Source organism: Vibrio sp. Y10_XG_PY6 (genome assembly GCF_024181795.1).
Classification (GTDB): domain Bacteria; phylum Pseudomonadota; class Gammaproteobacteria; order Enterobacterales; family Vibrionaceae; genus Vibrio; species Vibrio diabolicus.
On the sequence record NZ_JAMZAQ010000005.1, the window covers coordinates 67,330 to 116,547 of the forward strand.

General features: G+C 46.0%; 47 protein-coding genes and 3 tRNA genes. 38 read left to right on the forward strand and 12 right to left on the reverse strand.

The window, feature by feature from the left end; all coding sequences use genetic code 11:
• The first annotated feature begins 46 nt into the window (after positions 1-46).
• The 3 genes from NL644_RS20870 to NL644_RS20880 all read left to right on the forward strand — a co-directional run bounded on the left by NL644_RS20870 (position 47) and on the right by NL644_RS20880 (position 369).
• Positions 47-122, forward strand: a tRNA-Gly gene (locus tag NL644_RS20870).
• Positions 123-157: 35 nt separating this feature from the next.
• Positions 158-233, forward strand: a tRNA-Gly gene (locus NL644_RS20875).
• A 59-nt stretch (positions 234-292) separates the two neighbouring features.
• Positions 293-369, forward strand: a tRNA-Met gene (locus tag NL644_RS20880).
• Positions 370-988: 619 nt separating this feature from the next.
• Here the strand turns inward: NL644_RS20880 and queG are convergent.
• On the reverse strand, positions 989-2,116 hold the full coding sequence (gene queG / locus NL644_RS20885; RefSeq protein WP_047010427.1) for a tRNA epoxyqueuosine(34) reductase QueG: 1,128 nt from the start codon (positions 2,114-2,116) through the stop codon (positions 989-991).
• A gap of 277 nt (positions 2,117-2,393) precedes the next feature.
• On the opposite strand from queG, the gene tsaE reads away from it, so the two are divergent.
• From tsaE to hflC, 8 genes are all read left to right on the forward strand, one after another.
• Complete coding sequence (tsaE, locus tag NL644_RS20890; protein WP_005395381.1) at positions 2,394-2,858, forward strand: tRNA (adenosine(37)-N6)-threonylcarbamoyltransferase complex ATPase subunit type 1 TsaE; 465 nt, start codon at positions 2,394-2,396, stop codon at positions 2,856-2,858.
• A complete protein-coding gene (locus NL644_RS20895; protein WP_085344841.1) occupies positions 2,852-4,567 on the forward strand; it encodes a LysM peptidoglycan-binding domain-containing protein in 1,716 nt (571 codons plus the stop codon). The genes tsaE and NL644_RS20895 overlap by 7 nt, the downstream gene beginning before the upstream one ends.
• Positions 4,568-4,585: 18 nt before the next feature.
• Positions 4,586-6,598 carry a DNA mismatch repair endonuclease MutL gene (mutL, locus tag NL644_RS20900; RefSeq protein ID WP_253658752.1) on the forward strand — a complete coding sequence of 671 codons (2,013 nt, stop codon included), beginning with the start codon at positions 4,586-4,588 and terminating at the stop codon, positions 6,596-6,598.
• Positions 6,595-7,527, forward strand: a complete 933-nt coding sequence (miaA, locus tag NL644_RS20905; protein ID WP_005395375.1) for a tRNA (adenosine(37)-N6)-dimethylallyltransferase MiaA — start codon at positions 6,595-6,597, stop codon at positions 7,525-7,527. Before mutL ends, miaA begins: the two co-directional genes overlap by 4 nt.
• A 193-nt stretch (positions 7,528-7,720) precedes the next feature.
• Positions 7,721-7,984: an RNA chaperone Hfq gene (hfq, locus tag NL644_RS20910; RefSeq protein ID WP_005381379.1), complete on the forward strand. Its 264-nt coding sequence runs from the start codon at positions 7,721-7,723 to the stop codon at positions 7,982-7,984.
• A 38-nt stretch (positions 7,985-8,022) separates the two neighbouring features.
• Positions 8,023-9,312: a ribosome rescue GTPase HflX gene (hflX, locus tag NL644_RS20915; protein WP_005381380.1), complete on the forward strand. Its 1,290-nt coding sequence runs from the start codon at positions 8,023-8,025 to the stop codon at positions 9,310-9,312.
• Positions 9,313-9,357: 45 nt separating this feature from the next.
• The gene (hflK, locus tag NL644_RS20920; RefSeq protein ID WP_005395374.1) at positions 9,358-10,563 is read left to right on the forward strand and encodes an FtsH protease activity modulator HflK; all 1,206 of its coding nucleotides are present in this window, start codon (positions 9,358-9,360) and stop codon (positions 10,561-10,563) included.
• A 2-nt stretch (positions 10,564-10,565) separates the two neighbouring features.
• Positions 10,566-11,546 (forward strand): protease modulator HflC, encoded by a 981-nt coding sequence (gene hflC, locus NL644_RS20925; RefSeq protein ID WP_005395373.1) that lies wholly within the window; start codon positions 10,566-10,568, stop codon positions 11,544-11,546.
• Positions 11,547-11,608: 62 nt separating this feature from the next.
• Here hflC and NL644_RS20930 read toward each other — a convergent pair whose 3' ends face one another.
• The gene (locus NL644_RS20930; RefSeq protein WP_005381383.1) at positions 11,609-11,794 is read right to left on the reverse strand and encodes a DUF2065 domain-containing protein; all 186 of its coding nucleotides are present in this window, start codon (positions 11,792-11,794) and stop codon (positions 11,609-11,611) included.
• A 172-nt stretch (positions 11,795-11,966) separates the two neighbouring features.
• Here NL644_RS20930 and NL644_RS20935 point away from each other — a divergent pair, with 172 nt between their 5' ends.
• Both NL644_RS20935 and NL644_RS20940 read left to right on the forward strand, forming a co-directional pair.
• Positions 11,967-13,283 (forward strand): adenylosuccinate synthase, encoded by a 1,317-nt coding sequence (locus NL644_RS20935; RefSeq protein WP_005395372.1) that lies wholly within the window; start codon positions 11,967-11,969, stop codon positions 13,281-13,283.
• A gap of 219 nt (positions 13,284-13,502) precedes the next feature.
• Positions 13,503-14,138 (forward strand): tetratricopeptide repeat protein, encoded by a 636-nt coding sequence (locus tag NL644_RS20940; RefSeq protein ID WP_005387944.1) that lies wholly within the window; start codon positions 13,503-13,505, stop codon positions 14,136-14,138.
• A gap of 84 nt (positions 14,139-14,222) precedes the next feature.
• Here NL644_RS20940 and hmpA read toward each other — a convergent pair whose 3' ends face one another.
• On the reverse strand, positions 14,223-15,407 hold the full coding sequence (gene hmpA / locus NL644_RS20945) for an NO-inducible flavohemoprotein (RefSeq protein ID WP_005395371.1): 1,185 nt from the start codon (positions 15,405-15,407) through the stop codon (positions 14,223-14,225).
• Between the two features lie 157 nt (positions 15,408-15,564).
• On the opposite strand from hmpA, the gene nsrR reads away from it, so the two are divergent.
• From nsrR to trpS, 5 genes are all read left to right on the forward strand, one after another.
• Positions 15,565-15,990 carry a nitric oxide-sensing transcriptional repressor NsrR gene (gene nsrR, locus NL644_RS20950; protein WP_005387939.1) on the forward strand — a complete coding sequence of 142 codons (426 nt, stop codon included), beginning with the start codon at positions 15,565-15,567 and terminating at the stop codon, positions 15,988-15,990.
• Between the two features lie 115 nt (positions 15,991-16,105).
• On the forward strand, positions 16,106-18,610 hold the full coding sequence (gene rnr / locus NL644_RS20955; RefSeq protein ID WP_114324012.1) for a ribonuclease R: 2,505 nt from the start codon (positions 16,106-16,108) through the stop codon (positions 18,608-18,610).
• A 70-nt stretch (positions 18,611-18,680) separates the two neighbouring features.
• Positions 18,681-19,427 (forward strand): 23S rRNA (guanosine(2251)-2'-O)-methyltransferase RlmB, encoded by a 747-nt coding sequence (rlmB, locus tag NL644_RS20960; protein WP_005395369.1) that lies wholly within the window; start codon positions 18,681-18,683, stop codon positions 19,425-19,427.
• A 99-nt stretch (positions 19,428-19,526) separates the two neighbouring features.
• Entirely contained in the window at positions 19,527-20,213 is a 687-nt protein-coding gene (locus NL644_RS20965) for a phosphoglycolate phosphatase (RefSeq protein WP_005395368.1), read from the forward strand.
• Positions 20,214-20,328: 115 nt separating this feature from the next.
• Positions 20,329-21,345 carry a tryptophan--tRNA ligase gene (gene trpS / locus NL644_RS20970; protein ID WP_005395367.1) on the forward strand — a complete coding sequence of 339 codons (1,017 nt, stop codon included), beginning with the start codon at positions 20,329-20,331 and terminating at the stop codon, positions 21,343-21,345.
• A 55-nt stretch (positions 21,346-21,400) separates the two neighbouring features.
• On the opposite strand, the gene NL644_RS20975 is transcribed toward trpS, so the two are convergent.
• A complete protein-coding gene (locus NL644_RS20975; RefSeq protein ID WP_012841336.1) occupies positions 21,401-21,775 on the reverse strand; it encodes a hypothetical protein in 375 nt (124 codons plus the stop codon).
• 546 nt (positions 21,776-22,321) lie between these two features.
• On the opposite strand from NL644_RS20975, the gene NL644_RS20980 reads away from it, so the two are divergent.
• The 6 genes from NL644_RS20980 to NL644_RS21005 all read left to right on the forward strand — a co-directional run bounded on the left by NL644_RS20980 (position 22,322) and on the right by NL644_RS21005 (position 31,268).
• Positions 22,322-25,276 (forward strand): ExeM/NucH family extracellular endonuclease, encoded by a 2,955-nt coding sequence (locus NL644_RS20980; RefSeq protein WP_253658753.1) that lies wholly within the window; start codon positions 22,322-22,324, stop codon positions 25,274-25,276.
• A gap of 175 nt (positions 25,277-25,451) precedes the next feature.
• Entirely contained in the window at positions 25,452-26,039 is a 588-nt protein-coding gene (locus NL644_RS20985) for an aminodeoxychorismate/anthranilate synthase component II (RefSeq protein WP_253658754.1), read from the forward strand.
• A 361-nt stretch (positions 26,040-26,400) separates the two neighbouring features.
• Positions 26,401-27,612 (forward strand): aspartate aminotransferase family protein, encoded by a 1,212-nt coding sequence (locus tag NL644_RS20990; protein ID WP_005397689.1) that lies wholly within the window; start codon positions 26,401-26,403, stop codon positions 27,610-27,612.
• Between the two features lie 109 nt (positions 27,613-27,721).
• Positions 27,722-28,741, forward strand: a complete 1,020-nt coding sequence (astA, locus tag NL644_RS20995; RefSeq protein ID WP_005397686.1) for an arginine N-succinyltransferase — start codon at positions 27,722-27,724, stop codon at positions 28,739-28,741.
• A 28-nt stretch (positions 28,742-28,769) separates the two neighbouring features.
• A complete protein-coding gene (gene astD / locus NL644_RS21000) occupies positions 28,770-30,227 on the forward strand; it encodes a succinylglutamate-semialdehyde dehydrogenase (RefSeq protein WP_005397684.1) in 1,458 nt (485 codons plus the stop codon).
• Between the two features lie 249 nt (positions 30,228-30,476).
• The gene (locus NL644_RS21005; RefSeq protein WP_005397681.1) at positions 30,477-31,268 is read left to right on the forward strand and encodes a DUF1338 domain-containing protein; all 792 of its coding nucleotides are present in this window, start codon (positions 30,477-30,479) and stop codon (positions 31,266-31,268) included.
• Between the two features lie 145 nt (positions 31,269-31,413).
• On the opposite strand, the gene crp is transcribed toward NL644_RS21005, so the two are convergent.
• From crp to NL644_RS21035, 6 genes are all read right to left on the reverse strand, one after another.
• On the reverse strand, positions 31,414-32,046 hold the full coding sequence (crp, locus tag NL644_RS21010) for a cAMP-activated global transcriptional regulator CRP (protein WP_005381432.1): 633 nt from the start codon (positions 32,044-32,046) through the stop codon (positions 31,414-31,416).
• A gap of 240 nt (positions 32,047-32,286) precedes the next feature.
• Positions 32,287-33,156, reverse strand: a complete 870-nt coding sequence (locus tag NL644_RS21015) for a phosphoribulokinase (protein WP_005397679.1) — start codon at positions 33,154-33,156, stop codon at positions 32,287-32,289.
• A gap of 124 nt (positions 33,157-33,280) precedes the next feature.
• Complete coding sequence (locus NL644_RS21020; RefSeq protein ID WP_048626696.1) at positions 33,281-33,493, reverse strand: YheU family protein; 213 nt, start codon at positions 33,491-33,493, stop codon at positions 33,281-33,283.
• 33 nt (positions 33,494-33,526) lie between these two features.
• Positions 33,527-34,534, reverse strand: a complete 1,008-nt coding sequence (locus NL644_RS21025) for a hydrolase (RefSeq protein WP_046874535.1) — start codon at positions 34,532-34,534, stop codon at positions 33,527-33,529.
• Between the two features lie 87 nt (positions 34,535-34,621).
• Positions 34,622-35,110, reverse strand: a complete 489-nt coding sequence (locus NL644_RS21030) for a TIGR02444 family protein (protein WP_253658755.1) — start codon at positions 35,108-35,110, stop codon at positions 34,622-34,624.
• Positions 35,107-37,026, reverse strand: a complete 1,920-nt coding sequence (locus tag NL644_RS21035; RefSeq protein ID WP_114324009.1) for an ABC transporter ATP-binding protein — start codon at positions 37,024-37,026, stop codon at positions 35,107-35,109. The genes NL644_RS21030 and NL644_RS21035 overlap by 4 nt, the downstream gene beginning before the upstream one ends.
• A gap of 209 nt (positions 37,027-37,235) precedes the next feature.
• On the opposite strand from NL644_RS21035, the gene kefG reads away from it, so the two are divergent.
• The 5 genes from kefG (at position 37,236) to NL644_RS21060 (ending at position 41,544) form a co-directional block, all read left to right on the forward strand.
• Complete coding sequence (kefG, locus tag NL644_RS21040) at positions 37,236-37,829, forward strand: glutathione-regulated potassium-efflux system ancillary protein KefG (protein WP_046874534.1); 594 nt, start codon at positions 37,236-37,238, stop codon at positions 37,827-37,829.
• Entirely contained in the window at positions 37,813-39,609 is a 1,797-nt protein-coding gene (kefB, locus tag NL644_RS21045; RefSeq protein WP_253658756.1) for a glutathione-regulated potassium-efflux system protein KefB, read from the forward strand. The genes kefG and kefB overlap by 17 nt, the downstream gene beginning before the upstream one ends.
• Before the next feature lie 33 nt (positions 39,610-39,642).
• Positions 39,643-39,843: a YheV family putative zinc ribbon protein gene (locus NL644_RS21050; RefSeq protein WP_005381449.1), complete on the forward strand. Its 201-nt coding sequence runs from the start codon at positions 39,643-39,645 to the stop codon at positions 39,841-39,843.
• A gap of 92 nt (positions 39,844-39,935) precedes the next feature.
• The gene (slyD, locus tag NL644_RS21055) at positions 39,936-40,472 is read left to right on the forward strand and encodes a peptidylprolyl isomerase (protein ID WP_047010415.1); all 537 of its coding nucleotides are present in this window, start codon (positions 39,936-39,938) and stop codon (positions 40,470-40,472) included.
• A 130-nt stretch (positions 40,473-40,602) separates the two neighbouring features.
• A complete protein-coding gene (locus NL644_RS21060) occupies positions 40,603-41,544 on the forward strand; it encodes an isoaspartyl peptidase/L-asparaginase family protein (protein ID WP_253658757.1) in 942 nt (313 codons plus the stop codon).
• Between the two features lie 84 nt (positions 41,545-41,628).
• Here NL644_RS21060 and NL644_RS21065 read toward each other — a convergent pair whose 3' ends face one another.
• Positions 41,629-41,856, reverse strand: coding sequence for a SlyX family protein (locus NL644_RS21065; RefSeq protein WP_005381455.1), 228 nt, complete (start codon positions 41,854-41,856; stop codon positions 41,629-41,631).
• Positions 41,853-42,839 carry a WD40 repeat domain-containing protein gene (locus tag NL644_RS21070; protein ID WP_253658759.1) on the reverse strand — a complete coding sequence of 329 codons (987 nt, stop codon included), beginning with the start codon at positions 42,837-42,839 and terminating at the stop codon, positions 41,853-41,855. Before NL644_RS21070 ends, NL644_RS21065 begins: the two co-directional genes overlap by 4 nt.
• Positions 42,840-42,967: 128 nt before the next feature.
• Here NL644_RS21070 and fkpA point away from each other — a divergent pair, with 128 nt between their 5' ends.
• From fkpA to NL644_RS21115, 9 genes are all read left to right on the forward strand, one after another.
• Positions 42,968-43,750, forward strand: a complete 783-nt coding sequence (gene fkpA / locus NL644_RS21075) for an FKBP-type peptidyl-prolyl cis-trans isomerase (protein ID WP_253658758.1) — start codon at positions 42,968-42,970, stop codon at positions 43,748-43,750.
• Positions 43,751-43,893: 143 nt separating this feature from the next.
• On the forward strand, positions 43,894-44,616 hold the full coding sequence (locus tag NL644_RS21080; RefSeq protein WP_031780643.1) for a transcriptional regulator: 723 nt from the start codon (positions 43,894-43,896) through the stop codon (positions 44,614-44,616).
• A complete protein-coding gene (gene tusD / locus NL644_RS21085) occupies positions 44,613-45,008 on the forward strand; it encodes a sulfurtransferase complex subunit TusD (RefSeq protein ID WP_046874531.1) in 396 nt (131 codons plus the stop codon). The genes NL644_RS21080 and tusD overlap by 4 nt, the downstream gene beginning before the upstream one ends.
• Complete coding sequence (gene tusC, locus NL644_RS21090) at positions 45,005-45,361, forward strand: sulfurtransferase complex subunit TusC (RefSeq protein WP_005397648.1); 357 nt, start codon at positions 45,005-45,007, stop codon at positions 45,359-45,361. The genes tusD and tusC overlap by 4 nt, the downstream gene beginning before the upstream one ends.
• A 7-nt stretch (positions 45,362-45,368) precedes the next feature.
• A complete protein-coding gene (gene tusB / locus NL644_RS21095; protein WP_046874530.1) occupies positions 45,369-45,644 on the forward strand; it encodes a sulfurtransferase complex subunit TusB in 276 nt (91 codons plus the stop codon).
• Between the two features lie 177 nt (positions 45,645-45,821).
• Complete coding sequence (rpsL, locus tag NL644_RS21100; protein ID WP_004399892.1) at positions 45,822-46,196, forward strand: 30S ribosomal protein S12; 375 nt, start codon at positions 45,822-45,824, stop codon at positions 46,194-46,196.
• A gap of 101 nt (positions 46,197-46,297) precedes the next feature.
• Positions 46,298-46,768: a 30S ribosomal protein S7 gene (rpsG, locus tag NL644_RS21105; protein WP_005382796.1), complete on the forward strand. Its 471-nt coding sequence runs from the start codon at positions 46,298-46,300 to the stop codon at positions 46,766-46,768.
• 75 nt (positions 46,769-46,843) lie between these two features.
• Positions 46,844-48,943 (forward strand): elongation factor G, encoded by a 2,100-nt coding sequence (fusA, locus tag NL644_RS21110; protein WP_005397643.1) that lies wholly within the window; start codon positions 46,844-46,846, stop codon positions 48,941-48,943.
• Between the two features lie 153 nt (positions 48,944-49,096).
• Positions 49,097-49,218 (forward strand): GTP-binding protein (locus NL644_RS21115; protein WP_253645201.1); only part of this gene is annotated, 122 nt, incomplete at its 3' end.

Below are 49,218 nucleotides of genomic sequence, written 5' to 3' on the forward strand. Positions count from 1 at the left end.
CCGGCCCCCGCAACCAAATTCCATTAATAGCGACTGCTGTTAATATGCGACACTAGCTCAGTTGGTAGAGCGCAACCTTGCCAAGGTTGAGGTCACGAGTTCGAACCTCGTGTGTCGCTCCAATATATAGCCTTCATCGTGCTTAACGGTGACAAAAGCGACACTAGCTCAGTTGGTAGAGCGCAACCTTGCCAAGGTTGAGGTCACGAGTTCGAACCTCGTGTGTCGCTCCAGTTTCTTTTTTATAAATGAAAGCAAAGCCTTCATCATCAACAAAGATGAAGCACTCGGACGCGGGGTGGAGCAGCTTGGTAGCTCGTCGGGCTCATAACCCGAAGGTCGTCGGTTCAAATCCGGCCCCCGCAACCAAATACAAGACGATAGATTGAATGCTTATTTATTAGCACAATCCTAAGTCGTCGACGGATGCGCCGCTTGATTCAATTCCTGCTTCTCGCAACCAATCACATCGCTCTTTTCATAATGCTGCGAAGCATGAATCCCCAAAAACTAAATTTTATCCGCATCATATGATGTCGGACGATTTCGTTTGTGTTTAAAACACGATATGAATCGGCTGGCGTACAAGCATGATGAGGTTCTGCATGTTTTATCTACTTTAATTAACAGAGTTATCCACATACGTCGTTCTGTGGATAAGTTAGTTGATAAAGTGTTTTTAGCTTGACTTTTTGCGATGGAGAAGAAAGATCTTTTCGCTGAAGGAAAGTCGAAATAATAACGAAATATTGATTAAGTCTTTGTTAATTAAGATAAAAATAAGTTTTTTGTCGGATCGGATACGTTAAAATACGATCATTAACTGGTATTTTTTTGATCCTAGTCATTTCTCCAAGCTGTGTTTAACTTTTTTCTGCTAGCTTGTTTTTCTTGAATCTCAAATTTTTTTCCACATTACAAAATTGAGAACAAGGTCATGAATTGAACATGTAAAAGTGCTTTCAATCTCTTGCATATAGACTACGCACTATGCGTCTCTTGGTAGCCCCTTCTCGACTATTCTTATTAAGCGCTGCTTTTTCGTCTCTGTAGATGCTTTATTCTCAATGGGGAGTTGATTTAGTTGCTCGGCCAAAGCCCATTTTATGTGTTCATCAAGTAATTTATTTTCACCTTGTCGACTTTCTAACGCATCAATGACTCGTTGACTGTATTCTGCATTACCAAGTGCGACAGCAATATTACGCAGCCACTGTATATGACCAATGCGACGAATAGCGGAGCCTTCCATATTTTTTAGAAAAGTCGCTTCATCCCAGTTAAACATGTCAACGAGATCCGGGTTTTTGAAACTATCGCGACGATGGAAATCACTCTGCTCCGTTATGTCGGCGTAGCGATTCCATGGACAAACCAATTGGCAGTCGTCACAGCCATAAATGCGGTTACCCACTGGCTTGCGAAACTCTTCAGGGATCACGCCATCGAACTCGATGGTGAGGTAAGAGATGCAGCGTCTAGCATCGACAACTTTGTCTTCAACGATGGCTTGTGTTGGGCATGAGGTAATACATGCTTTGCATTTACCGCACTGGTCAACGCTTGGCTCGTCAACGGGAAGTGGCAAGTCGATAAGTAACTCGCCTAAAAAGAACCACGAGCCACAGTCCTGATCTAAAATCAGGGAATGTTTCCCTGTCCAGCCTAAGCCTGCTTTTTGGGCGAGTGGTCGCTCCAATATTGGTGCGGAGTCGACGAAAGGTCGGTAACCATACTGACCAACTTCTTGTTCAATAAGTTTGCCAAGTTTATTCAGTTGTTTTCTGACGAGCTTGTGATAATCACGCCCTAATGCATAGCGACTAATATAGGCATGATTTTTATTTGCTAGGTTCGAAGCGAATTGTGCTTCTGGTGGTAGGTAGTCCATCCGAACGCTGATCACACGAACGGTTCCCGGGAGTAGCTCATTGGGTCTAGCTCGCATCATACCGTGACGAGCCATCCAGTCCATTGAGCCGTGATAGCCTGCATCGAGCCATTTTTGCAGTGCGGCTTCATGCTCACTCAGATCAACGTCGCAGATCCCAACTTTTTGGAAGCCGAGCTCTTTTCCCCAAATTTTGATTTGTTGTGCGAGTTGTTCGTAGTTCATGCTAACCACCGGAATAAAAGGGGGGCGGATCTTAACGGATCTCTGGCTTTGGTGCTACCCAGTTATGGACGTTTTTGATGCTGTGAATACTGCTTATTGAAGTCATTTGCATATATTCTAAATCTAGGTCGATACTAAGGTGATTAAGATACCGTTCCATGGATACTTTTTTCGCACATATGACATTTGAAAGCTTGTCTCTCAAAACCAACACGGTTTACTATTCCTGTTCTTTTGATTTTTATATAGTCAACGATCATTAGTTAGAGAAGCATCAATGAGCACGAAACAATTCAATTTAAAAGATGAGCACGAAACGGTTGCACTAGGTACCGCTCTGGCTCACCTTTGTTCGCAACAAACCACAATTTATCTGCATGGTGATTTGGGTGCAGGTAAAACAACCTTTAGTCGTGGTTTTGTCCGTGCTCTTGGCCATCAAGGTAACGTGAAAAGCCCAACTTATACTCTAGTCGAACCGTATCAGTTGGATCAGTGGCAAGTGTACCATTTCGATCTTTATCGTCTTGCGGATCCTGAAGAGCTTGAGTTCATGGGGATTCGAGATTACTTCACAGATGATGCAATTTGCTTGGTTGAATGGCCTGAAAAAGGGCATGGTTTGTTGCCACAACCGGATCTTGATGTGAACATTCGCTACCAAGGTGAGCAGCGTGTAGCCGAACTAACAGCTAATAATGATTATGGTGTGCAGTTACTCAGTCGATTGGAGCTATGTTGAGTTTTTCAAATTTTAGAGTAGTGGCGACGTTTGTCGCCACTTTTCTCCTTCTCATCCCCAATTTAGCATTTGCTAACGTCGTTAAGAGTTTTCGAGTTTGGCCTTCTCCTGATGAAACGCGTGTTGTCATCGATTTAGGCTCGGAAGCTGACTATTCCTATTTCTCTTTATCCGGACCGGATCGTCTTGTCGTGGATTTAAAAAGCACGACCATGCAGGCCAAACTGCCTGTTACTGTTACGGACAGCCCGGTTTTAAAGCTAGTTCGAAAAAGCTCTCCGCCAGAGAAGGGCACCTATCGTTTGGTGTTTGAACTGAAAAAGAGCGTTCAAGCGGAATTGTTTAAATTAAGCCCAACACCTGGCGGGCAATATGGTCACCGTTTGGTGATTGACCTGCCGCACGGTAAGAAAGCATCGACTTCAGCCTCTAAACCGAGCAAGCCAGCGGCGACCAGTAAAGACATGAGTTCAGTACAACGAGCTCAAGAAGTCTTGATCGTTATCGACCCTGGTCACGGTGGTGAAGATCCTGGCTCTATTGGCCCTTCACGCCGTAAGTACGAGAAAGACGCGGTATTGAGTATCTCAAGAAAAATTGCTGCTCAGCTCGATGCTACGCCTGGGATTAAAACGCGTATGACACGTACCGGAGATTACTTTGTGAATCTAAACCGTCGTGTAGCCATTGCCCGTGAAAATGATGCGCACTTACTGATTTCCATTCACGCTGATGCGTTTACATCACCGAAGCCTCGCGGAGGTTCGGTTTTCGTGCTGAATACCCGTCGTGCAAATACTGAAATTGCTCGCTGGGTTGAGAACCATGAGAAACAATCTGAAATATTAGGTGGTTCGGGTAATGCGTTCTTCACTAAAACCAAAGATCGTAACGTGAACCAAACTTTGTTGGACTTGCAGTTTAGTCATTCACAAAAAGAAGGGTATAAGCTGGCAACAGAAATCCTTGGTGAGATGGGGCGTGTTGCGCACCTGCATAACACCAAGCCGATTAATACTAGCCTTGCTGTTTTACGCTCTCCGCAGATTCCGTCTGTATTAGTGGAAACGGGCTTTATTTCTAACCCAACAGAAGAGCGGTTGCTGTTTCAACGAGCGCACCAAGATAAGTTAGCTCAGGCGATCACCAAGGCGGTCGTTAAGTACTTAAAAGATAATCCACCAGAGGGTACGGTATTCTCGCCTTCAGCGAAGCCAATGGTGCATACCGTAAAACGTGGCGAGTCGTTATCGGTGATTGCGAATAAATATGGGCTTAGCTCTAAAGCGCTGATGTCGGCAAACAACTTGAAGTCGACTGGGTTGGCAATTGGTCAGAAGCTCAAAATCCCTTCTGCTGGCACGATTAAAGTGCCAAGTAAACCGATTACTGTTGAGACAGAAACCATTATTCACAAGGTTAAGTCAGGTGAGTTCTTAGGTAAGATCGCGAGTCACTATAAAGTGAAGGTTTCAGATATCCGCCGTGAGAACAACTTGAAGTCAGATACCTTGTGGGTAGGACAAAAGTTGAAGATAACCGTCGCTGTTAAAGATAAGCCGATCCGTAAGCACAAAGTTTCTCGAGGTGAATACCTTGGTAAAATAGCGTCCAAATACGGCGTCAGCGTTTCGAGCATTCGTAAAGCGAACAACTTACGCTCTGATCAGCTGGCGGTTGGGCAAGTTCTTATCATTCCAAACAAGTAGGTGAGCTTTTAACTCATTATGACGATTAAAATTTTGCCAGCTAGACTTGCAAACCAAATCGCAGCAGGGGAAGTGGTCGAAAGACCCGCCTCTGTGATTAAAGAACTGGTTGAAAATAGTCTTGATTCTGGCGCAACTCGAATCGATATCGATATCGAGAAAGGAGGCGCAAAGCTGATTCGTGTTCGTGATAACGGCAAAGGTATCGCGAAAGATGAACTCGGCTTAGCGCTCAGTCGTCATGCTACATCTAAGATACATACCTTGGATGATCTTGAAGCCATCATGAGTCTAGGTTTTCGCGGAGAAGCGTTAGCCAGTATTAGCTCAGTCTCGCGTTTGACGCTCACATCGCGTCCTGCGGCACAAGAAGAAGCCTGGAGTGCCTACTCCGAAGGGCGTGATATGCAGGTGAAGCTTAAGCCTGCAGCGCACCCGATTGGTACGACTGTTGAGGTGTTGGATTTATTTTTTAATACTCCCGCGCGTCGCAAATTTCTGCGTACGGAGAAAACCGAATTTGCTCATATTGATGAGTTATTGAAACGCATTGCGTTAAGTCGCTTTGATGTCACCATCAATGTGCGCCATAACGGCAAGATCATTCGTCAATATCGTGCGGCGAAAAATCAGCTTCAAACCGAAAAACGTATTGCAGCTGTCTGCGGTAACGCGTTTGTTCGACACATGCTCAGAATCGAGCTTGAGCATCAAGGGTTAAAGCTACATGGTTGGATCACCACACCAGAAGGAGCAAGGCAGCAAAGCGATTTACAGTATTGCTATGTGAATGGCCGAATGATGCGTGACAAATTAATCAATCACGCGATTCGTCAAAGCTATGAAATGAGCTTAAAGCCAGATCAGTTCGCTGCCTATGTGCTCTTTATTGAGTTAGACCCGCACCAGGTAGATGTGAATGTCCACCCTGCTAAGCATGAAGTGCGTTTCCACCAAGCTCGCTTAGTGCATGATTTCATCTATCAAGCTTTGGCGGATGCACTTGCGCAAAGCGCCGTGATTGATAAACCACAGGTTAATGAATCCGCATTTCATCGTGTGGAACCGACTGAGTCCGAAGAGGTTGAGCATTCGCCTGAGCCTGAAACAGTGCAAAGGCCGACACCTTCACCAGTTCCAGAGCGTGTTTATCAAGCGATAGAAAGTGCACCGGCTTATCCTGGACGCAGTGATTATGAAGTCAAACCTCGCGATCGCAGTCCTAGGGATACTTCCGTGCGAGAAGCTCGCGTTGCGGACTCGTTCAAGCGTACTGATTGGGTGGAATCCAAACCCGCACCAAAGCCAAGTCACAGTAAAGAGCGCCACGTAGAACCAGCGCCAACTAAACAAGAAGTACGCGCTTATCACGAGCTGTTGAAAACGCCAGAGTTTGAGTCTCAACCCGTAACGCCGATAGTGCCCCAAAAGGCAACTTCGCATGCATCACTTCCATCGATTAGTGCATTAGGCAAAGCGCTAGTGATGGTCGATGAGCAATTTGTTTTGATGAGCAGTGACAGTGGGGCGGCGTTAGTCTCGTTACCTAGAGCGGAATTTTATCGTGTAAAAGGGCAGCTCACTCCAAGCGATGGCGCGCTTAAAGCACAGCCTTTACTCGTTCCTCTATCTATTAAGTTAGAGGCCGAGTTAGTGAAGCTGGCTCAAGATTATCAACAAGATTTGGCGTTACTTGGCATTCAATTGAAAGCGAGAAATGAGCAAGCCTTAATGGTGATGGGCGTTCCCGCGCCGCTACGTCAACAAAACTTACAAAATCTAGTACCAGATCTGTTATCTTACGCGCAATCTTGTGTGAAGGAAGGTATAGCAACGGCTCAGATGCTGTCTGAGTTGATAGATTGGCTCGCATTGCAGGTCACGACAGTGAAGAGTCACTATACTTTTTCTGAAGCAATTCAAATTATTGCGGAACTTGAACAGCTAAGAGATGGTCAATTGCCATTAGAAGATACAAAATTCGTATCCGCTGTTGATTTCTCTGCCACGATAGCCAAATTAAAACCATGACAGATAAACTACCTTTGGCGCTATTTTTAATGGGGCCAACAGCATCAGGCAAAACTGAGTTGGCGATTCGTCTTCGTCAAAAGTTCCCGGTTGAGATCATCAGTGTTGATTCTGCTTTGATCTATAAAGGGATGGATATCGGTACGGCGAAACCGGATGAAAAAGAGTTAAGTTTAGCGCCTCATCGCTTGATTGATATTTTGGATCCGAGCGAATCTTACTCTGTAGCCGACTTTCGTCGTGATGCATTGAAAGCGATGGATGATATTGTTGCAGAAGGAAAAATTCCACTCTTAGTGGGTGGGACAATGCTGTATTATAAGGCGCTACTTGAAGGTTTATCCCCACTTCCTGCTGCAAATCCTGAAATTCGTCAGCAAATTGAACAAGAAGCATTGACTAAAGGTTGGTCAGTGTTGCACGATGAACTCAAAGAGGTTGATCCTGTATCAGCAGCGAGAATCCATCCCAATGATCCCCAACGTTTATCTCGGGCATTGGAAGTTTTTCGTATTTCAGGTAAAACTTTGACTGAATTGACTCAAACGAAAGGTGAAAGCCTGCCATACCGAGTCAAGCAGTTTGCAATAGCTCCCAAGGATAGGGCAGAACTTCACCGTCGAATTGAACTTCGTTTCGAAAAGATGATGGAAGCGGGCTTTGAAGAAGAAATGAAAGCGCTACATTCGCGAAAAGATCTTCACCCCGATCTTCCTTCCATACGATGCGTCGGTTACCGACAGATGTGGGAGTATTTAGATGGGGAGTGTACACGTGACGAAGCTGTATTTCGTGGCGTATGCGCGACTCGTCAATTGGCCAAGCGTCAAATCACCTGGTTACGCAGCTGGGATGACTTAACTTGGTTGGATAGCGAGAACATTGAACAGGCATTAGAAACGATGTCGGAAGCAATAGCATCTGATTGACATAGCTGTGTATAATGTGATCGTTTTTGCGTGAACGCACTCTCAAAGGATCTGTTGTTGGCGGTTTTTATACTATGCTGCTAATTACTTAGAGTGCATTTTTGATTCGTTTAGCTCAGATGCAAAAGCAGTATCTTTTGCATTGCACCACTAGCTAAATAATTACAACTACAAATTAAATAAGGAAAATAAAATGGCTAAGGGGCAATCTCTACAAGACCCATTTCTAAACGCGCTACGTCGTGAGCGTATCCCGGTATCTATCTACCTTGTGAATGGTATTAAACTACAAGGTCAGATCGAATCGTTCGATCAATTTGTGATCCTGCTGAAGAATACTGTTAACCAAATGGTGTACAAGCACGCGATCTCAACAGTTGTGCCGGCTCGTCCAGTGAGCCATCACAGCGGTGAACGTCCACAAGGTGAGCGTCCACAAGAGAAATCAGAAGATTAATTCTTCATCGAGTATTTTTAAAATAAGGAGTTGATTGCTTGTTTGACCGTTATGAATCCGGTGAGCGAGCCGTACTTGTTCATATCAACTTCACGCAAGAAGGTGAATGGGAAGATCTGGCTGAGTTCGAAATGCTGGTTTCTTCTGCTGGGGTAGAGGCGCTACAAGTGGTAACTGGTAGTCGTCAATCCCCACACCCGAAATACTATGTCGGAGAGGGTAAGGCCCAAGAGATTGCTACTGCGGTACAGTCGACAGGTGCCGAAATTGTGATTTTTAATCACGCCCTCTCTCCTGCCCAAGAACGTAACCTCGAAGCACTGTGCCAATGTCGAGTTCTCGACCGCACTGGTCTTATTCTCGATATCTTTGCTCAACGAGCTCGAACACACGAAGGTAAGCTACAGGTAGAGCTGGCTCAACTTCGTCATATCTCTACTCGTTTGATTCGTGGTTGGACGCACCTTGAAAGGCAGAAAGGGGGGATTGGTTTACGTGGCCCGGGTGAAACCCAGCTGGAAACCGACCGTCGCTTATTGCGTGACAGAATCAAAGCCATCCTGCGACGCTTAGACAAAGTAGCGAAGCAGCGTGAACAAGGGCGCCGCGCCCGAAATCGAGCTGAAATCCCAACGGTTTCACTCGTGGGTTACACCAACGCGGGTAAGTCGACACTCTTCAACCGTATTACAGAAGCTGGCGTGTATGCCGCTGATCAACTATTTGCTACTTTGGACCCGACTTTACGTAAGATAGAGTTAGCAGATGTTGGGCCTGCCATTTTGGCTGACACGGTTGGTTTTATTCGACATTTGCCTCACGACTTGGTTGCGGCCTTCAAGGCAACCTTGCAGGAAACGCAAGAAGCTGACATTTTGTTACATGTTGTTGATGCCAGTGATGAGCGTTTTCGTGAGAATATTCAAGCTGTTCATGAAGTACTAGAAGAGATCGATGCACATGAAGTGCCGACTCTGGTTGTCATGAACAAAATCGACAATCTAGATTCGCAGAAACCACGTATAGAACGAGACGAGGAAGGCGTACCTCGCGCAGTTTGGGTTTCAGCAATGGATGGGTTGGGCATTGATGTCCTGTTTGAGGCACTGACGGAACGTCTGGCGTCACAAATGGTCGAGCATCAGTTGCGAATTCCTCCACAGTATCAAGGACGATTCCGTAGTACCTTCTTCCAAATGAAGTGTATTCAACGTGAGGAATATGACCAGGATGGTAACTTGTTGATCGATATTCGAATGCAGCAAGTAGATTGGTCTAGACTTGAAAAAAGAGAAGGGGCAGTTTTGACTGGCTTTATAGTCACTTAAAGGACTGCTACAGTATAACGTCATATCAAATGATGGAGCTTTCTAATGGCGTGGAATGAGCCTGGAAATAACAACGGCAACAATGGCCGCGATAATGACCCTTGGGGTAATAATAATCGTGGTGGCCAGCGTCCTGGTGGCCGAGATCAAGGTCCGCCAGATTTAGATGAAGTGTTCAATAAACTGAGTCAAAAACTGGGTGGCAAGTTTGGTAAAAAAGGCGGCGGTGGTTCTCCAATCGGCGGCGGTGGTGGTAGTGCAATTGGCTTTGGCGTGATTGCTCTTATTGCTGTTGCAGTTTGGTTCTTCGCTGGTTTTTACACCATCGGTGAAGCAGAGCGTGGTGTTGTGCTGCGTTTAGGTAAATACGATCGTATCGTAGACCCAGGCCTTAACTGGCGCCCTCGTTTTATTGATGAATACGAAGCGGTAAACGTACAAGCGATTCGTTCACTACGTGCATCTGGTCTAATGCTGACTAAAGACGAAAACGTCGTAACAGTCGCGATGGATGTTCAGTACCGAGTGACTGACCCATACAAATACTTGTACCGTGTAACCAATGCAGACGACAGCTTGCGTCAAGCAACGGATTCTGCACTACGTGCAGTAATTGGTGACTCATTGATGGATAGCATTCTAACCAGTGGTCGTCAGCAAATTCGTCAAACTACGCAAGAAACACTGAACCAAATCATTGATAGCTATGATATGGGTCTGGTACTTGTTGACGTAAACTTCCAGTCTGCGCGTCCACCAGAGCAAGTGAAAGATGCGTTTGATGATGCAATCGCAGCTCGTGAGGATGAAGAGCGTTTCATCCGTGAAGCTGAAGCATACAAGAACGAAATCTTGCCGAAGGCAACGGGTCGTGCTGAACGTTTGAAGAAAGAAGCACAAGGTTACAATGAGCGTGTCACTAACGAGGCTCTTGGTCAGGTAGCACAGTTCGAAAAACTACTACCAGAATACCAAGCGGCACCAGGTGTAACGCGTGACCGTCTGTACATTGACGCAATGGAAGAGGTGTACTCAAGCACTTCGAAAGTGTTGATTGACTCGGAATCAAGCGGCAATCTTCTGTACCTTCCAATCGATAAGTTGGCGGGCCAAGAAGGTCAGGCAGACACAAAACGTAAATCGAAGTCATCTTCAACCTACGATCAAATTCAACTGGAGTCTGAGCGTACACAAGAAGACACTTCGAACACGCAGTCTCGTTCAACAGGTTCACGTCAAGGGAGATACTAAGAATGCGTAAGTTAATGATCCCTGTATTGGTAATCGCACTGGCATTAATGTTGATGTCTCTGTTTGTGATTCCTGAAGGTGAGCGCGGTATCGTGGTTCGATTTGGTCGTGTTCTTAAAGACAACAACGACATCACTCGAATTTACGAGCCTGGTTTGCATTTCAAGATGCCTCTGTTTGACCGTGTGAAACAACTTGATGCACGTATCCAAACGATGGATGGCCGTGCAGACCGTTTCGTAACGTCTGAGAAAAAAGACGTTATTATTGATACCTACGTGAAGTGGCGTATTGAAGACTTTGGTCGTTACTACCTAGCGACAGGCGGTGGTAATTCGCTAACGGCGGAGGCACTACTTGAGCGTAAAGTAACGGATGTGCTTCGTTCTGAAATCGGTGCTCGTGAAATCAAACAGATTGTATCTGGTCCACGTAACGATGATGTACTACCAGAAGATGCAAGTGCAGATGTTGTCGCAACTGAAGCGGCACGTGAAGCGCTTGAGATTGATGGTGAACGTGACCTAATTATGTCTGAAGTGTTGAAAGACACGCGTGAAAGCGCGATGAAAGACTTGGGTGTTCGTGTTGTTGATTTCCGCATGAAGAAAATCAACCTGCCTGATGAAATCAGTGAGTCTATCTACCGTCGTATGCGTGCAGAGCGTGAGTCTGTAGCTCGTAAGCACCGTTCTCAAGGTCGTGAGAAAGCGGAAGTTATTCGTGCTCAAGCTGAGCTAGAAGTGGCAACCATTCTAGCTGAAGCTGATAAGACTGCTCGTGTAACACGAGGTGAAGCGGATGCAGAAGCAGCGAAGATTTATGCTGAAGCATACAACAAAGACCCTGAATTCTTTAGCTTCCTACGTTCGCTACGTGCGTATGAGAAGTCCTTCAGCTCTAAGAGCGATATCCTGGTACTTGATCCGAAGAGTGAGTTCTTCCAATACATGAACCAGTCGAAGGGCGGTATGGAGAAATAATCTCAGCGTCAAATGAAACAAAAGGCTCCTTAGGGAGCCTTTTTTGTATCTGATGTTAAGTGCTAGCTCATCATTATGGCGATTACGGCTCCAGCAACTACTAGGCAGCCACCGATGCGTCGTAGCTGATTGTTGGGCTGTTCACTTAATTGAGCCACCATATTCCGCCAACCGTTTGGAGCAATGAGTGGTCCAATGCCTTCCACGATCAAGACGAGCCCAATCGCCAACCATATGGATTCAGACATACCGCTTTCCAGTCGAATAAAGAAAACTAAATACTATCAGTGATATGCTGATTTCAAAATGAGCAAAGCAGCAAGATGACATTCTGGTAGCAACTCTGTGAACAAAAAATGACTGCAAGAAGCGTGATTCGGTGCTAGAATCCATTTTTAACTAGCAATCAGACTTGGAAAGATGGGAAATAACGTAGTCGTTCTAGGCACCCAATGGGGTGACGAAGGTAAAGGTAAAATCGTAGACCTTTTAACTGAAGATGCAAAATACGTGGTACGCTACCAAGGCGGTCACAACGCAGGTCATACTCTCGTAATTGACGGTGAAAAAACCGTTCTTCACTTAATTCCATCAGGTATCCTTCGCGATAACGTAAAATGTGTTATCGGTAACGGTGTTGTACTATCACCTGAAGCTCTACTTAAAGAAATGAAACCTCTTGAAGAGCGCGGTATTCCAGTACGCGAGCGTCTTTTCATTTCTGAAGCATGTCCGCTAATTCTTCCTTACCACGTTGCAATGGACCAAGCTCGCGAAATCGCTCGCGGTAAAAAAGCTATCGGTACAACAGGTCGTGGTATCGGTCCAGCATACGAAGATAAAGTTGCTCGTCGCGGTCTACGCGTTGGCGACCTATTCGATATGGAATCGTTCGCTGAGAAGCTAAAAGAAGTCATGGAGTTCCATAACTTCCAACTCGTTAACTTCTACAAAGCGGAACCAGTAAGCTACGAAGCTGTGCTTGAAGAAGCAAAAGGCTACGCAGAGCTACTTACTTCAATGGTTATCGACGTAACTGACGAACTAGACGCAGCACGTAAGCGCGGCGATAAGATCATGTTCGAAGGTGCACAAGGTACGCTACTTGATATCGACCACGGTACTTACCCATACGTAACGTCTTCTAACACGACTGCTGGTGGTGTTGCTGCAGGTTCAGGTTTTGGTCCTCGTCACATCGGTTACATCTTGGGTATCGCGAAAGCGTACTGTACTCGCGTTGGTGCAGGTCCATTCCCGACTGAACTATACGACGGTCTAGATAAGCAAGATCCAATTGGTAAGCATTTAGGTGAAGTTGGCCACGAGTTCGGTGCGACAACTGGTCGTCTACGTCGTACTGGTTGGTTCGATGCTGTTGCTATGCGTCGTGCAATTCAAATCAACTCTGTATCTGGTTTTTGTCTAACTAAACTAGACGTACTAGATGGTCTAGAAGAGCTAAAAATCTGTACTGGTTACAAGATGGAAGATGGCTCTGTGCTAGAAGTTTCTCCGATGGCTGCTGAAGCATTCGAAAAAGCGACGCCAATCTACGAAACTATGCCTGGTTGGTCTGAGAACACATTCGGTGCTAAAGCGCTAGAAGATCTACCACAAGCGGCTCTTAACTACATCAAGCGTATTGAAGAGCTAACAGGTGTGCCTGTAGATATCATTTCAACAGGTCCTGACCGTAACGAAACTATCATTAAGGTTCATCCATTCGAAGCTTAATTGATAGTCGTTAAAGATTGCAAAAGCCGACCTTCTGGTCGGCTTTTTTGTATCTGAACAAAAAACGGCAGTGATTCTCATATGGCAAATTTTTGCCGCTGAGTCTAAGTCAGAGGCAAAAATTGTCTAAAGCTTAACTGGCTTTTGCCGATAAGGTTATCAAGCAGAGGAGATCCTTCATCGATCTTTGGTTTCTTAGATACCTTAAAGAGTACGTTTATGAAGTTACGAACAGTGGCTGCTTCACTGTTATTGACCTTGGTAGCTACCACAGCGAAAGCCAATGTTGCTGATGTGGGGGCGCCAGTTCCTATCTACACCGAAGCAGAGCTGATAAAGCTTATTGAGCAAAATAAGCACTTACAACGTGTGCGCGCTGATAACTGCCAGCTGGTGGAGGATATCGTTGCTCGTGCGACTCGAATTAACTTACCCGCTTATGAATTTCTATACGGAGATATGTTGGCTTGGGGTGTGTGTGTTGAGCAAGATGTCGAACTGGGTCTTTACTACATCGAAAATGCAGCACATCAAGGATTACCTGCCGCGCTAGAGCAGATTGGTCGATACTATTCGCGTGGCACTTTAGTGCAGCAAGATAAAGAGCGAGCGATTCCTTACTTGCGAGAAGCCGCCTCAATGGGAAACCTAAATGCGCGTATTCATTTAGCCGAATTACTCCTGCGTGATTACGGCAGCCCACTTGATTACGAAGATGCGTATCGTTGGCTATATAACTCTGTCACAGCAGATAAGCGGCAGCATAAGCGCATCACTGTATTGAGAAATGGCCTCGAGCAGCGCATGCCACAAAATGTTATTGCTCGAGCTAAACGGCGAGACACCTTTTGGTAACGTCCTATCAAGGCAAACAACTTCATACAACAAAGCCCACATAATGTGGGCTTTGTTGTTTTCCCGAAGAGTAATCTTGAGCGATTAAACGACTTTGTGTGGACCGAAGCATTCGTAATGGAATTGCTCTTGTGGTACGCCAAGTTCTAATAGTTGTTTCGCTACGTGCTGCATGAACCCGACAGGGCCACAGAAGTACACCTGCACGTTATCTTGCTTTAATGCGGCTTCAATTTCATACAGATTGACAAAACCCGTGAAGTGGAAGTCTTCACCTAGCTTGTCTTCTGCCGTTGGGTGGTTATACCAAACGAGCGCGTTCATGTTTTCTTTCGCCGCGACTAGTTGGTTCACGTGTTGCTTGAAAGCATGCTGTTGACCATTTTCTGTTGCATGAACCCAAGTTACAGGTGCTTGATGTGCTGAGAGACTTTCTAGCATGGACAGCGTTGGCGTAAGTCCTACACCTGCAGAAATTAGAACAACGGGTGTTTGTGGTTCGGCATCCATAAAGAAATCACCGGCAGGGGCGGCAAGCTGCACTTTTTCGCCAATGTTCAGGCTATCGTGCAGGAAGTTCGATACTTTTCCGCCTTCTTCACGTTTTACCGAGATACGGTAAGTGTTCTCTTGGACCGCAGAAGATAGGCTATATTGGCGAATTTCTTGGTTTTCTAACTGGTCACTGTTGATATAGATGCCAAGATATTGTCCCGGTTTATACGGTGCCACTTTTTGGCCATCGGTTGGCTTGAACACAAAGCTGCAAATGTGTTCGCTCTCGATTTGTTTATCGACTAATTCAAATTCGCGTAGACCGCGCCAGCCGCCTTCCAAAGCTTCATTTTGTTGGTAAATTTGTTCTTCGCGCTGAATAAATACATTCGCAAGTACGCCGTAAGCCTCAGCCCAAGCATCCAACACTTCTTGACCTGGATTAAATAACTCATCAATCGTCGCAAGTAGATGTTTACCAACGATTTGGTACTGATCTTCTGTGATCAAAAAGCTCGTGTGTTTATGCGCAATTTTTTCTACTGCGCCAAGTAGAGCTGGCAAATTTTCAATATTGGCAGCATAGGCGCAGATGGCGTTGAATAGCGCTTCACGCTGATCGCCGTTACGCTGGTTACTCATATTAAAAATATCTTTCAACTCTGGGTTATGAGTAAACATACGTTCGTAAAAGTGCGCGGTCAGTTTTGGTCCCGTTTCGGCGATAAGTGGTGCGGTCGCTTTGACGATCTCGATGGTTTGATTGCTGAGCATATGGGCTTCCTACTTTAAGTTGTATTTATAATGCATGTTTAAAGTTGTATCTCAAATGTATCTTTCGATCAAGAAAAGATTTACACTTTTATCGATAGCTCAAGTTTGGCGTTTTAGTGTCACCAGCGAGTTATTGAATCGCACTTTGGGAGAGAATATGCAGTTAACGAGCTTTACTGATTATGCGTTGAGAACCTTAATTTTCTTGGCTTCGTTGCCGGAAGATGAGTTAACTAATATCACTGAAGTGACGGATTTATTTGGTGTGTCACGTAACCATATGGTCAAAGTTATCAACCGTTTAGGGCAACTAGGCTATGTCCACACCGTGCGTGGAAAAAACGGTGGTATTCGGCTGATGAAACCTGCTTCTGAAATCACAGTAGGTGGTGTCGTGCGAGATTTAGAGCCGTTAGATTTGGTCAATTGCGGCGTAGATTTTTGCCATATTACCCCTGCCTGTCGCCTCAAAGATAAATTGGCAAAAGCAAAAAGTGCCTTTTTGGCGGAGCTGGATGATTGCACGATCGAATCCTTGTTGAGCGACAATTCTGAGTTGTTGATCTTACTGGCTCGTCCTTAACTCATTTGCACGTCTAGAGTCGATCTCGATCATTCTTTTTTCAAAGCAATTCTGTAGCTTATCGAGAGACTCAGATATACTAGCCATATACCTTCCTTGCTAGATAGGCGTGCCTATGTCAGACAATATTCCAAACGATCCTTTTGCAGATCGTGAATCCAAAAATTACGAAAATCCAATTCCAAGCCGAGAGTTTATCATCGAGTTTCTAGAACAAGCGGGCGTTCCAATGAATCGCAACGACTTGTTTGAGGCACTAAAGCTTGAGGGCGAAGAGCAATACGAAGGGTTGCGTCGTCGGCTACGTGCGATGGAGCGAGATGGTCAACTGGTGTTTACCCGCCGTCAGTGCTACGCATTGCCTGAAAAACTTGAAATGGTGAAAGGTTACGTGATTGGTCATCGTGATGGCCACGGTTGGGTGCGTCCAGAAGGCAGCGTCGGCAAGGATGATGATATTCTGTTACCGCACCATCAAATGAAGAACATCATCCACGGTGACTTTGTTTTAGTGCAACCTACAGACAACAGCAAGCGCGGTCGTCGTGAAGGGCGCTTGGTTCGAGTGTTAGAGGAGCGTAATGATCAAATCGTCGGTCGTTTCTTCCTCGAATATGGTTATTCCTATGTTGTCCCTGATGACTCGCGTATCAGCCAAGATATTTTGATCCCAAATGAGCACAAAGCGGGTGCACGCATGGGTAACGTGGTCGTGATTGAAATTACTGATCGTGGCTCACGCTCACGTGGCATGATGGGTAAAGTGGTTGAAGTACTTGGTGAAAATATGGCACCAGGTATGGAAACGCAAATTGCGATTCGTACACACCAAATTCCTCACGAGTGGCCAGAGGCCGTCGATAAACAAATCGAAAACTTAGGCGAAGAAGTACCAGAAGAAGCCAAAGTTGGTCGTGTGGATCTACGTGAGTTACCACTTGTGACCATTGACGGCGAAGACGCGCGAGACTTTGATGATGCTGTTTACTGTGAGAAGAACAAAGAAGGTGGTTGGCGTTTATGGGTAGCGATTGCTGACGTCAGTTACTACGTTCGCCCTGACTCTGCGCTGGATAAAGAAGCCATCAACCGTGGTAACTCGGTGTACTTCCCATCGCAAGTAGTGCCAATGCTACCGGAAGTGCTATCAAATGGTTTGTGTTCACTTAACCCACAAGTTGATCGCTTGTGTATGGTGTGCGAAATGACCATTTCCGATACTGGTAAGCTGTCTGGTTACAAGCATTACGAGGCGGTGATGAACTCGCACGCTCGCCTCACTTACAGCAAAGTGAGCGCGATTTTAGAAGGAGATGAGGAACTACGTGAGCGTTACCAGCCGCTTGTTTCTCATCTAGAAGAGCTGCACAAGATGTACAAAGTGCTGAAAGAAGCACGAGATCAACGCGGTGCAATCGAATTTGAAACCATTGAAACCAAGTTTATCTTCAATGCGGAACGTAAAATCGAAAGCATTGAGCCAGTGATTCGTAATGACGCGCACAAGATCATCGAAGAATGTATGATTTTAGCCAACATTGCTTCGGCATCGCTGGTAGAAAAAGCGAAAGAGCCTGCGCTTTATCGTATCCACGAATCTCCAGGTGAATTACGCCTGCAAGGTTTCCGAGACTTCTTAAGTGAACTTGGTCTTGAGCTAAAAGGTGGTTTAGAGCCTTCACCAACGGACTATGCTGATCTCGCGCGTCAAATCTCTGGGCGTCAAGATCAAGAGTTGATTCAGACCATGCTGCTACGCTCAATGAAGCAAGCGGTATACAACGCAGATAACGCGGGGCACTTTGGATTGGCACTGAAACGCTATGCGCACTTTACGTCGCCAATTCGTCGTTACCCTGACTTGTTACTTCACCGTGCAATCAAGTATCTGATTGCGAAAGAAGAAGGTCGTAATCAAGATCGCTGGACACCAACGGGTGGCTACCATTACTCGTTTGACGACATGGATTTTTACGGCGAACAATGTTCGATGACAGAGCGCCGTGCTGATGATGCAACACGTGATGTTGCGGATTGGTTGAAGTGTGAATACATGCAAGACCACGTCGGTGACGAACTAGACGGCGTGATTGCTAATGTCACTAGCTTTGGCTTCTTTGTACGTTTAACGGATTTGCACATCGATGGTTTGGTGCATATTTCTACCCTTGCGAACGACTACTATCAATTTGACCCGATTGGTCAACGACTTATTGGTGAAAGTTTCGGTAACATCTATCGCTTAGGTGATGCAGTAAAAGTAAAAGTACTGGCTGTTAACCTCGATGATAAGCAAATTGACTTTGAATTGGTCGAAACAAGTCGTAAGCTACGCGGTGAAGGTAAGACTGCGAAGAAACGCGCAGCGGAAGCAAAACGCAAAGCGAAAGATAAAAAACGCGCTGCGACTCGCTCTTCATCGAAAGAAGGTGGCGCGCCTCGCGCAGTTCCTGCGATAGAGCCAACTAAGCGTCCAGAAGAAACGGGCGCAGTGAGTAAGCGTAATGGCCCCAAACGTGATGACGCCGAAGGCAAAAAGAAGCCTAAAGTGAAAAAAGCACGTAAAAAAAAGCCACACAGTAAGCCGAAGAAAACCAAGCGCACTAAAAAAGAAGCGTAGTAGGCTGAAGCGCCAGCTCAGTTCAAACTCGGCTGGCGCAGGCAATACGACCCGAACAACAGGTTAAACAATGAGTAACGAATTTATCTACGGCATTCACGCAGTGAAAGCGGTATTGGAGCGCGAACCAGAGCGTTTTATCGAGGCATACGTTTTAAAAGGTCGTCAAGATGATCGCCTGATGCCAATCCTAAATGATCTTCAGGTTTGTGGTGTCTCTATTCAACAAATGACGCGTAAAACTCTGGATGATAAAGCGCGTGGTGCAAATCACCAAGGCATCATTGCTCGCGTAAAACCAGCAAAACAGCTGAACGAGAACGACATTGATGACATCTTAGCTCAGCATGAATCACCGCTACTGTTAGTGCTGGATGGTGTGACGGACCCGCACAACCTTGGTGCGTGTTTGCGTAACGCAGATGCGGCAGGCGCTGCGGCGATCATCGTACCGAAAGATCGTTCTGCACCAATGAATGCAACGGTAAGTAAAGTAGCATGTGGCGCTGCAGAGGTTGTGCCTTTGATTCGTGTAACCAACCTTGCACGTACAATGCGTACGCTACAGGAAAAAGGGATTTGGTTTGTGGGTACGGCTGGTGAAGCTACGCACGACATTTATCAAGCTAAGCTCACTGGTCCTCTTGCTATCGTGATGGGTGCTGAAGGTGATGGTATGCGTCGTCTTACTCGCGAAACCTGCGATGATTTAATTAAGATCCCTATGGCGGGCAGTGTATCAAGCTTGAACGTATCAGTGGCTTCTGGTATCTGTTTGTTTGAAGCGGTTCGTCAGCGTTTGGCTGCCCAAAAATAAGGCGAGCACACTAAGCGTCGCTGAGTGTGACACTGAGTGACATCAAGATTAAGCACACAGGATGGGGAACCATCCTGTGTTATTTTAGCTAGGGAATTTATGACCCAACAAGATATTAAATTGATTGCTTTTGATCTGGATGGAACACTGCTTGATAGCGTGCCAGATCTTGCCGTAGCGGCCGATCAAGCAGTTCAGGCGTTAGGCTATCCTTCTGTATCAGAAGAGCAGGTGCGTGATTACGTTGGTAATGGTGCAGATATATTGATTGGACGTGCATTAAGCCAAAGCATGACCATCAGCAGTGATTTGAGTGATGAGCTGCGTGCTAAAGCGCGTGAGCTGTTTGATGAATACTACAAGCAAAGCGGCCATAAGCTAAGTCACCTTTACCCAACAGTAAAAGAGACGCTTGAAGAGCTACACCAAGCTGGTTTTACGATGGCGATTGTGACGAACAAGCCCTCGAAATTCGTACCAGAAATTCTAGAGCAGCATGACATCGCCAAGTACTTCGTAGACGTATTAGGTGGTGACGCGTTTCCAGAGAAAAAACCAAACCCGGTGGCGCTGAACTGGCTAATGGAAAAGCACCAGGTAAAACCAGCAGAGATGCTGATGGTTGGGGATTCGAAAAACGATATCTTGGCGGCGAAAAATGCGGGTTGTGCTTCATTTGGTTTAACTTACGGTTATAACCACGGCGAGCCCATTTCGGCTTCGAACCCTGACGTAGTGGCGAACCGCCTCGCGGAATTACTGGAAGTCGTCGCTGTTTCTGCATAACGGCAACAAAAGATCTTCCAAAATACTTGTTAATGAGTACACTGAGTAAACCGTGCGCTAAAAGCCGCACGGTTTTTCATTTTAATTAGATTAAGAAGTCAAAGGAATCATTCTAATGAGCAAACCCATTGTATTGAGTGGTGTTCAACCGTCAGGTGAACTAAGTATCGGTAACTACTTGGGTGCTCTACGTCAATGGCAGCAGATGCAAGACGATTATGATTGCCAATACTGTGTAGTAGACCTTCATGCGATTACGGTTCGTCAGGATCCTAAAGCACTGCATGAAGCGACATTAGATGCACTGGCAATTTGTCTGGCAGTTGGTGTTGATCCGAAGAAGAGCACGCTATTTGTTCAGTCACACGTACCAGAGCATGCTCAACTTGGTTGGCTTCTTAACTGTTACACGCAAATGGGTGAGCTGAGCCGTATGACTCAGTTTAAAGACAAATCGGCACGTTACGCGAATGACGTAAACGTGGGGCTGTTTGATTACCCTGTGTTGATGGCAGCAGATATTTTGCTTTACGGCGCACACCAAGTGCCAGTTGGTAGCGACCAGAAACAGCATCTTGAGTTAGCACGTGATATCGCAACGCGTTTTAACAACATCTACTCACCAGAGAGTCCGATTTTTACCGTTCCTGAGCCGTACATTCCAACAGTCAATGCACGTGTGATGAGTCTTCAAGACGCGACGAAGAAAATGTCGAAGTCAGATGATAACCGTAAGAACGTGATTACTCTGCTTGAAGAGCCAAAGTCGATCATCAAGAAGATCAACAAGGCGCAAACAGACACCGAAACCCCACCAAGCATTCGCCATGATATCGAGAACAAAGCGGGTATCGCGAACCTAATGGGACTTTACTCTGCGGCGACAGGAATGAGCTTTGAAGATATCGAAGCCAAGTACAAAGGCGTAGAAATGTATGGTCCATTTAAGAAAGATGTTGGCGAGGCGGTTGTAGCAATGCTGGAGCCAATTCAAGCAGAATACCATCGTATTCGCGCTGATCGTGCTTACATGGATGAGGTAATGCAGCAAGGTGCAGAAAAAGCATCGGCTCGCGCTGCTGAAACGCTGAAGAAAGCATACAAAGCGGTAGGCTTTGTCGCTCGCCCATAGTCGCTAAGAATAGATTACAAAAAGCTCCACGTTGGTGGAGCTTTTTTTATACTTTTTACTGGAATGGCGTGTCTTTCATGCAACGTTCCATATCGTAATATTCAACACGTCCTCGAGCACCTAAAAAGGCGGACTTCACCACCATGCCTCTATCAATGAAGTAACTGAGCTGCACGCATGATATATCGTAGCTAAGTTCTTTAATTCTTGCTGGGATCCAGTAGGTTCCTGGTGTTCTTAGACGCTGGGTAAAAGTAATAACACCCTCGTCACTGACCTCTAACTCTTCAATTCCATCCAGCTCATTTTTGGCTGATTCGATGATGTTTTGATTCGCGGTAGGTTGAAGTGGCTCACTGGCGGTCAATTGACATCCCGTTATCAAGCCAAGTAAGAAGAGAGCTAGCGCACTGCGTTGAATTTTTTTCATTTATCGTTCCTGGGTTTACTGCTAATGAGATCTTAATGTCTCGCGCAGGTGTTATATCTTTTGTGTATGAATTTGGCTAGTGAATAAGGAGAAGTTATTGAGCAAATGATGAAAATTTTGAAGTATAAGGGTCATGTGTAAGAAAAAGCCAAGCGAATAATAGGTGACTTAAGTTTAGACATGGCTATAAAAATGAAAATCAAAGCTTTCTAAATTAGTGATTAATTATATTTTCATTTATAACAAAGTGAGCTTGGTTAATAAGCCACTTCACGAGCGATGTATTTTCTACTCCTTAACATGAAGTGAAAAAATAAACTGAGTAATTAATCTAAATTTTGATTTGTTTATCAATAGCGTCCTGTATTTATTACAAAAAATGTTTGAATGGGATGTTCTGGCATATTTTCTTACATTCACATGTGATTCATTTCACGGCTTTAATTGCTCATTCTTATTTATTTCATAAATAAACCTGATAGTAGACGCAAATGGTAGGCTCTGATCAGAGCTAAGTTTGCATTTACATAAATATCAGGTATGACAATGGACACGTTAATCAAACCCTCAATACTCGCACTAACCATCGCCAGTGCACTTAGCGCAAACGCGAACGCAGAGATTATTATTTCCCAGTATGTGGAAGGCGGCGCTTATAATAAAGCGGTCGAGATCGCCAATACAGGTGATACTGCGGTGACACTCACAGGCTATGAATTAGCAAAATCTTCGAATGGTGGCGGCTCGTGGGGCAGCACTCTTGATCTTAGTGACGTAACGTTACAAGCGAAGCAAGTGTATGTGCTTGCTCATGGCGATGCGAGCGAAGCAATAAAGGCGGTTGCGGATTACACTGATAAAAATGTAGCGAACTTTAACGGCGACGATCCTTTGGCACTTCTTAAAGATGGGGAAGTGCACGATATATTAGGTGTGATGGGGGACGTGGATTTCGCTAAAGACACCACGTTAGTTCGTAACAGTGATGCGCTTACACCTTCAAATACCTACCAATCCACTCAGTGGACAGCCTTACCTAAAGATAATATTGATGGTTTAGGGGAATTAAATACAACTGAGCCACCTGCGCCATTTGCTTGTGAAGTAGATGGACAAGAACCAGCCTTTACCACCATCCAAGAGATTCAAGGTGAAGGTGCTTCTTCTCCATTTATTGATGGTTACCCTTACATCACGACCGAAGATCACTTCGTAACTGGTGTGGTCAGTGCGGTAACAACAGGCTTAACTAAAGGCTTCTACCTGCAAGCACTTGAGAATGATGGCAACGACAAGACATCTGAAGGTTTGTTTATTCACACCGATGTTGCCGATACAGAGCTGAAAGCCGGTGATGTTGTTTGTGTGAAAGGGAAAGTACAAGAGTATTACAGCAACACTCAGCTTTCTTCTGATGCAAACAGTTATATAAAAACAGGCACATCCAATGCCTCTTTGGTTACTCCGTTAACGATTAAGGAAGGGGAAACACTACGTGATGCACTAGAGCGTCATGAAGGTATGCAAGTTGAGCTCAGCTCGGCTAGCGAACTTTTCGTTACTCGTAACTTTTCTTACGATTATGACTCTCGACGCAACAACATGATGCTATCTCATGAAGCACCGTTGTTTAAGCCGACTCAATTGCATGCAGCAGAGAGTGACGCTGCGGTTGCCCTTGCCAAAGAGAATGCGGCCAACCGTATTTACTTGGAATCGGATAGCAAAGCGCCAAATGGTCAAATCCCATATTTCCCAACGTTTGCAAAAGATCTTGACCAAAATGGCTCTTCTGAGCAGCACATTCGCCTAGGCTCTCGTGTCGAAGGCCTGCAAGGTGTAGTGAATTACAGCTACAACGAGTACCGCCTAATTGCGACCAATGAAGTTGATAGCAGCAACTTTGTCACGTCAGGTGATGACTTTGACGTTGCGCGTAAAGCGGCGCCAGCCATTGCAGATTCTGATTTACGAGTGGCGAGCTTTAACGTTCTTAACTACTTCACTTCGGTTGCTGACAGCGGTCACGACAACCCAACCGGGCAAAATCGTGGCGCGACAAACCTTGATGAGTTCTTGATCCAGCAAGCGAAAATCGTTTCAGCAATGAATAAGATGGACGCGGACATCATTGGCTTGATGGAAGTAGAAAACAACGGCTTTGGTGATGGCAGTGCTATCCAAAACTTGGTTGATGCTTTAAACGCTGAGATTGATGACGTGGAAGATCATTACACGTATGTCGAAATCGAAGAGCAAGACAAATACCAAGAGGAATACTTTGGCAGTGATGCGATCATGGTTGCGATCTTATATCGTGCTAACGCAGTAACACCAAAAGAAGCAGCAAAAGTCATTGTGACGCCAGAGCAACATATTGCAGAGAACACCATTACTCGTAAAGAGGGCACTGAAAGTAACCCTGCATACGACAAATATCAACGCCATAGCTTATTACAAACCTTCACAGTGAAAGAGACTGGCGAAGATCTTTCAGTGGTCGTGAACCACTTTAAATCGAAAGGTTCTGAATGTATTGAAGAGTGGATTGCTGGTGTAGAAGACTCAGAACCCGCGGATCTGCAAGGTAACTGCAACAACTTCCGTGTTTCTGCTGCGAAAGTCGTTGGTGAAGCGCTGAAAGATATTGATGGCGATGTGCTCGTCATGGGCGATTTGAACGCTTACGGCAAAGAAGATCCGTTACTTACCCTCACTGATTACTCAAAAGAGAAATACGGCCGTGATATCTACACTGCCGCTTACACAACCATTGGTGGCGGTGAGCTTCAAGTAGAGAAAACCAAGATTGAAAAAGGCTACGGTCTGCACAATTTAAACACCTTGCTGCATGGCGCTGATACGTTCTCGTACACCTATTCAGGCGAGTTGGGGAACTTGGACCATGCATTGGCAAGCAGCAGTTTAGCGCAAAAAGTGGTGGCGATTGAAGATTGGCACATCAACTCCCTAGAAAGTAACTTGTTTGAATACAGCAGCAAATACACGGGTGACATGCCGAAGTACAAAGATGCGTTCTCAGCGTCTGATCATGATCCAGTGATTATTGCTATTGATTTGCCAGATGATGATATCGATTTACCGAAAGCGGGTGAAAACTTAGCGATTGATGTACGTCTACCACCAACTGCGGTTGCGGGCGATATTGTGACAGTGAACTTAACAGCATCCACACAAGCGGCCGCGACAAGCAGTGATGCAAAAGTTTACTCGGCTAGCCAAACCTTGACTCAAACTGACATTGACGCACGCAGCGTGAATATTGAGTTTGAACAAGCGCCAGAACAAGGTAATTACCAGTTAGAAGAGAAAGTGACAGACTCGACAGGTAACGTGGTTAAGTTTAGCGCTGTTCGTGATGTCTCAATGACGCAAACTGAAACGGGTGCAGAAGGTTCGAAGGACTCAGATGGTGGTTCGTTTGGTTTTGGCGCGCTACTCGCGATGCTTGGACTTGGCTTAGTACGTCGCCGCAACTAAGCCTTTATCTCTTAAAATACAGCTGTAAAGACCAAAGGCCAGCCGATGCTGGCCTTTTTATTGCACAAAGACTTGCCTTTCTAGTTTGGTGTTGCAAAATACCGCCCTTAATTGTCGCAAACCAGACAATCATCTCTTAAGTCTTGCCTAAACGGATTGGAGCAGCTGACACTCTATGTTGTTGATCATCGATAACTACGATTCTTTCACTTACAACCTCTACCAATACTTTTGCGAGCTTGGCGCTAGTGTAAAAGTCGTGCGTAACGATGAAATTGACATTCAAGGGATTGAAGCGTTGAACCCAACTCACTTGGTGATCTCACCTGGACCGTGTACGCCAAACGAGGCAGGTATCTCTCTACAAGCTATAGAATACTTCGCTGGTAAGCTTCCAATATTGGGTGTTTGCCTTGGTCATCAAGCGATAGCGCAAGTGTTTGGTGGGGAAGTCGTGCGCGCCCGACAAGTGATGCATGGGAAAACGTCACCTATTCGTCACAATGGTCGCAGTGTGTTTAAAAACCTGAATAACCCACTCACCGTAACCCGTTATCACTCTCTCGTGGTGAAAAACGGTACGTTACCCGATGTGTTTGAACTGACCGCATGGACTGAGCTGCCGGATGGAAGTGTGGACGAAATCATGGGTTACCAACATAAAACCCTACCAATTGACGCAGTGCAGTTTCACCCAGAATCGATCAAAACAGAGCAAGGTCACGAGTTGCTCGCGAACTTTTTAGCACGTAAAGCGATCTGATCGCGATCACTTTTCTTAACAAATCATTCATCTTTTTGCCGAGGTGAGTGGATTGCAAAACTATGCGGTTCATTCTGGCCTCTTTGTCTATTCATGTCTTTTTAAACCTTCTATCCCCTGTATTACATAACATTTATAAAAAATCGCTTCTCTATTTTACTTTCTTGATGCATAAATAGTCATAAGCAGTGATTAATGGAAGTTGCTTTCGAGAACGAAAAGAATAAATCACTATTGAAATGGTTAATTAAATGTAAATACAATGCCGCAATAGCTTAAATGCAAAACATTATTTGCTGGCAAAGAGCGCCGGTTAAATTCGCTTATCTGCTACGCATGCGGTATCAAGAAGGAATGTGCAATGACAACGGAAATTAAAGTAGAGCGCGGTTTATTCGATGAGGTAATGGTACCTTGCTATAACCCGATGGAAATGATCCCTGTTAAAGGTGAAGGTTCACGTGTTTGGGATCAGGAAGGTAATGAATATATCGACTTTGCTGGTGGTATTGCAGTGAGCTGTCTTGGCCATTGTCATCCAGTAATGGTAAACGCATTAACAGAGCAAGCTAACAAGCTTTGGCACTTAAGTAACGTGATGACGAACGAACCAGCACTTCGTCTGGCGAAAAAGCTAACAGAAGTGAGCTTTGCTGAGCGCGTATTCTTTGCTAACTCTGGCGCAGAAGCGAACGAAGCGGCACTTAAGCTGGCGCGTCGTTACGCTGCTGACGTACATGGCGCTGAGAAATCAGAAATCATTGCATTCAAACAAGGTTTCCACGGTCGTACGTTCTTCACCGTAACGGTTGGTGGTCAAGCGGCTTACTCTGACGGTTTTGGTCCTAAGCCTGGTGACGTTACCCACTTACCTTACAATGATATCGAAGCACTACAGGCACACATGTCTGATCGCACATGTGCGGTGATGATGGAGCCGCTACAAGGTGAAGGCGGTATCGTGCCACCAACGCCTGAGTTTGCTCAAGCAGTACGTGAGCTGTGTGACAAACACAACGCGCTACTGATCTTCGATGAAGTGCAAACCGGTAATGGTCGTACAGGTAACTTCTACGCTTACCAAGGTTTAGGTATTACACCTGATATTCTAAGCACCGCGAAATCACTTGGTGGCGGTTTCCCAATCGGTGCAATGCTTACTACTGCAAAATTAGCAGAGCACATGAAAGTCGGTACGCACGGTTCAACATACGGCGGTAACCCACTCGCGTGTGCTGTAGCAGAAGCAGTTGTGAACGAAGTTACTAAGCCTGAAGTGTTGGCTGGTGTGCTAGAACGCGAAGCGATGTTCCGCGAAGGTCTAGAGAAGATCAATGCTAAGTATAACATCTTCTCAGAAGTGCGTGGTCAAGGTCTCTTGCTTGGCGCTGCACTAAATGAAGAATGGCAAGGCCGTGCGCGTGATGTTCTTGTCGCTGCAGGCAAACAAGGTCTCATGGTATTGGTTGCGGGTGCCAATGTCGTACGTTTCACACCATCACTCGTTATCACACAACAAGAAATTGAAGAAGGCTTGGCGAAACTGGATAAAGCGATCGCGACTTTAGTTTAAGCGCGATATCAGTTTCAACGTCAACGCAGACACCCCCGTCAAGGATCTCTGATGGGGGAATTGTTCCTACAATATAGTTAGGATCTTCTTGCATCTGGAGGGAGTATTGATGCTAGTAGTTCGCCCTATCGCGATGTCGGATTATGACGCGCTGCACACTTGTGCGGTGGAGTCTGGTCACGGATTTACATCTCTACCGGTTAACGAAGAACTGTTAACCAATCGAATCAAACACTCAGAGTACAGTTTTGGTAAGCCAGATGTGGCAGAACCAGGTGATGAAGGCTACCTGATGGTCGGCTTTGACTCTGAAACGGGTGAGGTTGCGGGTACCACCGGAATCGAAGCATCTATCGGCTGGGATGTCCCATTTTACTCGTATCACATTAGTAAAGTGGTGCACTCGTCACCAAAGCTTGGCGTCAATAATGTCGTCAAACTGCTTACTTTTGGTAATAACTACACGGGTAACAGCGAAATTTGTACCTTGTTCTTGCGTGAGAAATTCCGCCAAGGTCTGAATGGTCGTCTAATGTCGAAGTGTCGTTTCCTCATGATGGCTGAGCACCCAGAGCGTTTCTCTGAAACGATCTTTGCGGAGATGCGTGGTGTTTCAGACGACGCAGGCAACTCGCCGTTCTGGCAATGGTTACAAGAGCATTTCTTCTCCATCGATTTCACGCTTGCGGATTACCTGACAGGTATCGGCAAGAAAGGCTTTATTGCTGACTTAATGCCGAAGCTGCCTATCTACATCAACCTGTTGAGTCCAGAAGCGCAAGCTGTCATTGGCCAAGTGCATGACAATACTCGCCCAGCATTAAAGCTGCTTGAGCGTGAAGGCTTCACTAACCGTGGTTACGTGGATATTTTCGATGCGGGTCCAACCGTTGAATGTGACTTACGCAATATTGAATCGGTACGTCACTCGTTCCGTGCGCAAGTGAAAATTGCACAACATAGCAGTACGCAAGACTTCTTGATGTGCAACTCATCGTTCGAAAACTTCCGCGCAGCAGTCACCAAAGCGGCGTATGACGCTGAAACACAAAGCGTCATGATCGCACCAGACGTTGCGGATGCACTTTTGGTTGAGGAAGGGGACTTTGTTCGCCTTCTTCCGCAGTAACAGACGACAGAATTTAAGGATAGAAACAATGACACATTGGATTGCAGGTGAATGGGTACAAGGTCAGGGTGAAGCATTTACGTCTCTGTCACCTTACAACCAAGAAGTGATCTGGCAAGGCAACGGTGCAACGGCAGAGCAGGTGAATCAAGCGGTATCTGCAGCGCGTGAAGCGTTTATTGACTGGAAAAAACGCCCATTTGCAGAGCGTGAAGCGATCGTGTTGGCTTTTGCTGAGAAAGTAAAAGAGAACAGCGAAAAAATCGCCGAAGTCATTGCCAAAGAAACTGGTAAGCCAATTTGGGAAACGCGCACTGAAGCAGCGGCAATGGCAGGTAAAATTGCAATCTCTATTCGTGCTTACCATGACCGCACCGGTGAAGCGAGCCGTGAAGCGGCGGGCAACCAAATTGTGTTACGTCATCGCCCACTCGGCGTGATGGCGGTATTTGGGCCATATAACTTCCCTGGTCACTTACCAAATGGTCACATTGTGCCTGCGTTACTAGCGGGTAACACCGTTGTGTTCAAGCCATCCGAGCAAACGCCTTGGACTGGCGAGCTAGCTATGAAACTTTGGGAAGAAGCAGGTCTGCCGAAAGGCGTGATCAACCTTGTCCAAGGTGCGAAAGAAACCGGCATTGCGCTTGCTGATGCGAAAGGCATTGATGGTGTACTGTTCACGGGCAGCGCGAACACGGGGCATGTATTGCACCGTCAATTTGCGGGTCAACCAGGCAAGATGTTAGCACTAGAAATGGGTGGTAATAACCCGATGGTGATCTCTGATAAATATGGTGATTTGGATGCCACGGTGTACACCATCATCCAGTCAGCGTTTATCAGTGCTGGTCAACGTTGTACGTGTGCTCGTCGTTTGTACGTGCCATTGGGTGAGAAAGGTGATGCGCTCATCACGAAACTGGTTGAAGCGACGAAGAATATTCGCGTAGACCAACCATTTGCAGAGCCTGCGCCATTTATGGGGCCGCAAATCTCCGTTGCCGCAGCCAAGTTCATTCTCGATGCACAAGCGAACCTTCAATCACTTGGTGGTGAAAGCTTGATTGAAGCTAAAGCAGGAGAGGCGGCGTTTGTTTCTCCGGGCATTATTGATGTAACGAACATTGCTGAGCTACCAGATGAAGAGTACTTCGGTCCACTTCTGCAAGTGGTGCGTTACGAAGGGCTAGAAAAAGCCGTAGAACTGGCGAACGACACGCGCTTTGGTCTCTCTGCTGGTTTAGTTTCAACTGACGACCAAGAATGGGAATACTTCGTTGACCATATTCGTGCAGGGATCGTGAACCGTAACCGCCAGCTTACTGGTGCAAGTGGTGATGCGCCATTTGGTGGCCCTGGTGCGTCAGGTAACCTACGTCCAAGCGCTTATTACGCAGCAGACTACTGTGCGTACCCGATGGCATCAATGGAAGGTCAAGAGACTATCTTGCCTGCAACATTAAGCCCAGGTGTGGCGCTATAAGTTTTAATAACAGAGTCGCAACCATGTATTGCGGCTCACTTTGCCGGCGAATCATTTAGGTATGGGTTGTAGTGATCGTTGGCAGAACACGGAAAGTGAGCAAAGACTCGGAAAAGCGTGTTGACTGACTGGCATTTACCGTCACAGGTTGATGGCTGCTCGTTCATTATTCTGGACAACTTTTCGTTGTGAACGAGCAGTCAACTTCCGCTTACCTTTTAACTCTACATCTCGTAACAAGGAGTCGTTATGACGCCCGATGTGTTATTTGAATCGCTATGGCAAGATTACATTCAACGTCTTTGCCCTTCTGCTGCGAAAGTACATCAGCTGCTTCAAGAAGATGAGCCTCTGATTAATGATCATATAGCTTTACGTACCTTCAATATTGCGCCTCTTGGTATCGAAACCTTAGCTAAACCTTTTGTAGCCATTGGCTATCAGGCATGTGGTGACTACGTTTTCGAAAGTAAAAAGCTGGTTGCTAAGCACTATGAACACCCTGATCCGAAGCAACCTAAAGTCTTTATTAGTGAGCTAAAAGTTGAGGAGTGTTCACCTGAGCTGCAAGAGATTGTGAAAAAGCTGGTGGCACAAGTCGATGCAGGCAAGCTGAACGATAGCGCATTCTTACATGGTGGACGCTTATGGGATTTAAGCTTTGCTGACTACCAAACGTTGGCTAAAGAAAGTGAGTACGCATCTTGGTTGGCGGCGCATGGTTACGGCGCAAACCACTTCACGGTGAGCGTTAACCAACTCAATGAATACGAAGAAGTGAAGCAAGTAAACGATCACTTACGTACGGCCGGATTTACCATTAATGAAAACGGCGGGGAAGTGAAGGGCACTCCTGAGGTGCTGCTAGAACAATCATCGACCATGGCGGATAAAGTGGCGGTTCGCTTTAGCGAAGGCACTGAAATTATCCCTGGTGGCTTTTACGAGTTTGCTAAGCGCTACCCGATGGAAAACGGTGAGCTGTACCCAGGTTTTGTGGCGGCTTCAGCGGACAAAATCTTTGAAAGTACGAATGGCTAACTTTTAGGGTTAACCTTTCGGCTAACCAACTTGCTCATTAGTCTTTTGTTGCTCTGAGCTTAATGTGGTTACAAGACAAATAAAAAGCCACCAATGTCGCCATTGGTGGCTTTTATAATTTTGTTCGCGTCACTCTGGTTTGAGATTAACGAGTACCGTAAACCACGATAGTTTTACCGTGCGCAGAGATTAAGTTCTGCTCTTCTAACATTTTCAAGATACGACCTACTGTCTCACGAGAACAGCCAACGATTTGACCGATTTCTTGACGAGTGATCTTGATTTGCATGCCGTCTGGGTGAGTCATTGCGTCTGGTTGTTTTGCAAGGTTCAGAAGCGTCTGAGCGATACGACCAGTTACGTCTAGGAACGCCAGGTCACCCACTTTTTGGCTAGTTACTTGAAGACGACGAGCCATCTGCGCAGAAAGGCGCATTAGGATGTCTGGGTTTACTTGGATAAGCTGACGGAATTTCTTGAAAGAAATTTCAGCAACTTCACAAGGAGATTTAGCACGAACCCAAGCTGTGCGCTCTTGGTCTTCCTCGAATAGACCAAGTTCACCAATAAAGTCTCCTTGGTTTAGGTAAGAAAGGATCATCTCCTTACCTTCTTCGTCTTTGATAAGAACCGCAACAGAACCTTTAACGATGTAGTACAAAGTTTCTGCCTTTTCGCCCGCGTGAATTAGCGTGCTCTTTGAAGGGTACTTATGAATATGACAGTGTGAAAGAAACCACTCTAATGTTGGGTCGGTTTGAGGTTTACCTAGAACCATAATATCTCACTTCCTCTGCAGGGTACGCTTGCGCTATCCATATTTTAGCTAAGCCTGAATTAGGCCTACTAGAATAAGAGCACTTTTTATATGCTGCAAGCTCTCTTGTGTTTCGGTAAGAAATAGTATCCTTTTTCGAAAACGATTTCTTGATTTTAATCGTGCCATGATTGAGATTTTGTAAGCAAAACTGTGCACATGATCACGGTATGAAAAGTAAACATCTTCGCAGGCAGGTTTTTAGCCAATTTTCCCTGTTTCGATGAGCTGTTGTAGGATAGGCCGAACTATGAGCTCCATTGCAAAGCTCATCTTACCGCCTGGCACGACAATCGTGTTGTGGCGTGACATGAATGAGCCATCAATCATAGCCAGGAGATATGGGAAGTCGACTTTCTTTATCCCACGCAAGCGAATTACGACAAAGCTCTCATCCAGGCTTGGGATACCCTTCGCATTAAGGGGGTTGGAGGTATCGACCGTTGGGACGCGCTGAAAGTTAATATGAGTGCGAGAAAATTGCGGAGTGATGTAGTTAAGATAATCGTCCATCGAGCGCACGATAGAATCCATTACTGCTTCTCGTGAATGACCGCGGTCACGAGTATCACGCACAAACTTTTGGATCCACTCTAAGTTTACGATTGGTACCATACCAATCAAGAAATCCACATGCTGCGCAACATTAACATCGCCATCCACAACACCGCCGTGCAAGCCTTCATAGAAGAGAACGTCACTGTTCTCCGGTAAGTCCTGCCACGGTGTGAAGGTTCCAGGCATTTGATTATAAGGTACGGCCTCGTCAAAGGTGTGTAGGTAGCGACGTACGCTGCCTGCGCCATCGTGACCATATTTACGGAAAAACTCTTCCAATCCTGGAAAGTCATTAGCTTGAGGGCCAAAGTAGCTAATGTGTCGACCTTGCTCGCGCGCTTTACGGATTTCTATATCCATTTCAGGGCGAGTAAAGCGATGGAAGCTGTCGCCTTCAACCCATGCGGGTTTAACGTTCATCATATTGAACATCTTACGGAAGGCTTCAGATGTAGTGGTCGTGCCGGCACCGGATGAACCAGTAACCGCAATAATTGGGTGTTTAGCTGACATGACAAACCTTGTCGAAAATTACTTACCTGTAATGTGCAGTAGGCTGCTACTGCACGGTCGATAACCCACTATAGCACGTAACAATGCCTTGTCATTGAGTGGGGTACGGTAAAATGTGAAGGGTCTAAAATTTTGTTTTTACCTGAATATCGACGGTTTCGTGCAGTTCAGAGAACACGATAACCGCTTCGCCTTTTTCTAATTGAGTTTTTACTTGATCCACTTTGTCTTGCAAAGAAATCTCGACGGTTCCGTAATCCGTGCCTTCACGTAAGACGAATTCACGAATTAAGTTTTCCAATGTTTCTGGCGCAATGTCTTGCCATGGAATGATCATAAATACCTCGAACTTTTATGATGAGCGGCTAGTTTACTGCTTTCGCTGCTTGGATACAGCAGAAAGGTAATCTGCGGCAATACTTTCGTAATACGCTGGCAGCGCTTCTTCCAACCAAAATTTCGGCTTGAGCGCTGAACCTGTAAGGAAACCAACATGCCCACCGTGCTCAAAGAGACGGTAATCAATATTATCTGGCAGAACAAATTTCGGGATCACATCGTCGGTCATGAATGGATCGTCTTTGGCGTGAATGATCAGTGTCGGTAGCGTGATCTGTTGTAATTTACTTAAGCCAGAACATTGATCGTAATAATCTTGTGCGTCTTTAAAACCGTGCAGTGGTGCCGTGATCAAATCATCGAATTCATACAATCGTGTAACACGTTTTATTGAGTTGTAGGACAAAGCGAGCTCGCCATGCAACAAGTGATGTTTTTGCAACGCGTTGCGTTTGAGCGAAGAGAGCAGGTAACGGCGATACACTTTCGAAAAGCCTTGTTCAATACGGTTTGCACACGCTGCTAGGTCTAAAGGCGCTGAGATAATGGTCGCCGCGTTCAAAATGGGGTGGTCTTTGTATTGGGCTAAATAATTCGCCAACATGTTACCGCCAAGAGAAATACCAACCGCAACTTTGGGGTTATCAGGAAAGCGTTGCTCAAGGTGCTCTAAGAAGTGGCGGGCGTCAGTCACTTCACCAGAATGATAGGCGCGAGCTTTCTTGTTTGGCTTACCGCTACAACCGCGGAAATGCATCATCACCGACAGCCATCCGGATTGAGCAAATGCATTCATTAGGCCATTGGCGTAAGGGCTATAGAAGCAGCCTTCTAGTCCATGAAATAAAACAAAAATCGGCTTTTTTTGCGCAGGTTCTTGGGTTGGGTCCTCGCTCCATGCGAGATCGAGAAAATCGCCATCGGATGTATCGAGGGTTTGCCAAATCGGCGTAAACAACGCTTTTTTGCGAATAAAACGCGGTAAAAGCGTTTGAAGATGCGGGTTTTTGATCCCGGCTGCTGCGAAAAATTGTGTCATACCTAACTGCTCTTATGCGGTTCTTCGGTGTCAGTTGAAGAACTTATTAATATAATCCTTTATAAAGATTATAGGTATTCTACAGATTTATGGGCGTTTTGGTGGGTGAATGTTTGGCACCGGAATAGCAAAGGCCTGTTGCAAATGCTCACCACCAAGTTGACGACAGTATCTCAGCGTGAGTGGGGCGCCATCATTTTTGACCAGCGTGAGAGAGTTAATGCAGTTCACCAAATCCGCTTGTTGCTGCTTTTCTAGTTGCAGCTCAAACTGCAAGGCTTCACGATATAAAGCGTCATTGACTTGAGACTTAAGATGGCGACGTAAGTCGCGAAAAGAGTGCAATAAGGTTTCGCTTCGGCCCAGACAGCTTTGTACCAGAGGCCAGTCTTTTTCTTGGAAAATGAGTTGCTGCTCATCGAGCCATCTGAGCAGCAGGAGTAGGTTCACGTTGCCGTGATAATTGTTCTGTAATGATAAACACGCTTCTTTCACTTCTCGCACACCATAAAATTGCAGACTGAACTGCCAAAGGTGTTCTAGGGTGAGTGTGTATTCAGCGTGTTGATTACTCATTGATTAAACTCTAGCTCCATCTGCTCCAGTTCTTCCTGAGCAGACATCCATTCCATTTCAATTTCTTCGAGCTCTGCCTTACTAGAAGCTTGAAGAGCCAGCACTTGGTTAAGTTTAGCTTTATTTTCGGCTTCATACAGTGAGTTATCTGCCAATTGTTCTTCAGCTTCGGCCAGTGCAGCACCTAACTTATCCATTTTATTTTCTAATTGTGTCAGCGTTTTGCGAATTGGCGCCGTCTGCTTACGAAATTCTGCATCGCGACGTTTCTGCTCTTTTTTCGCTGCCGCGCTGTTGGCGCTATCTTTGGCTGGCTGTGCGGCTTGTGCTTCTTTGCGTTCCGCTCTTTGTTGCTCGGTTAACCACTTGTAGTAGTCGTTTAAGTCACCATCGAACGGCGCAACTTGACGATCGTGCACCAAGTACAAGTCATCGGTTGTAGCACGCAATAGGTAACGGTCGTGCGAAACAATCACCATTGCACCTTCGAACGTTTGCAGGGCCATCGTCAATGCCTGACGCATGTCCAAATCCAAGTGGTTGGTTGGTTCATCAAGTAGCAACAGGTTTGGCTTTTGCCACACAATTAAGGCCAGCACTAAACGGGCTTTTTCACCACCCGAAAACGGCGCGACTTTCTCCAGTGCTTTGTCGCCTTGGAAGCCAAAGCTGCCCAGGTAATCACGTAGCTGTTGTTCGGTTTGATCCGGCGCGATCTGCATCATGTGTTGCAGCGGCGTTTCCTCTGGGTGCAGCGTTTCTAATTGATGCTGAGCAAAGTAACCTATTTTTACGCCTTGTGAGTAAGTCAGATCGCCACCTTGCGCGTTAAGCTCACCAGAGAGTAATTTGATTAAGGTCGATTTACCCGCGCCATTACGGCCGAGCAGACCAATGCGACTGCCAGGAACCAAGTTCAAGCGGATCTTCTCTAAGATCAGGTTGTCACCGTAGCCTGCCGATACTTCATCCATCATCATGATTGGGTTTGGCAGCGCCGCGGGCTCACGGAATTGGAAGCTAAATGGGTTATCGAATTGAGCGGGTAACACTTTCTCCATGCGCTCCAAAGCTTTAATACGGCTTTGAGCCTGGCGTGCTTTAGAAGCTTTATAACGGAAACGGTCGATGTAGCTTTGCATGTGCGACATCTGTTTCTGTTGCTTCTCGAACATCGCTTGCTGCAGCACCATTTTTTGCGCTCGTTGGTTTTCGAACGACGAATAGTTACCCGTGTATTCGTTCAATTGTTGGTTTTCGATGTGAATAATACGGCCAACAATGGGGTCAAGGAAGTCACGGTCGTGCGAGATCAGGATCAGTGTGCCTGGGTAGTTTTGTAGCCAACGTTCAAGCCACATCACCGCGTCTAAGTCCAAGTGGTTGGTTGGCTCATCGAGTAGCAATAAGTCAGAACGGCACAATAGCGCTTGAGCTAAGTTAAGGCGCATACGCCAACCACCTGAGAATTGAGTCAAACTCCAACTCATTTGCTCTTGGCTGAAACCTAAACCGTCGAGCAATTCTGCCGCGCGAGCGCGAATGCTATAACCGCCGATGGTTTCAATTTTACCGTGGATCTCGGCAACCAAGGTGCCGTTGTCTTGTGCTTCCGCTTCAGCCAACTGCTTTTCGAGCGCTCGGTACTCGCGATCACCATCGATGACGTATTCCAGTGCAGTGCGCTCTAGCGCAGGCGTTTCCTGTGCGACCCAGGCCAACTCCCAATGTTGAGGTTGGCTAAATGAGCCTGCATCAATCGACAGTTCATCTTTCAGCAATGCAAATAGCGTTGATTTACCGCAGCCGTTTTTGCCCACAAGACCGACTTTATCGCCAGGATGGATAGTCGCTGAAGCTTGTTCTAAAAGAGGTTTACCGCCACGCAGTAACTGAATATCAGAGAAGGTAATCATAAAGTTTTCATTCACTTTGCGCAGTGCGCGTTGCTTGGTTACATAGCGAAGTGGTTTCAATCGTTTTTAAAGCCACTTGGGTATATATCTAGCGGTGAATAGTAGGGGTATTGGTCGGAAAAGTCGATTGATTCGCTTTAATTGCATTATGCTGTACAAAAAAGTATAACAATTTGATAACGGATAAAAATAACCACAAGGACGACCATTTGGCTGTTGCACCGTCTATTCTCCCAAGAGTTCTGGTCATTTATGCTCATCCAGAGCCACATAACTCGATTGCTAATCAAGTGATGATTAAAAAAGCTCAGTCGCTTGATCACGTCACTGTGCACGATCTTTACGGTGTCTACCCTGACTTCTTTATTGATGTGAATTACGAACATGAGTTGTTGCTCACGCATGATGTGATCGTGTTTCATCACCCGCTTTATATGTATTCATGCCCAGCCCTGTTAAAAGAGTGGTTGGACCGAGTGCTGGGCAAAGGTTTTGCTTTTGGCGGAGGTTCGGCGCTAGAGGGAAAATACTGGCGTAGTGTGATTACAACGGGGGGGAAAGAAGAGGCCTTTAGCGCGAAGGGGTACAACAAATATCCATTAGAGCAAATCTTACAACCGTTTGAACTGACGGCTGCCTTGTGTCAAATGCACTGGATTGAACCTTTGGTGTTGTATTGGTCGCGTAATGTCTCGGATATTGAGCGGTATGAGCACGCAGAATTGTATCGTCGGTGGTTGAACAACCCACTTGAAAACTGGGAAGCAACAGACCAAGGAGGTCAGTATGGCGATAACCAGTGAGTTTCTTCAAAGTAGCGTGGTCTTTCTCTCGGCTGCGGTTATCGCGGTGCCGATTGCTCAGCGTCTCGGACTTGGCTCGGTTTTAGGTTATTTACTTGCCGGTGTGTTGATTGGCCCTTGGGGTCTTGGCTTAATCAGTGATGTTGATGCTATTTTACACTTTGCTGAACTTGGGGTCGTGTTGTTACTGTTCTTGATCGGCCTTGAACTAAATCCTAAAAAACTGTGGCAAATGCGAGGACCGATTCTAGGTTTAGGCGGCGCGCAGGTGGTGGTTACGACCGCCGTGCTCGGCAGTGTCGTCAGTATGTTCGGCGTAAGCATGCAAGTGAGTTTGGTGATTGGGATGGGGTTGGCGCTGTCCTCGACGGCAATTGCTCTTAAAGTGATTGAAGAGCAAGGGCTCAATGGCACCGAAACGGGTCAGTCTGGTTTTGCGGTATTGCTCTTTCAAGATATTGCAGTGATCCCAATGTTGGCAATGTTGCCCTTGCTTGCTGGCGGGCAGAGTGGCGGTAGTTGGGTGGATGTCTTCACGGTATTAGGCAGTGTGGTGGCACTGCTGATTGGTGGTCATTTCTTATTGCGTCCACTATTTCGTTTTGTTGTGATGAGCGGCGTTCGTGAGCTTTTTACCGTCGCCGCATTGTTGGTCGTGCTTGGGATTTCTGTCGTCATGCAAAAGCTCGGGCTTTCTATGGCTCTAGGGACTTTCTTAGCCGGCGTTCTGCTGGCCGAGAGTGAATATCGGCATGAATTGGAAATCGCTATCGAGCCGTTTAAAGGTTTGTTGTTGGGGTTGTTCTTCATCGCGGTTGGCATGGCGGTAAATTTGGGGTTATTGGCATTACACCCTTTAGAGATTCTGGGCGCGGTGGTGGCTTTGGTGGTGGTTAAGGGCTTGGTTTTGTATGCAGTGGCGAGAGCTGCCCGTGTCGGAGCCAAAGCGAGAAGCCGTATGGCCGCGATTTTAAGCCAAGGTGGTGAGTTTGCCTTTGTCATATTTACCGCAGCGAGCCAAGAGGGCATTTTATCCAAAGAGCAAGTAGCGTTTTTGTTGGTGGTGGTCAGTTTATCCATGGTGACGACACCACTTTTGCTGATGGGACAAAAAAAATGGTTTGCTCATACCCTGAATCAAGAAGAAGAGGGCATGACCACGAAAGTAGTGGATCGCCGACCACGCGTTATCATTGCAGGCTTTGGACGTTTCGGTCAGATCGTCGGACGTTTAATGTATGCCAATAAAATCAAAGTGACGGTATTAGAAAGTGATGCCAGCCAAATCCACCTACTGCGCAAGTATGGTTACAAAGTGTTTTATGGCGATGCTACCCAAATTGATCTTTTGCGGGCTGCTGGCGCAGATAAAGCAGAAGCATTGGTCATTTGTACCGATTCACCTGATGAGGTGATGGCCATCGTTGATATCTGCCGCGTGCACTTCCCGAAACTTAAGTTGCTAGCCCGAGCAAGAAGCCGTGTCGAGGCGTATCAGTTAATGAGCCACGGTGTCGAGAATTACTCTCGTGAAACATTTTTAGGGGCATTGGATCTCGGTCGCCAAGCGCTCGTAGAACTTGGTATGCACCCATATCAAGCAAAGCGGGCAGAAGCACATTTTCGTAAGTTAGATAATGCTATGCTTAAGGACTTATTGCCTCAGCACAATGAAGATAAGAAATTGGCTCAGAGAGCGAAAGAGGCACGCAAAGAGCTAGAAGAAATTTTTGGTCGTGAGATGGAGAGCGACCATCAGTCACCTAATCATTGGAAGTAGTACTTGAGCCAAGACTCAAGCTAAGGAAATAGCGTGAAAATCAAGAAACGTTTTATTGCCGGCGCTAGCTGCCCAAATTGCAGCCAGCAAGATACCCTGCGCTGGTGGATTGAAAATAATATCGAGTTAGTTGAGTGTGTCGAGTGTGAGTTTACTGAGCAACGTAAACCGCAATCTGTAGAGAAAAATAAACACTCAGATCAGGAAATGATCGGAATTTTTAAGCCGGAATAATTGAACTTCGATAATTGATCCCCATAATACACCCAGATATCTCAGTACTTAACCCCATTCAGGTTAAGTCAATTAATCTCCCTGGAGTTAGTATGAAAATTGAAAAGAACGTTGTTGCAAGCCTTGCATACAAAGTAATGTTGGAAGACGGTGTGGTTGTTGATCAATCAACAGCAGAAGCGCCTCTAGATTACCTTCACGGTCACAACAACCTAATCACTGGTCTTGAAAAAGAGCTTGAAGGTAAAGTGGCTGGCGACAAGTTCTCAGTAACGGTAGCTCCTGAAGAAGCTTACGGCGAGCATAACGATGCGCTAGTACAACGCGTTCCTGCGGATGTATTCCAAGGCGTTGATCAAATCGAAGTGGGCATGCGCTTCCTAGCTGACACTGACCAAGGTCCAATCCCTGTAGAAGTAACAGAAGTTGACGGCAACGAAGTGGTTGTTGACGGTAACCATATGCTAGCTGGTCAAACACTAACTTTCGAAGTAGAAGTTATGTCTACACGTGAAGCAACAGCAGAAGAGATCGAACACGGTCATATCCATCAAGCTGGTGGTTGTGGTCATGACCATGATCACGACGATGAAGGTTGCTGTGGCGGCGGTAGCTGTGGTTCTCACTAATCACAAGCTCCTTCACTAGATAATCTTATCTAGTAAAGCTTTGCAAAGCGCAAGTTGAGGTTTCAACTTGCGCTTTTTGTTTATCTAAGGTGTAGTGCATAGAAGAAAAGAACAACTCATGGAAAAAGCGATGACAAAACCTTTCTCGATTGCGATTCATGGTGGCGCAGGCACCATTTTACGTGAACAGATGAGCAATGAACTTCAGCAATCCATCTTGGCTGATTTGGAAGCGTCGGTAAAAGCCGGCCATCAAATTCTTGAGGAAGGCGGCGACGCTTTGGATGCAGTTGTTTCTGCAGTAAAAGTGTTGGAAGACTCGCCTAACTTTAATGCGGGTAAAGGCTCGGTGCTGACCAACAACGAAATGGTAGAAATGGACGCCTCTGTCATGGATGGTCGAAACCAAGCCGCAGGCGCGGTCGCTGGTGTTCGTCATATCAAGAATCCAATTGAGCTCGCTCGTGACGTGATGCGAAACAGCAATCACGTGTTGTTGGTGGGTGAGGGCGCAGAGCAGTTTGCTTTTGAACAAGGCCATGAGTATACCGAGCAAGATTACTTCTTTACTGATCGCCGTTATGAGCAGTTGCTGTCTATGCGTGAGAAAGGGCTGTTTGCTTTGTCGGAATCTCGTTACCCGGATGATCGTAAACATGGCACCGTCGGAGCAGTAGCGTTGGACCAACAAGGTAACTTAGCCGCTGCCACCAGCACGGGTGGCGTAACGAATAAGCAATATAATCGAGTTGGGGATTCGGCTTTGATAGGCTGTGGCACGGTGGCCGAAAATGGCGTTGTCGCGGTTTCAACTACGGGTGTCGGTGAGTTTTTTATCCGTAAACGTGTCGCAGAAGACGTCGCCGCGCGGATGCGTTACTTAAAAGAAGATATTCATACTGCTTGTGAGCATATTATTCAGGGGGAACTGAAAGAGATGGGCGGCGAAGGCGGTTTAATCGCAATTGACGCGCAAGGTGAGCTGCACTTTGCGATGAACAGCTCTGGCATGTACCGAGCTGGCATTAATACGCAAGGCGAGTTGAGCGTCAAAATCTACGCTGACGAATAGCTTCCTCTTGAGCAACCTTCTTAAGTAATCAATACAACAAAGCCCAGAACACGTTCTGGGCTTTGTGCTATTTGAGCCTGCATTTTAATAATGCGGTGGTGGGGTTTCTTCTGACGGATCGGCTAAATTCGACGAGTCCATATTTTTTACTTTACCTACCACATATTTCATCTGATCGAGCATCTTGGTAATTTGCAGTTGCTGCTGCGATAAGGCGCCGTTCAGATCTTCAATAGTCTGTTCTTGGAACGCAAGCTGACATTCTAAGTCATTAATGCGAGCTTCCAATTGCTGAATGATTTTTTCTGTCATGATCCGTTCTCTAACTGCCAAGCTTGGGCAATACCTGCTGAAGTAGCAGTAATTACGCGTTGTTTTGAATCAAAGGCTGCATCATACACGACCGCACGGGGAGGGCGAGTGTCTTTTTTGGGCTCAACTTCAAATCCGCCAATCCGTTTTCCGGTTTGAGTATCCCATATTGAAACGCGGCCAGAAGGCGTTCCTGTCACTAACTGAGTTCCGTCATCAGAAAATCGCGCAGTAGAGAAGATCAATTGGCGTGACCAACTGCTCAACCGTGTGACCTCTTGTCCAGTTTTTAAATCCCAAATTACCGCTTGGTTTCCGCCATCGGATGTCATTGCTAACTTGCCATCTCGTTGCAGGGCAATACGAACAACCCGTTGTTCATGTTCGAAGGTCCGCAGCACTTGTCCGGTTTCGGTGTCCCACAAATACGCTTTGTAGTCATTACCACCAGTCAGTGCGAAGCGGCCATTAGGAGAAATGGCGACGGAATTGACTTTTTCACGATGCGCAAGGAACTCCAAGCGACGTCCGGTGACTAAGTTGACGTAAATTGCTTTACCGTTGGATAACCCGAGCAGAACTTGTTCACCGTTACTGGTGATATCAACGTCGCGAATGAGCGCATCAGAAATAGACCAAAGGCCTTCGGATTGCGTCCAACCTAAGTCCCAAACTGCGAAGTTCATTTGGCTTGCTGTGACTGCATAGCGACCATTGTCTGAGATACGAATATGGGATACCACGTTGGCATCGGCATCGAGCTCACCCAGGTTGGCTAGTTGTTCATTTTGCTCTAGGTCCCACAACATCAAATGGTGTTGCTGAGAATAGAGCAGAGCAAATCGTCCATCTCTGCTAAGTGCGAAGCTCGTCGCACCCTGAGGCTCTACCGGCCAACGCTGCACTTCACGCTCGGCGAAAAAGCAACCATTTAACGTGGTGATGACAATTAAATATAGGAATAAATGAGAAATTCTTTGCATCACATCTAATAATCCGGTTTGTGTCTTAAGACATATAGCTAGTATATTGGTATAACGATTGTCTTCACTAGTCTCATAGAAGATTTGTGCACAACAACCAATGGCAAAGCCATTATTGGGAGAATTTAATGAAATCAGTTTTAAAAGTGTCGCTACTTGCTGCAACAGTTATGCTAGCGGTAGGTTGTCAGAAAGAAGAAACTAAAACAGAAGCCGCACCTCAAGCAGAACAAGTTCAAGCAGAAACCGGTAAAGCGGTTCACTTTAAAACCGACGACGATAAAGCGGCATACGCAATCGGTGTTTCATTTGCTAACTACCTAAGCACAAGCATCGACAAGCCAAGCGAAATCGGCATTAATCTTAACAAAGACTTGGTACTAAAAGGTATCGAAGACGTCTTCAAAGGCAATGCTGAATTGAATGAAGAACAAACACGTGCAGCACTAGAATCTCTAGATAAGCGTGTTGCTGAAAAGATGCAAGCACAAGCGGCTGAGAAAGCAGCTGAAGCGAAAAAAGCTGGCGATGAGTTCCGTGCTGAGTTCGAGAAGCAAGAAGGCGTAGTGAAGACAGATACAGGTCTTCTATACCAAGTTATTACTCCAGCTGAAGGCGAGAAGCCAAAAGACACTGATACGGTTCAAGTACATTACAAAGGTACGCTAATCGATGGTACGCAATTTGATAGCTCTTACGATCGTGGTGAACCTGCAACATTCCCACTTAACCGTGTAATCCCAGGTTGGACAGAAGGTGTTCAGCTAATGCCTGTGGGTTCTAAATTCAAATTCGTTATCCCGCCAGAGCTAGCATACGGTGACCAGGACACACCAAGCATTCCTGCTAACTCAACGCTAGTATTTGAAGTTGAGCTGCTAAAAGTCGAGAACGACAACGCAGAGCAATAACAATAAGCAGCGATAAGTTATTGAAAAAGGTCCGTTTAACGGGCCTTTTTTGTTCTAGGTCACTAGTTGGTGAGTTTGCTAGGTTGATTTTCAAATTTTCTGATAAACTTACACCAATTTGTTGATTTTTCGCTCGAAGGCTTATGACAACTACAGAAACAATAAACGCGGAGATGTTGCTCGAAATGGAATCCGTTAACGTGATGCCGTTTACCGAGCACGACAAAATCATTTTAAGATCTTATGAGGCGGTCGTTGATGGTATCGCCAGCCTGATAGGTCCCTTTTGTGAAATCGTTCTTCACTCGCTAGAAGACTTAAATACCTCTGCAATTAAAATCGCTAACGGTGAAAACACGGGTCGCCAAGTCGGCTCACCGATCACTGATTTAGCGCTTAAAATGCTAAAAGACATCGAAGGCTCGGAGCGCAACTTCTCACGTTCGTACTTTACCCGTGCAAAAGGTGGCGTGTTGATGAAGTCGATCACTGTTGCTATTCGTAATGGTGAAAATCGCGTGATTGGTTTGTTGTGTATCAACGTCAACTTGGACGCACCCTTCTCGCAAGTCCTTCAATCTTTCATGCCAACGCAAGAAGCAAAAGAAGCGGCTTCCTCGGTTAACTTTGCTAGTGACGTAGAAGAGCTGGTGGACCAAACTGTTGAACGCACCATCGAAGAGATCAATGCGGATAAATCCGTATCGAACAACACCAAGAATCGCCAAATCGTGATGGAATTATACGACAAAGGCATCTTCGATATTAAAGATGCCATCAACCGCGTTGCAGATCGTCTTAACATTTCAAAGCACACCGTCTACTTATACATTCGTCAACGTAAAACCGAGGACGATGAAAAGTGAGTAAACTGACTTACACGTTGGTGGTGAACGGTCCTGTTTACGGTAGCCAGTCAGCACGCAGTGCTTATCAGTTCGCCAAGGCGGTGATTGAGCAAGGCCATCAGTTAGTGAGCGTTTTCTTTTATCAAGAGGGCGTGACCAATGGTACTGCTTTGAGTGTGCCTGCCAACGACGAATTTGATCTCAATAAGGCATGGCAATCTTTGGCAAAAGAGCATGGTGTTCGTCTAGAAACTTGTGTTGCTGCGGCTTTGCGTCGCGGGATCGTAAGTGAAGAAGAAGCGAATCAACATGGTTTGGTCCAGAGCAATCTAGCGGAAGGTTTCGAGCAAGCCGGCTTAGGTAGCTTAGCCGAAGCGATGTTAACCCAAGACAGAGTGGTACAGTTTTGAGTCAGCTAACTTATCTATTTCGTAGCGCACCGCATGGCAGTGCGGCTGGTCGTGAAGGTGTGGATGCACTGTTAGCCGCGTCGGCTTACTGTGAAGATATCAGCGTCATTTTCATGGGAGATGGGGTTTACCAGCTTCTACTAGGGCAAGAACCGAGTAAGATCTTGAGCAAAGATTATGCGCCGATGCTGAAGCTTTTCGATTTATACGATATCGAACAAGTCTTTGTGTGCTCAGAGTCATTAGCTCAGCGAGGTTTGGCTCAAGCGGATTTAGTCATTGAAGCTCAAGCGTTAAGCTCAGAGCAGCTCAAAGATAAGTTGCAACACGCTGGCAAGCTACTGTCGTTCTGAGGAAGTTATGCTACATATTATAAAAACGGTCTCCGCTCTAGAAGACGCCATGCCCTTATGCAGTACACAGGATGACATCTTACTTATAGAAGATGCCGTGTACGCTGCTAACTCGCAGCATAAAGCGTTCTCCCACCTAAAAAACCGCAGTGTATTTGTGCTAGAGAGCGATATTCACGCTCGCGGTATTGCGAATCGTATCAGTCCATCACTGACGATCGTGAATTACTCAGGCTTCGTTGAGCTCACAGTTAAACAGGATAAATCGCTTACTTGGGATTGAACGTGATTTACTGTCGCTAAAGCTTTACGGATGAATTGTCCTAATTGAACAAAAAAGATCCGTATATTTCTTGACACACCTCTCACTGCTGCATAGAATTTTGCGTCCCTAACTGCAATGGTAGTTGGGGATAGATTTTTCACAAAGCTTACTTTCAAGTAAATCAGGAGCTAGTTAATGGCAACTATTAACCAGTTGGTACGTAAGCCTCGTGCAAAGCAAGTTGTTAAAAGCAACGTGCCTGCACTAGAAGCGTGCCCACAAAAACGTGGTGTATGTACTCGTGTTTACACTACTACACCTAAAAAACCTAACTCAGCACTTCGTAAAGTTTGTCGTGTACGTCTGACAAACGGCTTCGAAGTTACATCGTACATCGGCGGTGAAGGTCACAACCTTCAAGAGCACAGTGTTGTACTAATCCGTGGCGGTCGTGTAAAAGACCTTCCGGGTGTACGTTACCACACTGTTCGCGGTGCACTTGACTGTGCTGGCGTTAACGACCGTAAACAAGGTCGTTCTAAGTACGGTGTGAAGCGTCCTAAGTCTTAATGGATTCCGTTAAGTAAGGCCAAACACTAAATTATTTTTAATTTTTTGAAAAAACTGAAAAGTTTTGGATAAAACCTGAAGAAGACAACGGAGATAAATCCATGCCACGTCGTCGCGTCATTGGTCAGCGTAAGATCCTTCCAGATCCAAAATTCAAATCTGAATTGCTGGCAAAATTCGTTAACATCCTAATGGTTGACGGTAAAAAATCTACTGCAGAGAAAATCGTTTACACTGCACTAGATGCTATGGCTGAAAAGTCTGGTAAAGACCACTTAGCTATTTTTGAAGAAGCTCTTGAAAACGTACGCCCTGCGGTAGAGGTGAAATCTCGCCGTGTTGGTGGTTCAACTTACCAAGTACCTGTAGAAGTACGTCCGGTTCGCCGTAACGCACTTGCTATGCGTTGGTTGGTTGAAGCTGCGCGCAAGCGTGGTGAAAAATCTATGGCTCAACGCCTAGCAGCTGAAATGCTAGACGCGTCTGAGAACAAAGGTACTGCGGTTAAGAAACGTGAAGACGTTCACCGCATGGCTGACGCAAACAAAGCGTTCGCTCATTACCGCTGGTAATACCTTCTGTGCTGCGAGGTTCTCTCGCAGCACTTTTCTATACTCTAAGGTACACCTTAGTAAGAGGATACAATCGTGGCTCGTAAAACTCCTATTGAGCGCTACCGTAATATCGGTATCTGTGCTCACGTAGATGCAGGAAAAACAACCACAACTGAGCGTATTCTGTTCTACACTGGCCTTTCTCACAAAATCGGCGAAGTTCACGATGGTGCAGCAACCATGGACTGGATGGAGCAGGAGCAGGAACGTGGTATCACTATCACATCCGCTGCGACTACTACATTCTGGCGTGGTATGGAAGCACAGTTCCCTGAGCATCGCGTAAACATCATTGATACCCCTGGACACGTTGACTTTACTATCGAAGTAGAGCGTTCTCTTCGTGTACTTGATGGTGCTGTGGTTGTGTTCTGTGGCTCATCTGGTGTTGAACCTCAGTCTGAAACTGTATGGCGTCAAGCAGACAAATACCACGTTCCACGTTTGGTATTTGTAAACAAGATGGACCGTGCGGGCGCAGACTTCCTACGCGTTGTGGACCAAATTAAAAATCGTCTTGGTGCGAATCCTGTTCCAATCCAACTGAACGTTGGTGCAGAAGATGAGTTCAGAGGTGTCATCGACCTTATCAAGATGAAGATGATCAACTGGAATGAAGCCGATCAAGGCACTTCGTTTACTTACGAAGACATCCCAGCTGACATGATCGAACTTGCTGAAGAGTGGCGCAACCACATGGTTGAATCCGCTGCTGAAGCTAGCGAAGAGCTGATGGACAAGTACCTTGAAGAAGGTGAATTGACTGAAGCTGAGCTCAAACAAGCTCTACGTACTCGTACACTAAACAACGAAATCGTACTGGCCACTTGTGGTAGTGCGTTTAAGAACAAAGGTGTTCAAGCGGTACTAGATGCTGTGATCGAGTTCTTGCCATCGCCAGTTGACGTACCTGCAATTAAAGGTGTTGACGAAAGAGAAAATGAAGTTGAGCGTCACGCTGACGACAACGAACCATTCTCTGCGCTAGCATTTAAGATCGCGACTGACCCATTCGTGGGTACGCTAACGTTCATGCGTGTTTACTCTGGTGTTGTAAACTCCGGTGACGCTGTTTACAACTCTGTAAAAGAGAAGAAAGAGCGTTTCGGTCGTATCGTTCAGATGCATGCGAATAAGCGTGAAGAAGTGAAAGAAGTTCGCGCTGGTGATATCGCTGCTGCTATCGGTCTGAAAGACGTAACAACAGGTGACACACTGTGTGATCAGAACCACAAAGTGATTCTAGAGCGCATGGAATTCCCTGAACCAGTTATTCAGATTGCTGTAGAACCTCGTTCTAAGGCAGACCAAGAGAAAATGGCTATCGCGCTAGGTAAACTGGCTGCGGAAGATCCATCATTCCGCGTGGAAACGGACGACGAATCAGGTCAGACTCTGATCTCAGGTATGGGTGAACTTCACCTAGACATTATCGTTGATCGTATGAAGCGTGAATTCAGCGTTGATTGTAACGTTGGTAAACCTCAGGTTGCTTACCGTGAAACCATTCGTGGTAAAGCGGAAGTTGAAGGTAAGTTTGTTCGCCAATCAGGTGGTCGTGGTCAATACGGTCATGTGTGGGTCAAACTTGAGCCTTCTGAACCTGGCGAAGGTTTCGTATTCGTAGACGAAATCGTGGGTGGTGTGATTCCTAAGGAATACATCAGTTCAGTATCGAAAGGTATCGAGGAACAAATGAATAGTGGTGTTCTAGCGGGTTACCCTGTACTAGATATTAAAGCTACACTATTTGATGGTTCTTACCACGATGTAGACTCAAGCGAGATGGCGTTTAAGATCGCTGGCTCGATGGCATTCAAGAAAGGTGCACTAGAAGCACAACCTGTGATTCTAGAACCAATGATGAATGTCGAAGTAACCACTCCGGAAGACTGGATGGGTGACGTTGTTGGTGACCTAAACCGTCGTCGCGGTATCATTGAAGGCATGGACGAAGGTGTGGCTGGTCTTAAGATCATCCGTGCTCAAGTACCACTATCTGAAATGTTCGGTTACGCAACTGATCTACGTTCTGCAACTCAAGGCCGTGCGTCTTACTCTATGGAGTTTCACGAGTACGCTGAAGTGCCGAAAAACTTCGCAGATAAAATTATTGCAGAGCGTGGTTACTAATTGACGATTGAACTACAAAAAGTTTACGACTTTTTGCGAGATCAGGGCGTCCAAATATTGCGCTAACGGGCGTTGGCGCATAAAATAACAATTTCTGGCGCGTCGTCGATCAATAATGATCACGACGAATCATAACTAGGAAGGAACACGATCGTGTCTAAAGAAAAATTTGAACGTACGAAACCGCACGTTAACGTTGGTACTATCGGCCACGTTGACCACGGTAAAACAACTCTAACTGCAGCTATCTGTACTACTCTTGCTAAAGTTTACGG

What these genes read in the sequence shown, in the direction of transcription:
- queG (WP_047010427.1), bottom strand. Translation starts at nt 2,116, where the DNA reads ATGAACTACGAACAACTCGCACAACAAATCAAAATTTGGGGAAAAGAG.
- tsaE (WP_005395381.1), top strand. Translation starts at nt 2,394, where the DNA reads ATGAGCACGAAACAATTCAATTTAAAAGATGAGCACGAAACGGTTGCA.
- NL644_RS20895 (WP_085344841.1), top strand. Translation starts at nt 2,852, where the DNA reads ATGTTGAGTTTTTCAAATTTTAGAGTAGTGGCGACGTTTGTCGCCACT.
- mutL (WP_253658752.1), top strand. Translation starts at nt 4,586, where the DNA reads ATGACGATTAAAATTTTGCCAGCTAGACTTGCAAACCAAATCGCAGCA.
- miaA (WP_005395375.1), top strand. Translation starts at nt 6,595, where the DNA reads ATGACAGATAAACTACCTTTGGCGCTATTTTTAATGGGGCCAACAGCA.
- hfq (WP_005381379.1), top strand. Translation starts at nt 7,721, where the DNA reads ATGGCTAAGGGGCAATCTCTACAAGACCCATTTCTAAACGCGCTACGT.
- hflK (WP_005395374.1), top strand. Translation starts at nt 9,358, where the DNA reads ATGGCGTGGAATGAGCCTGGAAATAACAACGGCAACAATGGCCGCGAT.
- hflC (WP_005395373.1), top strand. Translation starts at nt 10,566, where the DNA reads ATGCGTAAGTTAATGATCCCTGTATTGGTAATCGCACTGGCATTAATG.
- NL644_RS20930 (WP_005381383.1), bottom strand. Translation starts at nt 11,794, where the DNA reads ATGTCTGAATCCATATGGTTGGCGATTGGGCTCGTCTTGATCGTGGAA.
- NL644_RS20935 (WP_005395372.1), top strand. Translation starts at nt 11,967, where the DNA reads ATGGGAAATAACGTAGTCGTTCTAGGCACCCAATGGGGTGACGAAGGT.
- NL644_RS20940 (WP_005387944.1), top strand. Translation starts at nt 13,503, where the DNA reads ATGAAGTTACGAACAGTGGCTGCTTCACTGTTATTGACCTTGGTAGCT.
- hmpA (WP_005395371.1), bottom strand. Translation starts at nt 15,407, where the DNA reads ATGCTCAGCAATCAAACCATCGAGATCGTCAAAGCGACCGCACCACTT.
- nsrR (WP_005387939.1), top strand. Translation starts at nt 15,565, where the DNA reads ATGCAGTTAACGAGCTTTACTGATTATGCGTTGAGAACCTTAATTTTC.
- rnr (WP_114324012.1), top strand. Translation starts at nt 16,106, where the DNA reads ATGTCAGACAATATTCCAAACGATCCTTTTGCAGATCGTGAATCCAAA.
- rlmB (WP_005395369.1), top strand. Translation starts at nt 18,681, where the DNA reads ATGAGTAACGAATTTATCTACGGCATTCACGCAGTGAAAGCGGTATTG.
- NL644_RS20965 (WP_005395368.1), top strand. Translation starts at nt 19,527, where the DNA reads ATGACCCAACAAGATATTAAATTGATTGCTTTTGATCTGGATGGAACA.
- trpS (WP_005395367.1), top strand. Translation starts at nt 20,329, where the DNA reads ATGAGCAAACCCATTGTATTGAGTGGTGTTCAACCGTCAGGTGAACTA.
- NL644_RS20975 (WP_012841336.1), bottom strand. Translation starts at nt 21,775, where the DNA reads ATGAAAAAAATTCAACGCAGTGCGCTAGCTCTCTTCTTACTTGGCTTG.
- NL644_RS20980 (WP_253658753.1), top strand. Translation starts at nt 22,322, where the DNA reads ATGGACACGTTAATCAAACCCTCAATACTCGCACTAACCATCGCCAGT.
- NL644_RS20985 (WP_253658754.1), top strand. Translation starts at nt 25,452, where the DNA reads ATGTTGTTGATCATCGATAACTACGATTCTTTCACTTACAACCTCTAC.
- NL644_RS20990 (WP_005397689.1), top strand. Translation starts at nt 26,401, where the DNA reads ATGACAACGGAAATTAAAGTAGAGCGCGGTTTATTCGATGAGGTAATG.
- astA (WP_005397686.1), top strand. Translation starts at nt 27,722, where the DNA reads ATGCTAGTAGTTCGCCCTATCGCGATGTCGGATTATGACGCGCTGCAC.
- astD (WP_005397684.1), top strand. Translation starts at nt 28,770, where the DNA reads ATGACACATTGGATTGCAGGTGAATGGGTACAAGGTCAGGGTGAAGCA.
- NL644_RS21005 (WP_005397681.1), top strand. Translation starts at nt 30,477, where the DNA reads ATGACGCCCGATGTGTTATTTGAATCGCTATGGCAAGATTACATTCAA.
- crp (WP_005381432.1), bottom strand. Translation starts at nt 32,046, where the DNA reads ATGGTTCTAGGTAAACCTCAAACCGACCCAACATTAGAGTGGTTTCTT.
- NL644_RS21015 (WP_005397679.1), bottom strand. Translation starts at nt 33,156, where the DNA reads ATGTCAGCTAAACACCCAATTATTGCGGTTACTGGTTCATCCGGTGCC.
- NL644_RS21020 (WP_048626696.1), bottom strand. Translation starts at nt 33,493, where the DNA reads ATGATCATTCCATGGCAAGACATTGCGCCAGAAACATTGGAAAACTTA.
- NL644_RS21025 (WP_046874535.1), bottom strand. Translation starts at nt 34,534, where the DNA reads ATGACACAATTTTTCGCAGCAGCCGGGATCAAAAACCCGCATCTTCAA.
- NL644_RS21030 (WP_253658755.1), bottom strand. Translation starts at nt 35,110, where the DNA reads ATGAGTAATCAACACGCTGAATACACACTCACCCTAGAACACCTTTGG.
- NL644_RS21035 (WP_114324009.1), bottom strand. Translation starts at nt 37,026, where the DNA reads ATGATTACCTTCTCTGATATTCAGTTACTGCGTGGCGGTAAACCTCTT.
- kefB (WP_253658756.1), top strand. Translation starts at nt 37,813, where the DNA reads ATGGCGATAACCAGTGAGTTTCTTCAAAGTAGCGTGGTCTTTCTCTCG.
- slyD (WP_047010415.1), top strand. Translation starts at nt 39,936, where the DNA reads ATGAAAATTGAAAAGAACGTTGTTGCAAGCCTTGCATACAAAGTAATG.
- NL644_RS21060 (WP_253658757.1), top strand. Translation starts at nt 40,603, where the DNA reads ATGACAAAACCTTTCTCGATTGCGATTCATGGTGGCGCAGGCACCATT.
- NL644_RS21065 (WP_005381455.1), bottom strand. Translation starts at nt 41,856, where the DNA reads ATGACAGAAAAAATCATTCAGCAATTGGAAGCTCGCATTAATGACTTA.
- NL644_RS21070 (WP_253658759.1), bottom strand. Translation starts at nt 42,839, where the DNA reads ATGCAAAGAATTTCTCATTTATTCCTATATTTAATTGTCATCACCACG.
- fkpA (WP_253658758.1), top strand. Translation starts at nt 42,968, where the DNA reads ATGAAATCAGTTTTAAAAGTGTCGCTACTTGCTGCAACAGTTATGCTA.
- NL644_RS21080 (WP_031780643.1), top strand. Translation starts at nt 43,894, where the DNA reads ATGACAACTACAGAAACAATAAACGCGGAGATGTTGCTCGAAATGGAA.
- tusB (WP_046874530.1), top strand. Translation starts at nt 45,369, where the DNA reads ATGCTACATATTATAAAAACGGTCTCCGCTCTAGAAGACGCCATGCCC.
- rpsL (WP_004399892.1), top strand. Translation starts at nt 45,822, where the DNA reads ATGGCAACTATTAACCAGTTGGTACGTAAGCCTCGTGCAAAGCAAGTT.
- rpsG (WP_005382796.1), top strand. Translation starts at nt 46,298, where the DNA reads ATGCCACGTCGTCGCGTCATTGGTCAGCGTAAGATCCTTCCAGATCCA.